The organism is Haloferula sp. BvORR071 (assembly GCF_000739615.1).
Taxonomy (GTDB): domain Bacteria; phylum Verrucomicrobiota; class Verrucomicrobiia; order Verrucomicrobiales; family Akkermansiaceae; genus Haloferula.
In genome coordinates this window covers 1-57,671 of sequence record NZ_BATP01000021.1, presented here as the reverse complement: position 1 = coordinate 57,671, position 57,671 = coordinate 1, and the positions used below count along the sequence as shown (strand labels likewise).

The window sequence follows — 57,671 nt, the reverse complement described above, 5'->3', positions numbered from 1 at the left end:
CGCTTGGTCGCGGCCATTCTGGCGCAGCCTCCTTCTGCTTCCCGCGATGGCCTGCTGCCCGCGCTGGCGGCTGTCAGTGATGCCGGAGCCCGGGGGAAGTTGTTAGAGGCGGCAGGCAGGGGGATCGCAGGGGCGGAGGGAGCAGGAGATCCATTCAGCCGCTTGGAGTCATTGCCGCAGGGCGCGGAGCGCGATGCCTGCCTCGCGGGGATGGTGAGTGCACTTTGGAAGAAGAACCCGGACGCGGCGCGGCAAGGCTGGGAGAATATCGGGAATGAAGCATTGAGGCAGCGGCTCCTGCGGGAGATGCCCAAACTGGCCGAGTGAATGGATGCCTGGGCATGCGGTATTTCTGCTTTCCACCCGCCGTGATCTTAGAGCTTTTGATATCGTGACCCGCGGACGCTTCATCTTGATGCTCATCGCCAGTCACGGCGTGGCGCTGGGCTTGGGGCTTGCATTGCGCGGGAAGGAGGTTGTGGCGCCTACAGCCATTGCCGCGGTGACGGAGCCACCGAGGCGGCTGGAATTGGGCCAGTTCATCGTCCGCATCCCCCGTGATCCGGCGGAGGAAGAAGAGGAAGAATCGCCGGAGGCCAGTGAGAAGGCGCAGCGCGAGTATGAGGAAAAATTCGCGAGGATGGTGGAAGCGATCCCGGCGGATACGGATGTGGCCGCGCTCGTGAAGGCGGGCAGCAGCACGGACAAGGACAAGTATCCCGGAATGGAAGTGGAAGCGGCCTACGCGGTGTGGCTGATGCGCGATCCGCTGGCGGCCTTGCGTTGGCACATGAGCTGGGAGCAAGAGCGGGGTGGCTCATTGAGCACCTTCAATATCAGCGAGCGCTACTTCCTCGACCGCCGGAGCACGGCGGACTTGGACCGGCTGATGGTTGAGGATCCCGAGGTGGGACACAGTATCTTAATGCCCGCGCTCTTTGCCGCGCAGAAGAAAGGACTGGATCAGGTGGTGGCCTTGGCCGGCGGATTGAGCCAAGGGAACAACCGCTACGACGTGATCCGTTATGGGATTCGCTCGGCGGAGGGTTTGGCGCCGCACTTGCCCGCCTTGCGTGCCATGATGGACGAGCGGGGGATGTATGAATTCTTGTCGAATATCGCCAGCACGGAGCATGCGGGCGATCTAAGCGAGGCTGTACATGCTGCCGGATTCCCGGAAGCTGCGGTGAAGGCCTTTGACGAGAAGGTGGGGGAGAATGCGGAGAAATGGCGTGTGGAGTCGCTTCCGCTCGCGGAGCGCATCCGCGAGAGCAAGGATCGGGAGGATCTCGATCGGAGCATGGCGGAGGCGCTTCCAGACTTGAGCGATTGGTATAAGGATTTCAAGGGGGCGAGGCTGGATGCGGACGAGATATACGGGAAGCTGAAGGCCGGCGTGCCGGGCAGCGAGGCGGTCGAGCCGCAACTCAGGAGCTATCTTTTTGCGAAGCTTTTCCCGCTTGATGCGCCCGCGGCGCTGAACTGGTTGCAAGCAGGCCAGGCCGATTGGCAGCCGGTGGCGAAAGCGATGCTGGAGAAGGAGGTGAGGGCTGCGAGCTTCGAGGAGTATCTCGACCTCGCGGGATCCATGTCCGCCAAGGATGCGGAGGCTAGCGGCTTGAAAAACGCAATGCTAGTGCAGCTTGAAAGCTGGTGGGAGCGGGATCCCGAGAATTGCAAGGCGGCGGTGGAGCGCTTGCACGCCAGCCCCTTGAGGGACTCGCTGCTGGAAAAGATTTCGAAGGAGGAGGCCCGCCGATGAAGCGCTCCAGCAAACTGCTGCTCGCGGGAGTGCTGGTGCTGACCCATGCCGCGGTTTTCATGGCCGCGATGCAAGGGCCCGCTATTGGCAAAAGCGGAGCCGCGATGCCTCAAGGTGGTGGCGTGGCGCGTGAGGCGAAGTCCGTGCCGCGCGACAGCGGCGGGCTCAGTCATGCGCAGCTCTACGGGAAGCTATCGCGCGCGGCCGGTCTCAGCGAAGAGGAGCTCTTGCGGGCCAAGGGCAAGTTGCTTGGCGACTGGGCCCGGCGTGATCTGGGGGCGCTGCTGGACCAGATGTGGGGACCGCGTGCGAGACTTGGGCTCGGCACCCACGCGAGCGATGAGGTGGTCGCGGAGATGGTCAAACAAAAGGAGCAGGTCTGGGACTGGATCCGTAGCGGGCGCTTTGGCTCGAACCGGCAGGAGGCATTCAGTGCTTGGTTCTCGGCGATGCGGGATGGGGGACAAGCGGGGTTTGTCCTAGCTTCGCTGCCGCAAGCGAGCCCCTACGAGAAACGCTGGGCCTTGCACGCTCTTTGTGACCAGGCGGATGGGTCCTTGCTCAAGGAAGTCCGGGATGCACTGCTGGGTTGGTACAAGGACGATCCCCAGCGTTGGGGTTTGATTAACCAATCGTACGCGCGGCGGCAGGCGGAGCTGGCGGCGGGGAATGTCCAGGCGCTGTTCCAAGGCGAGACGGATCCCGGGGTGCGCGAGGGCCTAGGGGCGGCGTGGCTCCAGCAGCGGATCGGTTATCCTCCGCCGGTGGACCGGCTCAACGAGATCATGGAGCTGCCGGCAGATGCGCGGGGCCTTGCGGTTTCCAATCTGATCAACAACTACGATGACCATGGCCTGGCCAGCTTTATGCCGGCATTGGTCGAGATGAACCGACTTGGCCTTTGGAAGGAGATGTCGGGCGATGCAGGGCAGGAGTCGGTCCGCTACCTCGCTGGAAAGGCATCCGGAAATCCCGGGGAGTTTCTTGGAACGCTGGCGGCGATTAGTGATGGGGAGGCGCGCGCGATTCTGTTAGAATCGGCGGGCCGGGGAATGAGTGGAGGGCAGAAGGATGCTGAAGCTCTCGCAGGAATGCTGGAGGTGCTCCCCGCTGGGCTGGAGCGCGACGCCTGTCTGGCCGGCATGGTGCAGGCGCAAGTGTCGACAAAGAAGGATCTGGCAAAGAAGAATCTCGGGAGGATCGGTGATCCGGGGAAGCGGGAGGAGCTGCTGAAGAAATTTCCAGATCTGGGGAAGTAGGCGGACGTGAGAGGTTTGGGGGTGAGGCTCTACCTCGCCGCCAACGCCTCCACCAGATGCCGCATCTCCTCGTCCAAATCTATCGGATCATGCAGCGTCGCCGCGACCTCTTGCCTCACCAGCTCGCGAAAGCGCTTTCGTAGCCGGTGGATCGCCACCTTGAGCGCTCCAGTGCTGATGCCTAGCTCTCGTGCGCAGTCTTCCTGGCTCCCGGCGGTGCCGCCAGCATCGAGCCATGGCTTCAGCGCTGCAAACTGAGCCGCCTTGCCCGCGGCGATTTCCTCCTGCTCTACTGTGTGGAGGGCATGCTCGACGATCGAAAGCGCCCACTCGCGGTCAAAGAAGGCATCCGAAGCGGGAGGTGCCTGCCAGTCATCATCCTCCAGCGGCAGATGCTCGATCTCACCGCCGCGCTTGGCCCGCGCTTCATCGCGGCGGCAATTCATCAGGAAGTGCTTGAGAGCCCCTAGCAGGTAGCTGCGGAAGCGCCCGCGGTCACGGCCCGCGTCTTCCAGGAAGTCCCCGGCGAGGATCTTGTTGAAGAAGCCGTGGGCCAGTTCCTTCGCCTTGTCTTCATCCCGGCCCTCGCGGCGCAGGAAGGCCAGGACCGGGCCGTAGTAGAATTCGCAGAGCTGCGCCAGGGCATCGCGGGCTTCCGCGGTGTCGCCATGGGCATTGTGGACCAGAGTCCAGCGTGTGGTGTGAAAGGAGCGGGTCATTTGTTCCGCCTTCGTTGCGCCTCTTCGTATTTCTGGCGGTCCTCATCCACTTGCCGCAGGAGGAAGGGGGTGACCTCGGGCTGCTTGCTCAGCACCATGTGCATGTTCCAAAGGATGCTTGAGACCCAGTAAAACTGGGGCTCCACAATCTGCTCCGGCACCATGGCACCGCGATATGTCGCGGAATTGTAGGTCAGATCGGCGATCATTCTCCCGTCGCGTTGCGAGATGCGGCCGACCAGGATTTCACCGCTGCGGATCGGATAGCCAATCCGGATGCCTGAGGTAAGGAGTCCCGCGGGGAGCTGCGGCGGCTCAGTGTAGTAGGTGGGGTGCCAGATATGCAGATAGAGCTGCTCGGGCTCGGGCATCTTTTCGTCGTCCGTGACAGCGATGAGCAGGGGGGCGCTGCCGACGAGCAGAAGATCGAGCGGCAGGCCACGCAAGCACTTGCCGCTGGGATCCGCAATCTGGCACATCTCGGCGGCGATCGTCTCGTAGCTGATGTTGAGGTTCGCCAGGTCCAGCGAGTCGGCGGTCTTGGGCTGCGTGTTGTCCGTGATTACCGAGTAGTACAGCACCGGGCGCTCCGCCGCGTTGACGGAGTAAAACAGGTTGCGGCGATAGCCCTTGCCATCTGCCTCAGGGAGGAGCGGTACGGTCAATGGCTCGCGGCCGTAGATCCAGAAATGCAGATAGCCCGGCTTCTCCGCGATGATGGCGACTTGCCGGACCTGGCGTTTGTCCTCCCCCTCCGTGACGCTGGTCTTCTCGATGAGCTCCAGGCGCACGTCGGTGGCGGGAGCCCCCGGCACGGTAGACGGGGTAGCAGGGATGGGGGTGGCGGTGGAGTGCTCTCCAAACGCGGTATCAAGACCAGGCGGTAGCTTGGGCGATTTCGACTTCCAGGCCTGGGCCAGACCGAAGAAAGTCACTAAGGCAAGAAGTGGAAGCAGGCAAACCAACAGCGCCAGGCGGAACAAACAGCTAGCCCACGCGTTGGCAGGGGCTTCCAGGCTGTTTCTGGAATCTTCCGGGCTGTGGGGTTGAATGGAAATCGCGCGGAAGGTCCACGCGATTCCGAGCACGATGGCGATCCAATGGACGGCGTTCAGCGAGAAGGGACCGAGCGGTCGCATCGAAGCCGCTGAAGAAACCGCAATCGCCATCGCGGCCAGTGTGAAGCACAACCACAGGCAGAACGAACAGACCGCCACACCGAAGAAGATGGTGCCCAGTGGCGGCGATCCGCTGCTATCCGAGAGGAAGGAGTCGAGGCGCTTTCCGGCCCGGCGTTTGAGGAGGAGCCATACGAACCAGCAGAAGCCGGCCCCGACCATGGCCAAGCCGGAAAGTTGCGATGGCGGCCCGTTGAAGTGGATGCCGCCCACTTCAACCCGGGCATCGAGGACGGATCCTTCCGTCATCCAGCGCACCTCGCGCAGCCAGGGATCGCCAGCTCCGATTTGCGTGATCCGCACGGGAACCTTGCTCGGGGAATCGGGCTCTTCGATGAGATGTTGTTTCCAGGTCCCGGCCAAACCTAACAGAACCGCGAGACTGGAGGCGACGCTCGCACCGGCACCGGCGTTGGCCGTGCCCTCCGTGCGGGGATGCTCGCGAGGCGAGGTGAATTTCACCTTCTGCCGTCCCAGTTTGACTCCGCTGGTTTCGCCTGTGGCCCGTGGTGGAGGGACCTGCTCGCGGGTGCCCGCGTTCTCCACCTGTGTCTTCATCTCCTCCGCGCTTGCCTGGCGCCGCTCGCGCTCGCTCTCCAGTGCCTGCCGTACGATGGCATCGACGCGCGGACCTACCGCCGACACCCCGGAGGGCGGAACAAAAGCACCCGGGCGCGGCAATTCCCCGGTGAGGATCTCGTAGAAGACCACGCCCAGCGAATAGATGTCCGCGCGGTGATCGACCTCCCCGGGCCGCTCCCTCTGCTCCGGCGCCATATAGTCAGGCGTGCCGAGCGCGCTGCCAGCTTGGGTCAGCAGCGGATCGATGTGCGGCACGCTGCCACCCGCGGCCTCGCTCTCCGCGGCGATTTTGGCGATTCCGAAGTCAGCGAGCTTCACCCGCCCCTTCGCGTCTAGCAGCAGATTCTCCGGCTTGATGTCGCGGTGGAGGATTCCCTCCTCATGGGCGAACTGCAGCGCCTCGCAGATCTTTGGCACGATGCCCAAGGCCTGAGCTGGAGTGAAACGTGCCGCCCGCATCGCCTGACGCAGATTCACGCCATCCACGAACTCCATCAGCAGATAGAAGAAACCGGCGGTCAGACCGTAGTCATAGACCGCCACGATGTTCGGGTGATTCAGCCGCGCCAGCAACTGCGCCTCGCGCTCGAAGCGGCCGGCGAAGGCCGGATCCTCCGCCAGCGAGTGCGGCAGCAGCTTCAGCGCAGCCAAGCGGTTGAGCTTCGGCTGGCGCACCTTGAAGACCGATCCCATCCCGCCGCGGCCGATCAAACCCAGCACCTCCAACTGCGGGAAGGCCGCCGCCACCTGCTCCAGCTCCGGCGGGGTGTCCGCCACCACCGGTTCGCTCGGCAGCGCGGCCGCGGCCATCAGGCAGCGCGGGCAGAGACCCTGCGCGGCCCCCGGCGCAAGCGGGGTGCCACACTGCGGGCACTCGGGAGAAGGCATATGCGTATCCATACACTGCTTTCCTGAACCGTGGCACGCACCGGGTTACGGGAAATTTTGATCCTATCCGGGGCAGATGCCTGACCTTGCGGGTTTGACGCCGTCAGCCTCTTCCGGTAGCGCATCAGGGCAATATCCGCTGCCATGCCCTACCGCCGTCCGGTGCACTTCTCAACCTGTCTCCGAACCCGCCGTTTGGGCGGCTTGCTTTTGGGCGCAGCCTCTTTGCTCGGACTCGCGGCGGGGGGACTGAGTCAGGTCCACGCCGCCGCACCGTATCTGGTCATGGACATCCACCCAGGCTCGGGGAATACCGGCTCGAATCCGGTCGAGATCTTGGCCGCGGGTGACCTCGCCTACTTCGTGGCGGGCGATGCGGTGAATGGCTACCAAGTGCGGCAGACGGACGGGACTACAGCCGGCACGCGGCTCATCCGGCCCCGAGGTGAGAACGTGAGCGTGGATGCCGCGCCCAATGGCTTGGCCCGCTTAGGCAGCACGATCTTCTACTCCTCCGGCGGCCTCAGTTCGGAACTTTGGAAGACGGACGGCACGGCCGAGGGCACCATGCTGGTGAAGGACCTGAATTCCGTCACCGGTTCCTCGCCGGGCTATCTTACTCCCGGGGACGGAGTAGTCTACTTTATCGCTACCGAAAATAACCGTGGGACCGAACTCTATCGCAGCGATGGAAGCGCTGCTGGAACCTCGATCTTGAAGGATATTTGCCCCGGCTCGGGCAGCTCCTATCCCCAAGAGCTGACGATGGTGGGGAATACGCTCTATTTCGTAGCGGACGACGGGGTAAATGGCAGGGAGCTGTGGAAGAGTGACGGCACCCCGGCAGGGACGGTCATGGTCAAGGCCATCGCGCCGACCTCGAACCAGCAGGTACCGGTTTCGTTGACCGCTTTTGGTGGCAAGATCTACTTCATCGCGAATGATGGTGTCAGTGGCACCGAGTTGTGGGCCAGCGATGGGACGGCGGCGGGTACTTCCGTGGTGAAGGACATCAATCCCGGTGTCACTTCGTCGTTCAGTGCCAACGCCCCGGGTGCCCTGATGGTGGCGGGTGATGCGATCTACTTCAGTGCGTATGCTCCCGGCATGGGGTTGGAGTTGTGGAAGAGCGATGGCAGCGAAGGGGGCACGGTCATGGTCAAGGACCTGAACCCGGGAGCCGGGGGCAGTAATCCCAAGCTGCTGGGAGCGGCCGGCTCGCGGCTCTTCTTCGCCACCAATCCGAACGTGATGGGCGTGGGCTGGAGTTTGTGCGTCACCGATGGCACGGCAGGCGGCACCAAGACCTTGCCCGACATCAACCCCGGCGTCGGCATCACGATCAAGGACTACGAGGTATCCGGCAATCTCCTCTATTTTTCCACCGCGGACTCCAGCAGTGGTGTCGAGCTCTGGCGAAGCGACGGCAGCCCGGGCGGGACCTTCCGGGTGGCGGATATCTGTCCCGGCAGCGCCTCCAGCACCCCGACGGTGTTGACCGCCTTCAAAGATGGCATCCTCTTCGCCGCGGATGATGGTGTCCACGGCGTGGAGCTGTGGAAATCGAATGGCACGGCGGCGGGGACGATGCTGGTGTGTGATGTGGATCCTGCTGCGGCGAGCAGCCTGGCCGAGAATCTGAGTGAGTGGGTAGTGATGGGCCAGAGCATGTATTTCGCGGCCTCCGATGGGGCCCATGGCTCGGAGCTCTGGCGCAGCGACGGCACGGCGGCGGGAACGGTGATGGTGGCGGATGTCAACCCCGGTGCCGCGAATGCAGGCCCCACCGAACTCACGGTGGTAGGGGACACCTTGTTCTTCATGGCCTACAGCCCGGGGATCGGGAAGGAACTGTGGAAAACGGACGGCACCGCAGCAGGCACCGTGCTGGTAAAGGAGATAACCCCAGGGCCGGAAAGCTCGAGCGTTTCCTACTGCGTTGCCTATCAAGGGAAACTCTACTTCAAGCACGACGGCAACGGCGTCAACGGCCAGCTGGAGATTAGCAGCGAATTGTGGCGAAGCGATGGCACCGACGCGGGCACTGAGGTCATTAAGGATGCCTCCGGTGGCCTGCGTACCTTGTATAGCGGCCCAGGGGTAGCGGGGGACTATTTCTGGTTCGCAGGAATCTCTCCTACCTACGGCACTGAGCTGTGGCGCAGCGATGGAACGACGGATGGAACCCGCATGGTGCAAGACAGTGCGATTGGACAGGGGGATTCGATTCCGCGTGGCGTGACTTTGGTCGGCAAGGTGGTCTGCTACTTCGCGGAAACGCCCCTGCAGGGGGTAGAGCTGTGGGTGAGTAATGGCATTGCGTCCGCGGTGGTGAAGGATATTTACCCGGGCACTGGCTCTAGTAACGCTAGTGCGTCTGCGGCGCTGGGGAATATTATGCTCTTCTCGGCCGATGACGGCATGTATGGAAAAGAGCTGTGGTCCACGGACGGCACGGCTGCCAACACGCACTTGGTCAGGGACACCCTCAGCGGGAGTGCCTCTGGATCGCCACTGCAGTTCACCATCCATGGGGATCGGCTCTATTTCACTGCATCGACACCGACTTTTAGCCTGACTGAGCTGTGGAAGAGCGATGGCACGAGTTCCGGAACAACAAAGGTCCGCCAGGTGAGTTTGGGCGGCCCGCGGACTCCCTTACAGTTGGTGGACACGCCGGAGCGGCTGTATTTCCTCGCCAAGGAGACGGACGCCGGCCCGTTCCTACTCTGGAGTAGTGACGGCAGCTCTGCCGGAACCACGCGGCTGCCCGACCAACTGCCTGGGCAATCCATGGGCGCGCGGGTGGAGAGGATGTTTTCAATACCGGGCAAGATCCTAATGTTGGTGAGCAACGTCGAATACGGGCGTGAGCTATGGGCGCTGGATTTGAATCCGCGGATCGCCTTGGAGTTGTCGAATGGCCAGGGCCTGCCGTCCACCGGCGCCCGTCTGGAGTGGAATCCGGATCCCAGCGTTCCGGATACAAAGACCATCGTGATCCGCAATGAGGGCCAAGAGCAACTTCAGGGGCTTCAGGTGAGGCTGGATCCCCCGGATGCGGCGGGCTATCAGCTTTCTACCGCGGGAATGGCCGCCTCGCTGACAAGAGACGGGACGACGACGTTCACCATCACTCGCAAGGTGCCGGTGATGGCGAGCGCGCCGGTCGTATTGCGGGTCTCATCCGCCACTCAGCAGGTTGCACCGGTGGAACTGAAGCTTCTGCCATGGGTGAATATTCCCGTGGCATCTTGGGACGCGGGGACGCTGAGCTATAACCCGCAAACCGGAGCCTATGAGCTCGTGGTGACCCTGCTCAATCCCGGTGCCCACACCCTTGCCAACTTTGCGGTCCAAGTGGCGAATCTCCCGGCCGGGATGACCCTGCGTGGCGGTACGGCGTCTGGCGGCTTGTTGGCCGATGTGGGAGCCTTGGCGCCGGGGGCGACGGCACTGATGACGCTGCGCTTCGATTTGGCGGCAGGGAGTCCGGCGCCTGAGCTGGCAACCTTTGCCCCGGAGATTTCAATGCTACCCACATTGCCGGTCCAGTGGGCTCCGCCACCCTTTGCGATTGACCAATTCGAGCGCACCGCGGCGGGCGGCGTGGTCTTGGGTTTTCCTTCCTTGGCCGGCCATCATTACCGGGTGGAATACAGCGCGGACTCGGAGCACTGGACCCCGGTTCCGGAGCTGATCGAGGCGGGCGGCAATCGTGTGCAGTGGACCGATGAAGGACCACCACAAACGGTAGCACTGCCGGGAGAATCGAACCGGAGATTCTATCGGGTGGTGGAAATTGAGTGAGGGTCGATCCAACGACGAAATCTTGACCCGCGGGAAGTTCAGGCGATCTCTGGAGCCGTGCGGCGCGGATCTGTTGTTACTCTGTTGGTTCTAAGTCATGGGCTTGCCCTCTGGCTGGGGACTCGGCGGCTGCCGTTGGCCGCGTCAGCGTTGGCTGGCGACGAAGGGAAGCCGCTCCAAGTGTCGTCCTCAGCCCCGGCTGATGAGGCTGCGGAGCTGCTCGCGAAGCTGCGTGGCTATGCCGAGCGCGGCGCGGCGCGGGATCAGAAGGAAGCGGCAGAGACTGGACCGGACGAAGAAACCCGGCTCGCGGAGATCCGGGCGCGGCTCACGGCGGATCCGAATTCCGATGTCGTGGCGATGGTGCTGGCAGGCACCGCGAATCCGAATGCCGAGATTCCCTTGGAAAGCTACGCCGCCTTCGGGGTGTGGCTGGATCGCGATCCGCTGGCGGCGATCCGTTGGTTCGGGAAGTTCGCGAAGGACCAAGCACGCGGCAAGTTCGACGAGGAGTTGTGGCACCACTTCACCCGCTCCGGCTTTGGCCAATTGGAGGAGATGATGGCAGCGGCGGGCATCGGACGGGATGCCATGATGGGCAGCATCCACGCAGCCTTGGAGGATCGGAAGGATCGCGATGAGTTGCTGCGGGTCGCGGCCATGCTGAAGTCCGGATCCGAACGCGTGGACCTATTCAACAGCATCATGGGGTCTCCCGAAGAGCTGGCGGGAAATCTCGCCGCCATCCGCACCTCTCTCGGCGATGCCGATGCGATTCTTTTCCTGAGCAAGATCTGGGACAGCAAGGGCGCGCTCGACCTGTTAGGCGAGCTGCACGCGACGGGCTTCCCGCCCGATATCGTGGAGCGCTTCGAGACGGAGGCGAAGAAAGCTGCCGCAAAGGAAAGCAAAAGCGCAGCCGGAGGGGACGATATCGTTTGGACCGACCCCGATGGGCAGTCGGAAGCTGACACGGAACTCTGGCAGGGAAGCATCGGCCCGCAGGAATATTACGAGCGGCTGAAGGATGCTGCAGGCCCGGATGTCAGCGATGCGTCCTTGCTTCAAATGGTCTTCAGCCAGATGATGCAAGTTGACCCTCGGGCCGGAATGGCTTGGGCGCAGAAGTCCGTGCCGGATTGGGGCACGGCGTTCACAACTTACATGACGGCGAAGCCGGACTCAGTCCCGGTGCCGGAGATGCTGGCGACGATCGCAGCCCAAGCTTGGGCGGATGGCTTGCCGCAGGACCGCACAGGCTTGAACAAGATCGAATCCAGTTTCGCCGGCATTTATAGAGACGACCCTGAGGCATGGCGGGACGCGGTTGGTAAACTGCCAGCAGGACCGCTGCGGCAAGCGCTGGAGCAATCGGCGGTGGGAGAAGACGAGGAGGATGGCCGATGAAACGGCGCTGGATCATCTGGGTGCCCGCGCTGCTAGCGAGCCATGCCGCGCTTTACTTCCTCGCGCCACATGGCGGAAGCGTCGACAGCGCGGCGGGTGGAGTTGCATCTCCAGCAGCCGCAGGAGCCATGACTGCTGCCGCGAAGTCGCACGACCGCGGTCCGGATACCCATACCAGTGGCGGCACCGCATCCAGCCAGCTCGAGCGGATGGTGGGGGCCCTGCTGGCTTCCAAGGATCTAACAAAAGAGCAAAAGCAGGACGCCCTGCGCGAACTGATGCGCGATTGGATTCGCCGCGACTTGCGCACGGCCTTGGACTTGGTCTTCAGCCCGGCCACCCGTAGCCGCTACGGCGATATGCTGCCCGGCTATGCCCAGCCGGAGCTGGTGAAGGAGGAGATGCTCCGCCATCCGGATGAAGTGTGGGAGTGGATCCGCAGCGGTCGCTATGGCTTCGCCCGCCGCGATGTGACCGAGCTCTGGACCAAGGCCCTGCTGGCTGCGGGCCAGCGCGAGCCTGCAATGGCTGCGGTTGCGACGGCCAGCCCGATCGAGCAGCACGACCTCTTCGTCGCGCTTTGCGCCGGTGCCGGGACGGAGGATCTGAAGAGCCTGCGCACCATGCTTGAAGGCCCCGTGGCGGAGAATTCAAACCTCAGCTCGCTGATGGATTACTATGCCAAGCGCATGGCCGCGGTGAGTGACGGTGACCTGAAAGTCCTGTTAGGCAACGAGCAAAACCCCTACCTGCGCGAGGCGCTCTGCCAGCAGTGGGTATCCCGTGATCTCGCGAGCCTGAGCCCGGATCAGATGGCCAGCCGTTTGACCGGGTTGCCGGAAGATCTCCGGGGAAAAGCTCTCCGCCAGCTTCTCGGCGATGCTCAACTCCAGGATCTCCCCAGCATCGCAGGCCTGATGAATGCGACCGGATCATCCTCGCTGTGGGAGCAGATGGAGGACGACGGGGCAGGGGGCTATCGCGGGCAATTGGTGAATCTCATGGACCGCATCTGGAATCCCTATCGGCCACCCCACGATCTCATCGGGGAATTGAATGCTGTCGCGGACCCGGAGCAGCGCACCCAGGTACTCATGGCCGCGGGCACGCGCTGGATGCAAACCCGGCCGGAGGATTATCTGGAAGTCGCACGAGCGATCCCGGTGGGGCCTGGCCGCGATGCCTTCATCGCCGGAGCCGCCACGTATGGCTCGTTGAATGATGAGGAGTTTGCCGCCCTCACCGCGGCGATCTCGGACACAGCCTTCCGCGACCGTATCATCCAGGAGAAAAAGGACGCGGAGCGGCGGAATGCCGACTACTTCGGTCCCGGCCCGGACTTCGGGAAATGAGCGGATAAGCGCTGCCATTCGCTTTGACAATCCGCCGGTGCGTTGCCTAGCTGCCTCCGGTTTCTTCCCTCTTTTAGCACGTGGCCTATCACGCCGATCGACCTCATCCTCCGGGCCTGCGACCCGTCGCCATTACTGGCGCGGGCATCCTGACTTCCATGGGCGCGGATTGGGCGGGGAATGCCGCGGGCTTCCGCGCCGGGCGCACCGCCTTCCGCCCGGTGACTCTTTTCGATGTCTCGCGCCAGCGTGTCGGCACCGCGGGCCAGGTGGATCTGCCGGATAGCTTGCCGGGCATCGGCCGCCGCGAATGGCTGCGCATGGACCGCGGCACCCGCATGGCTCTCATTGCCTGTCAGGAGGCCCTTGCCATGGCTGGACTCTCCGGCGGTGCGATGCCCGTTGTCGTCGGCACCTCCGCCGCCGCCATGCCGGTGGGCGAGCAATACTATCTCCAGGCCACCACGGGCACTTCGCAGCGCCGCCAGCTCTCCCGCGTCGAAACCTATCAGCCGCAGTACCAGATGGCGGCCATGATGCGCGCGCTGGACGTGCAAGGTCCGCTCCGCATTGTTTCGAATGCTTGCGCCTCCGGGGCAAATGCGATCGGCCATGCCTTCCAGATGGTCTCGGAAGGCAAGACGGATCGCGTGCTCGCCGGTGGCTACGATGCACTCTGCCAGTTGGTCTTCGCCGGCTTCGATTCGCTCCAAGCGCTCTCACCCTCCGGCATCCCGCGCCCCTTCGATGCAGTGCGCGATGGCCTCGCGATTGGTGAAGGCGCTGGCTTCGTCGTGGTGGAGTCGCTCGATGCCGCCAAGGCCCGCGGAGCGGAACCTCTCGCCCGCATCCTCTCCTACGCTGCGGCCACGGACATCCACCATCTCACCCAGCCGCATCCGGAGGGCGATGCCGCACTGGCCACCATGGGGCGCGCCACCCGTGCCGCGGGCCTCGTGCCGGAGCAGATCGACTACATCAACTCCCACGGCACCGGCACCCCGCTGAACGACGTTGCGGAAGCAAACGCGATTACCCGCTGGGCCGGTGAGGCAGCGGGCAAAATCAAGCTGTCCTCCACCAAGTCGGCCATCGGTCACCTGTTAGGCGGCGCCGGTTCGGTGGAGTCCGTCATCTGCCTGATCGCCCTGAAGGAGCAATTCCTCCCCGCCAGTCTCGGTGTCCGCGAAATCGATCCCGCGGTGAAGTTCGACCTCGTGCAGACCCCGCGTGAAACTGCGGTGCAGACCGTTCTCACCAACTCCTTCGGCTTCGGCGGTGCGAATGCGACGCTGATCTTCCAACAAGAGCGATGACGAAGATCACCATTACCGGCACCGGAGCTGTCACCCCCGCCGGCTGGGGAGTGGAGCCCTTCATGCAGGCGCTCGATGCCGGCACTCCACTTGCCACTGCTGACTTGGTGCGTGAGCGCAAGGATGCCGCCGCAGTCGTCACGCCAGTCCTGCGCGTTCCGCCTGCACCACCGACTTTGCCCAAGAGCCCGCGCTTGCGCCGCGTCAGCCCGGTTTCGAAGTTCGCCGTAGCCGCCGCCATCGAGGCACTCGGCGAAGAACGCATCGCGAAGGTCGCTTCCGGCGAACTCCGCCTCGGCATCCTCTGCCCGCTGATGAACGGCTGCGTGAACTATTCGAACCGCTTCTTCGGCGAAGTCCTCGCCGATCCCACGGTGGCCAGCCCGATCCTTTTTCCGGAGACCGTCTTCAACGCGCCCTCCAGCCACCTCTCCTCGCTCTTCAATTCCACCGCGCCGAACGACACGCTCTTGGGCGATACCGCGGAGATTTACACCGCACTGGAAATCGCCACCGAGTGGCTCCTGCGCGGGGATTGCGATGGCGTACTCGTCGTTGCGCCGGAAGAACTCGACTGGCTCTCCTCCGAAGCTCTCCGCCTCTACGCCAGCGAAGCCATTCCCGCGGAAGGTGCCGCCGCGCTCTACCTCGAGCTCGATGGCGATGGTCCGCAACTCCTCAGCGTGCCCGATCCCATTGCGCTGGCACCGGGCTGCAATCGAGCCTCCGCGCTCAAGCAACTGCTTGGCGCCTGCGCAGCCACCACCGACAGCACCACGCTTCTAGCGGACAGCCGCAACGGCGTCTCGCGTCTCGACCACGCCGAGGATGAAGCCTACGCCAATTGGCAAGGCCCGCAACTCTCCGTTCGCCGGACTCTCGGTGAATCCTTCACCGCATCCTCGGGCCTGCAGATCGTAGCAGCCGTGCAAAAACTCGTCCGCGGCGATGCAAGCCGGGCCCTCATCGCCACCCTCGGTGGCAACGAACAAGCCGCAGGCTGCGTGATCCAGCGCGGGTAGGGGGGGAGTGCTGCCGTCAGATCTCCGGTGTTTATGGTGGCCGATTTCCAGAGCCCCAAAGGGGCGGCACGGAGATAGCCCAGGGCAAGCGATAGCGCAGCCCTGGGTTTCCGACCGAGAGAAGAATGGCGCCCTGTAGGGGCGCAGGGAGCGTGGTGATACTCCGCGTATTTCCATCCGCGACCTACCTGCGCCCCTACAGGGCGTAGAATCTGGACGCGCCGCCGCTACAACTCGCGTCGGCGTAACGCCCACCGCTGCCAGCGTTGCGCTTCATCCTGCCTTTCGCCGATCACCGATTACTCGGCACTTCTTCTCACCTCGCCGCCACAAGATCGTACCCGCGCCAATCCCCGATCGTCACATCGGCGAAGTTCCCCACCGGGATGTTCTCATCCACGTGCACGGAGCCGTCGATTTCCGGAGCATCCCACTCGGTGCGGCCGACACCCTTTTCCTCCACCAGCACACGGACCTTCTTGCCCACTTGCTCTTGGTTCACCTCGCCGGCGACCTTCTGCAGTTCCGCCATCGCGCGGCTCCAGCGGCTCTTGCGGGTCATGTGGTGCAGGTGCCCGTCCATCTTGTAGGCGCGGGTCCCTTCTTCCTTCGAATACTGGAACACACCGGCCCGCTCGAAGCGGAACTCGCGGATGAATTCCAGCAGCTCCTCGAAATCCTCCTCCGTCTCACCCGGGAAACCTACGATGAACGTCGTACGAATCCCCAGTCCCGGAATGCCCGCGCGCATGCGGCGCAGCAGGTCGCGGATGTAGCCGCCGGTGGTCACCCGCTTCATCGCGGTCAGCATCCGGTCGGAGATGTGTTGCAGCGGGATGTCGACATACTTCGCCACCTTGTCGCACTCGGCGATCGTCCGGATCAGCTCGTCGGACCAGTGTGCCGGGTGGGTGTAGAGCAGGCGAACCCAGAAGTCGCCCTCGATCTTGTTGATCTCGCGCAGCAGCGTGCTGAGCGATTCACCGCGCTCGGAGTTCACCGGTGAGTTCGGCTTCGGCCGCTCGCCCTCCCAGTTGTCCATCCCGAAGTAGGTCGTGTCCTGCGAGATCAGGTTGATCTCCTTCACCCCGGACTTCACCAGGGCTTCCACTTCCTTCACCACCGATTCCTGCGTGCGGGAGCGGTGCATGCCGCGGATCTTCGGGATGATGCAGAAGGTACAGGTGTGGTTGCAGCCCTCCGCGATCTTCACATAGGCGAAGTGCTCCGGCGTCAGGCGGAAGCGCGGCGTGGTGTAGTCCGGCACATACTTCGGCTTCAGAGTCACGAAGTCGCGCGGGTCTTCCGTTGCTGCCGGGCCTTCGGTCTTCGCCACCTCGGCGGCGTTCTTCTTGCCCAGCAGGTTCTCGATGATCGGCGCCACCTTGGTGATCTGGTCCAGGCCGATGAAGGCATCCACTTCCGGCATGATCCCCGGCAGATCCTTGGCGAAACGCTGCGACAGGCAGCCGGCCACGATGATCTTCTGCCGCGCCCGGTCCGGGTCCTCGCTACGCGCATTCACCGCACCGAAGACCGCATCGATCGACTCCTGCTTCGCCATGTCGATGAAGGAGCAGGTGTTCACGATCAGCACGTCGGCCAGTTCGGCTTCGGAGGTGAGCGCCATGCCGGCTTCCGCGAGGTGACCCATCATCACTTCGGAGTCGATGAGGTTCTTCGCGCAGCCAAGGGAAATGAGACCAACCGTGGTGGACATGATGAGCGAGGTAAGCGGTATATCGAAAGAGGAAGAGACAAAGCGGCCCCCGGCGATTGCGCGGGGGGCCAGAAAAATCAGGAAATGCTGGAGGCGACGATCACTCGGTCGGGTCCATGATCAGGTCATCACCTGGCTGCGGCTTCAGCTCGCTGAAAGCGGTGGTGGGAGAACCGATCGCACCTTCGATGCTGATTTGGCCGACCTTGACCTTGCCGAGGATGCCGGTGTTGCGGCGCACGCAGAGCACGGTTTCTTCCTGCACGTTTTCCGCCATCAGGACCTCGATCACTGCGAAGGAACCGTTCTGCGGATCTTCCACCCACTCCTTCACCCGGCCAATCGGCATTGCATCCTTGATCAGGCGGGCGCGGCGCAGCTCGTTGTCGCGGTGCTCCAGCATCTGGCCGCCCACGAAGGCAGCTTCTTCATTGTAAGTATCAGCCTTGCGCTCGGCCTTGGCGGTCTTGGCGTCGGCAGCGGCCTTCTCGGCCTCCAGCTTCGCGATCTGATCCTGCATCGCGGCCATGTCGGCGGTCTGGAGAGGAGCCGGAGGTGCCACTGGAGCGACCGCCGCGGCCTTGTTGGCGGCGTCACGCAGCATCTGCAGCTCACGCTCGCGGGCCAGACCATCCTGCTCCAGGCGCAGGCGTTCGAGCTTCTGCTCCATGGCAGCGAGTTCCTCCTTCACCGCCGTCTTGGAGGTCGAACCATCCTTGTAGGAGACGGCTAGCGCTCCGAGCAGCAGCGCGACCGTGGCGGCGAGCAAAATCTTCAGCGTGTCCATGGGCGCGGAGGTTGTGCGGCCCCGGGCGGCTTGTCAACGCGGCGGCGCAGGGGTTAGACGCCTGACTTTCAGCCTTTGCCACAGTTTCCGGTCCGCCAATTCCGGGAAATTACGAGTCCACGGGGTCAGCGCCGACCCGGCTAGGACGTCTTTCCCGCCCACCAGGGTCTCATTCATGCTGTCAGGCGTGGTCACCGAGCGCACCACCGGAAAGCCCTCGCGGAAGGCCGCCCGCGTCCGCATCTGCATCGCCCGGTGGCCCGGACCGTTCACCAGATTCGCCAGCAGCAGCCCGCCCGGCTTCAACAGCCGCTTCAGCGCTGCAATTTGCCCGGCGTCGGATTTCCCCGGCCGGAAGACATCGTCCCGCCCCGCCAGATAGACGTCGTCGATCACCACGTCGAATTTCTCCCGGCACTTCGCCACCCACTCGTAGGCATCCGCGAAATGGATCTCTAGGCCCAGCTTGTCGAGGTGCATGTTCAGCTCCGCCAGCGCCACGATCTCCGAATCGATGTCCACCGCCACCAGCCGCGCCTCCGGCAGCAGGTGCCGCAGGACTCGGGTCGAAGTCCCTCCGGCCAGCCCCAACATCAGTACAGACTGCGGCGGGCGCGCCGGCCGCAGCAGTGCCGCCGCTGCGATATTGTCCCAGGCCAGACCCGTCAGGAACTTCTTCTCATGCCACCAGGCATGGATCGCCCCCGCCACCCGGAACTCGCACTGCTTGTCCGACTTCCAGATTTGCACCTGCTGATAGGCAGTATCGACAACGGCATGGCAACTCAGACGCATGGGCGTGACTTGAGCGGATGGGGGCCGGGATGGATAGGATGAATGGGATGGGAGAGGGGATTTTAGCAGGAGGCCGTCAATCGTGAATGAACACCCACGGGCATGAAGGAAGACTCTTGGTGATCATGTCTTTCCTCCTGCCTTTCTCTTGCCTTCCTCCTGTTCAAAATTTCAAGCGTACGGCCTCGGACAGGAGAAAGGCTGGAACTCTGAATTCGCCGAATCTTCGTAGCAGCTCCCTAGCCTTTCATTCGAGTGGATTGGCTGTTGATGCGTGGTTCCTCCCGCCTTCATCCCATGTATCCCGGTCCTTTTCCTTGCCACGCCCCCGGCCCCCTGTTTTCACTCCGCGCCGATGACCCGATGCGGGCGCATGGAATCCGGTGAGAGCCCGGAGCAGTCGCGCTGCGGTATCCGATGAACGACTTCCCACACAGCCAATCCGGACGCCAGTCCGGGTGAAGGCGGGAAGGAGGCGAGGGGACGGCGAAAGCTGCTACCTCACAGTCGGGAGCCCGAATACTTCGTCCCGCCTCGCTCGTCCCGGTGCCGTTCCTCCGAATGCGGCACCGCGAGAACCTTTCCGCGCAAGGAAGGTGACGGGAGGGAAGTTCCATCGCCGGCGGCATATCCTGTCTCCGGAGCGGGCCTCCCTTCTCTTCGGGCAATACCGATTGAAGAAGAGAAAGATCAGATGAAATTGAAACCATTCGTGGCGCTTGCCCTCGCAAGCCTCCTCGCCGCAGCCGCACAAGCCGGGGCCGCCGTGATCAGCATCGGCAGTGGAGCGGACAGCGCGTTCTTCGTGCTGGAATCCGCCAATATCGGCAGCCGCACCTACGAGATCCACTTCGACAACAATGTGTCGGAACCTCTTGATGGCTATGACCTGCTCCAGATGGTCGATGCCTTCGAGCCCAACCTGAGTGTCCTGGCCTTCAACTTCGGCTCGGAGGAAGCACCGAACTACTTTGTGAATTCGATCACCTGGCAGGGCGTCACGGAGACGAATGCCGAGGACTTCAGCGCCTACTGGGGCCAGTTCGTCGCCGGTGGCCAAGCAGGTTTCCCGGCCGCCTCGCCGGTGCCTGCTGGCACTTGGACCTTTGGCAGCGGTCTCTCCGCTCCTTCCCGCGTGGTCGAACCGGGCTCTTGGGATGGTCTCGTCTTCGGCGATGGCTCGCTGGCTCCGGGTGTCAATCCGGTCCCGGAACCGGCCTCCGCCCTGCTCGCTCTCGGCGGCCTGCTTGCATTCCTGAAGCGCCGGCGCTGATGCTGGCAAACGGAGCCGCAAAAGGCTTCCATGGCACCGGTGAAATCCGACCGCTTCATCCTCGTCTGGCTTGCGGCGCTGTCCTTGGGCGGCGCCGTGAACCTGCGTGCCGAGGATCTCACCGATGTGGTGGTGGAAGCCGATGCCAAGGATGACGATAGCGTGCTGCCGCCGCATTTCGCCGGCAGCGCCACGGTCATCGACAGCGAGCAGATCGCGAAGTCCGGCGTGCGCTCGGTCGCGGACCTGCTTGCCGCGCAGGGCGGCATCCGTCTGACCAGCACCAGCGGCAATAGCTCCGATTCCGCCGTCCACATGCGCGGCTTCGGTGAGAATTCTTCCTCGCGAGTGCTCGTGCTGGTCGACGGTCGTCCGGTCAATCGCCCGGACATGGCGGGCGTCTCCTGGCTGGAGATTCCCATCGCCAGGCTCGATCACGTGGAGATCCTCAGCGGCAGCCAGACCGCGCGCTTCGGCGACCACGCGGTGGGTGGTGTGATCAATCTGGTCACGAAGGACGGTGGTAAGGCCGCCACGGTTGTCGAAGGCGCGGGCGGCAGCGATGGCTACATGCTTGCGCGCCTGAGTCATCAGGACACTTGGGCGGGGAATCGCGTTGCCTTCGACCTTGAGCACAATTTCACCGACGGCTGGCGCGACAATTCCTACAATGAGCTGGAGAGCGCCGCCTTTCGCTGGGGCCGTGACCTCACTCCTGGCATCGCCACAGACTTCGGCGTCTCTTGGGCCGATGAGGAAGGCGGCTTCCCCGGGCCGCTGACCAAGGACCGCTTCCTCCTCAATCCCCGCGAATCGATCTACGCGTTGGCCGGGCAGGCGGATCAGTACTTCAGCGAGCAGAACCGCTATACCGCGGATGGCACTCTGCTGCTCGGCAAGGGCAGCGACTATTCCTTCGCGATTCCGCTGAGCTTCTATCAGCGCGACTTGCAGTGGAACTTCGGGCCCGGCTTTCACACCGACAATTTGCTGGAGACGATCACGCTCTCACCGCACTTCGATGCCCGGGGTGAATCATGGTCCGCGCAGGCCGGGCTCGACTTCAGCCGCGATACGCTGGACCTCCAGCAGTATGCGGAGATCGCACGGATCCATCGCACGGGCCAGGCAGCCCTGGATCGGGAGATCCTCGGCCTCCATGCCAATGCGGACTGGGAGCCTTGGAAGGATTGGCATCTATCCGCCGCCGCACGTTGGGCTCAGTCGGAAGTGGACGCCAATGCGCGCAGCTTCACCTTTCCCTCCGATCCCGCGCTCAACTTCGACCGCGGCAATGATGGGGACAACCAAGCCTACCAGGTCGGCCTGCGCTGGGATGCACGCAAGGATCTCTCCACCTGGCTGCGCTATGACCGGCTCTATCGCCTGCCCTCGATGGATGAGATTGCCTCGTATCAGGGCTTTCCCTTGAGCGTGCCCTTCAATGATCAACTGCACGCGGAGACCGGCGACAATGTGGAGCTCGGCGCGGAGTGGAACCCGGGCAACTGGAGCCTGCGCGTGAACGGCTTCCTGCAGTGGATGGAAGGGGAGATCGCCTACGACTACCTGCGGAATCTGAACGTGAACCTCGCTGACACCAAGCGCAGCGGTGTCGAGCTTTCCACCGGCTACCACGCAGAGCGCTGGAGCGCGGATCTCCACTATACCTTGCTCCATGCGGAGTATGAGAGTGGTCCCTATGCCGGGAAGGAAGTCTACCTCGTCCCGAACCGCGCGTTGTCCGCCACAATCTCCTGCCGCCCCTTGGACTGCGTGACGGTCCAAGCGGAGTATCAATACACCGGCGATGCTTTTGAGGGGAACGACTTCCAGAACGTGCAGGAGAAGTTGCCCTCATACGCCGTGACCAATCTGCTGCTCCGCTACGAACCGCGCCCGGGACTCTCGATCTATGCGCGGGTGAACAATCTCTTCGACAAGAACTACGCCACGGTGAAATACAGCGGGATCTGGTATCCTGCGGCCGGGCGCCAGTTCATTGTTGGCATCCGCCGCGAACTCTGATGATCCGCTTCCTGCCACTCCTTCTCGTTCTCAGTGCGCCCCTGGCAATCGCCGGGCCCTATCCCGGTCCCGCTGGCACCGCCGGTAGTGATGCGATCGTCTACAACGACGCGCGCTTCGTGAACTGGGCAAGCGGCCATCTCGACTACGCCTTCGGCACCAGCGTCGTTGCCCAATGGCGCACGCCAGCGAAGGCCTATGGCCCGGCCACGACCGATACCCTCGACATCGTCTGCCTCGGGGACAACGGCAAGATCACCCTCTTCTTCCCGCACCCGATCCGCGATGGAGAAGGCGCGGACTTCGCGGTCTTCGAGAACTCCTTCAGCGCCACTTTCCTGGAGCTCGCCTTCGTGGAGGTCTCGAGTGACGGCGTGAACTTCGTCCGCTTCCCGAATGCCTCACTCAGCACCGGCACCGTCGGCGGCTTCGGCTCGGTGGATGCGACCAATATCAGCGGCTTCGCCGGCAAGCATAAGGTGGGCTTCGGCACGCCCTTCGATCTCGCCTCCTTGCCAGCCTCTCCACTCCTCGATCGCGACCACGTGTGCTTCGTGCGTCTGATCGACATCGTTGGCGATGGCAGTGCCAAGGACAGCTCGAATCGCACGATCCTCGATCCCTATCCAACCACCGGCTCCGCAGGCTTCGACCTGGAAGCCATCGGCGTGATCAATCAGAACACTGGCGACTTCCGCATGTTCCCAAGCGTCGTCACCGCGACTACCTGCGAACTCGAATGGGAGAGCAACCCGGGCCGTAGCTACCAGATCGAAACCAGCACCAGCCTGGCCAACTGGACCCCGGTGCAAACCGTCATCGCCCGCCCTGATCGCGGCAGCTCACTCTTCACCGCTCCACGCTCCACAGCGCCCACGCAATACTGGCGCGTGACCCGCGTCGGCGATTGATCTCCACGATAAGATCCACCCCCTTTGCGGCGCAGCCGCTTTTGGAGTGCGTGCGAGCATCGCCGCTTTCCATGCGAGGTATCCCCAATCGCCGCCACTCAAGTTCTAGGCCGATCCGCCCTTACCAAACACCCCCGGGAGGTGTTGTCTCACCACTAGATCCGCCATCTCAAGGTGAAGCCCGCAATGGCCGCGCGAACGAGGCTCCAAAGGCTGAACAGAGCACTCAGTACGCCGAGATGGAATGGTAAGCCGGACAGCCAATATCCCCAATACCCCTCCGTAGTCCCGATGCTTCTGAGCAGGCTGGTGGCACCCCACAGCGCCACGGTCAGCAAACCACCCCAGAACGCTCTCAACAAATCCCGCGAGATCTGCTGCTTCAGGCTCGGGAACTCCTGCTTCGGGGCAGGTTCCTCTTCGTGCTGAGCGCCGACACGGTACGGATCATCAGGGGTGGCGCTCGGTTCCTCCATCCGAGAACTACAAAGCCGCCGGGCGTGGAAATTGTCAGAGGGACGTGGTGGTAGGCCCAGGCATCAGGAAGGCGGCTCGCGTACAAACAAAAACGGACGCCTTGTGGGCGTCCGTCTCGTATCGACTTGGTTCCGGAAAACGGAAAGTGCTTCAGGCGTTCGCGGCGGCAGCAGCGGCTGCTTCTTCAGCCTTGGCGGCTTGGGCGGGGCTGGTGTAGCGCCAGCGAACTTTGTGACGCTTCGGCGCGGTGCGGGCCTTGCGGATCTTGCGTGCGGCAGGGGACTCAAATGCGCGACGGCGGCGCATTTCTTCGAGGATGCCCTCGGTATCGAGTTTGGTTTTGAGGCGCTTGAGGGCGCGATCCACTGGCTCGCCCTTTTTCACCATTACTCCACGCATGCTACGCTCGCTCATTCGATCTAAATTATAGTTCTCCGGAAAAGTCGGGGCGCGGACGCTGAGTCGGCCTAGGGAGCTTGTCAATCCGGGAGTTGGCGATTTTTACGGCTTTTCGAGGGGCTTGCCCACCGTCTCTGCGCCTGTCATCTCGGCCGCCATGAAACCTCAAGTCGGAGAAATGGCCCCGGATTTCACTGCCCCGATTGTCGGCGGCGGGGAGTCGGAAGGGACGACCGTGACCCTTTCCGCCCTGCTCGGGGAGCGGGTGGTGCTGGTCTTTTACCCGAAGGACGACACTCCCGGTTGCACCACCCAGGCCTGCGCCCTCCGTGACGGCTGGGACGAAGTCCGTGGCCTGGCCAAGATCTACGGCGTCAGCATCGACCCGGTGAAAAGCCACAAGAAGTTCATTTCCAAACATGAACTGCCCTACCCGCTGATTGCTGATGAAGACCAGAGCATCGTCGATGCCTACGGCGTCTGGGTGGAGAAATCGATGTATGGCAAGACCTTCATGGGCACCGAGCGCAGCACCTTCGTCATCGGCACCGATGGCCGGATCGCGGCGGTACTGGAGAAGGTGAAGCCGGACGAGCATCTGGCGAAGCTGGTGGCGGCTCTCAAGTAATGCAGCATTCCCGCAGCTCCCGCCTTCCTTGTTGAGCTTTCCGCAAGGAGTCCTCTAATCTCCGCCCACGACCACCCGCATGGCGAATTCCTTGTCAAAACCCGCCGCTCATCCAACCGCCGCCGTGCTGGCGATCGGCGGGATGTCGCTGGTACTCTCCATGGCGGTCCAGATCATGGGCTTCACCACCCGGCTTGATGGGGCGGTGGCCTCTTGGGTCTCGAAGATCGGCTTGGAAGGGCAGCCGCGGGATTTGCCGCCGATGTGGGCTTGGGCTTGGACCGTGGTGCTGGTCTTCGGGCTGGCAGCGGCGATGCTCGCCTCGCGCCGCGACTGGCGCCGCGCGGTGCTGTGGATTTCCGTGCTGGTACTGACCCTCGGCTGGGTGCCAGTGCTGGCGCTGGCGGCCTATCGCCCGGCGATCACGGTGCCGCTGGTGGCGCTGATTTGGTGCGGGCTGTGGACGATGATTTACGCGAAGCGCCACCAAGAACCGGGAGGGGAGCCCCATTCCGCGGACTAAAAGAACACCATGGCGCGCATCGATTACCCGGAAGCGGTCGGCAAGCTGGTGGAGGAACTGCGGCGGCTGCCCGGAGTAGGGCCGCGCAGCGCGGAGCGGATGGCCATCTGGCTGCTGCAGAGCGCGAAAGCAGACCCACTGGCGCTCTCCGCGGCGCTGGAACAGGCGAAGGCCGAGGTGATCGCCTGCCCGGTCTGTGGATTCTTCGCAACCGCCGAGCGCTGCGCGATTTGCGCTGACCACTCCCGCGAGCCGGTGATCTGTGTGGTCGAGCAGGCCACGGATGTCCTGCCACTGGAGCGCTCCGGGGCCTTCAAGGGCCGCTACCACTGCCTTGGAGGGAAGCTCTCGCCCTTGGACAATGTGACTCCCGAGGACCTGCGGATCGGTTCGCTCTTGCGGCGCCTTGAAGCGGAAGGAGTCCCGGAGGTGATCCTCGCGCCTGGCTCGGATGTGGAGGGGGAGGCGACCGCCAACTACCTCGCCAGCATCTTGCGGGGGAAGGTGCAGGTCAGCCGGATTGCCCAAGGCTTGCCAGCGGGTGGTGGATTGGAGCATGCCGATGCCCTGACCCTCGCCCGTGCGCTGGAAGGCCGACGCGGCATGTGAGATTTCCTATCTCATATTTCAAATCTCAGATTTCATATTTCAAATGCCCCAGCCACCCCGCAAGCGACCGAACTTCCAAGGCGGCAAGAAGCCTTGGGAGGCCAAAGATTCGCGGGGACCGGGCAAGGGGCCATTTCCACCGCGATCGGGGCCCAAGCCTGCAGCCCGCAAGGGTGGCGGCCATGGCCAGGAGCAGGGCTGGGATCAGGTCGCGGGCTGGTACGACAAACTGGTCGGCGACAAGGGCTCGGACTATCACCGCAATGTGATCCTGCCGGCGGCGCTGCGCCTGCTGGCCCCGGGGGCCGGGGAGAAGGTCCTCGACCTGTGCTGCGGGCAGGGGGTGCTGGTGCCGCTCCTCTTGGAGGCGAAGGTGGCGGGTGTGACGGCGGTGGATGCGAGCCCGCGCCTGATCGAGTCCGCCAAGCGGCGCTTCGAGAACGAGAAGCGGGTGAACTTTCTGGTGGCGGATGCCTGCGCGCCGGGCCCTTGGGCCGATGGCTCACACGATGCCGCCGCCTGTATCATGGCGGTGCACGATGTGCCGGATCTTCCCGCGATGGCGAAGCAGACGGCGGCGGCGCTCAAGCCGGGCGGCCGCTTTGTGGCGATCTTCATGCACCCCTGCTTCCGTATCCCGCAGCAATCGCACTGGGGCTGGGACGAGGGACGGAAGCTGCAATTCCGCCGCGTGGACCGCTATGCGGTGCCGCAGGAAATCCCCATCGTGACCCACCCCGGGCAGGGCGGGGGAGACACCACCACTTTCTATCACCGGCCGGTGGGGCAGGTGCTCACCGCCTTCGGGCAGGCGGGATTGGGGGTCACTGTGTGCGAGGAACTCTTTAGCCACCGCCGCTCTCAGCCGGGCCCGCGGGCGAAGGGCGAGAACCGCGCGGTGCAGGAGTTCCCGGTGTTCATGGCGATCCTCTGTGAGAAGAAGTAGGCGTCCCAAGTGACTTGTGATTCGGGTGTGGGGCTTATTTCGAGTCCACCAAGGCCCGGTCCTCTTTTGCGAGTCCCTTCTGCATTTCCAGAAGTGCGGCCACCTTTGAGTTGGTCTTCATCGCGTTGTCGATGTGCTGGTCGAAATCCTGGCCTTTCATTTTCAGAAAGGGCTCCAGGGATTCGGTAAGCCTGACATGCTGCTCCCGGATTGCGGCGTCGGTGCGATCGAGTTCGTCGATTAGTTCGGGGAGCCGCCCGTCTTGCTTGGCTGCTTTCCGGTCGGCGCGCGCCTTCTTTAGCGACCCGATCAATTCCAACTGGCGGTTCATGACTTCCGAGAGCTCGCGCATTCCCACTAGCTTTTCGGTGGTCTTTTGGAACTCCGCCTCCCCGGCGCGCTTCGTCTGCACCTCAACCTGGGTTGCTGCGGGTTTTCTCTGCTGCAAGGTCCAGATCACCGTGCCGCCGAGCGCCAGCGCGGCGACAAAGAAGACCCACAAGACCACCGAAATTGAGGAGGAGGATGAGGGGGACGGGGAGGAGTTCATGGCGGCAGTCCTATCATGAGTGCTTTTCCGATGCCATGGGGATTGTGGTCCGGCGGGGCTCCCGGCCGGGGTGGTGGCAAGTGGAGTGTTTTGCCGGGACGGTCACTCGGGGCGGTCCTTCCGGTCCAAATCGGTCCGCGCGGTTGACGGGGGGAGGCGGGGCCCCTAGTTTCCGCGCGAAATGAGCGGCTGCCACGGTCCCCAGATGAAGATGGATCCTGCCCTGCACCAGGACAAGAAACCGTCCTGGATCAAGGTGCGGCTGCCGAATAATCCGGTTTTCTGGTCCACGAAGTCACTGATCACCGACCTGAAGCTGGTGACGGTGTGCGAGGAAGCCCAGTGCCCGAACCGCTGGGAATGCTGGGGCCAAGGCACGGCGACCTTCATGATCGCGGGTGAAAAGTGCACCCGCGCCTGCGGATTCTGCGCGGTCAAGACCGCCAAGCCGGATGCGCTGGAGGCGGACGAGCCGGTGCGGGTGGCTGAGGCGACCCGCCGGATGAAGCTCAAGCACGTGGTGATCACCGCGGTGGCCCGCGACGATCTCCGTGACGGCGGTGCGCAGCATTTCCAGCAGACCATCGAGGCGGTGCGGGCGGTGAACCCCGGCATCGTGATCGAGGTGCTGGTTCCCGATTTCAACGACCGCGACTGGGCCCTTCAGATGGTGATGGATGCGCGCCCGCACATCTTCAACCACAACCTGGAAACCGTCGAGCGGCTGACCCCGCTGGTGCGCTCGCGCGCAAAGTATCACCGCAGCCTCGCCGTCCTGAAGAAGGCCAAGGCGATGGTGAACGGCAAGGTGGCGACCAAGAGCGGCATCATGCTCGGCCTGGGCGAGACCAAGGACGAGATCCTGCGGGCGATGGATGATTTGTTAGAAGCGGACGTGACGGTGCTGACCATGGGCCAATACCTGCGGCCGACGCCGCGGCACTTGCCAGTGGTGGAATACGTCGAGCCGGCGGCCTTCGATGAGCTGAAGCAGATCGCGCTGGAGAAGGGCTTCCGCCATGTGGCCAGCGGACCGCTGGTGCGGAGCTCCTATCACGCCGCGGACTTCCGTCCGGAGCTGGATATCATGGACGAGATCGAGAAGGTCACGCCGCTGCATGGCCTCGATCTGCAGCCGGAGGACCTGCCGATTCCGGCGGCGCGGCCGGCGATCGTGCGGGCTTCGGTGGCCTGAGCCATGAAGGCGAAGAAGGCATTGCTGACCGGTTGCGCTGGTTTGCTCGTGCTTGCTGTCTTGGTGGTGGGCTTCGTGGTCTGGTCGATGTCAGCCGATCATTCAGTCTATGTCACGGGTGCGGCGAGTCACGAACTGGCACCGGCTTCCGCCCGTTCGATCGATTACTTCGAGAGCCGCGACTTCAGTGGTGTCGTTTCTGTTAGCTACACGATTGATGAAGCGGAGTTCCGCAAATTTGCCGCGGAGCAGGGCTGGGACCTCTCGGAGAATGGGGAAGTCCGCGGCGATGTCCGCTCACTCTTGCCCTCTGACTGGGCCGCAAAGGACACCACCAAATCACGAAAGTTCGGCCCCTGCTTGTGGTATGAAGTCATCCACAAAAACAGCGGCGGCATCACGGTGATTTATCTCCCGGCTGAATCGCGGGCGATCATCAACAAGAGCCACAATTGAGGCGAAGCTACGGACGCCGGTGGGTGAGAAGACTCAATAAAAGTGGTCCCTTGTTCCAAAGCCCCAAAAGGGGCGGTCGGGAGATAGCCCAGGGTCAGCGAGCCTTAGCGAGCGCAACCCTGGGTTCGATGCCGATGAGTATCCGCCTCCTGAGGGGCAACGGGATTAGGCCTGCCGCGTGTGAAATTCCCGTGAAGGATGCAGGTGAGGGACAGGGGTTTCCGCGCGATTGCGCGCGCCGAAGGTCGCCTGAGCGCGGGCATTGACGGGGTATTTTGTAAATGTTAGCCGATTGGCCTTAACAGCCTTCACCCCTTTTCAGGCTCATGCGAATCGCACCCCTTCTGGCCACTGCCTTCCTCGCTGCCGCAGGTCTTGCGGGAGCGCAGGTCATCAACATCGATTTCGACAAGGCGGGCTCGATTGTGTCTTACCAAGGCTTGGCTGCGGCTTCAGATCCATCGGGCGCGACGGCCATTTGGAATAGCGTTACCGCGGCCGGGAGTTCGATTGCCGCAGTGAACTTGCTCGATTCCGATGGCCAGACCACGGGTGTCGGTTTGAGTTTGGGGATCGATGGCAGCTTTCTGAGCACGCCGGGCGAGCAGGAGCTTGGAGCCGCGAGCCAATTCGCAGGATTGATGGGAGACTATGTGTATCTATCCTCGCCGACCACGACTGACATCGTGACCAAAGCCGGGACGATCACTGGTCTCGATGCGGGCAAGCTTTACGACGTCTACCTCTACGGCCAGGGAGACAAGTTCAGCGAGATCCTCTACTCCGAGGGGCAGAACACGCTCTTCACGCTGAATGGCATCGCCAAGCAGACGTCTTGGGATGGTATCGCCGGTGGCAATGGGGTTCTAACAGAGGGCGTGGAGTATGTGAAATACTCGGTGAATGCCGATGTGAACGGTGAAATCGCCTTCATCTGGCAGAACGTGGTCTCCGGTCCGGGTGGCAATGTCACGGTGGATACGGATGGCGCGAACTCGCGCTTCGCGGCGATCAATGGGATCCAGATCGTGGATGTGGCGGCAGTGCCGGAACCGGGTGCGGCTTTGTTGGGCGCGGCAGGGTTGCTTTTGTTGGTGAGGCGGCGGCGGTGAGCTGAGGTGGTGCCTGCCTATTTCGCGGCGCCGGGGTCATCGAAGGCAGTTACCTTGGCGTAGAAGTCCTCGAACATGATCCGGTTGTCCAAGGTCGTGTAGACGCGGATTGGCCGGCCCCCCGGGTTGGGTTCGTAGGCTCCGGAGTCATTGATCCGGGGTGCTGGCAGATTAAGATATTTGCTGGAGGATGGGTCGGACTCCCGGGGTAGTCGGGTTGCCCTTTATGCATCGCGCGGCGGGGCGATTGTGGCGCCGGGATCAAATTGCGCGCCCATGGGAGCGAGCGGGCCAGCGCTGCTGCTTGGTTTACCGTCGACCCAGTCGGCGAGGATCGTGGCCATGCGGCGGACGGGGAAGCGGAAGCAGGTGAGCTTGGGGATGAACCAATCCGCTTCCATCTGTTCATTGAGAAGGATCAGCGAGATGTCCTGCGGGACGCGAAGGCCGAGCTTGGAGAGCAGACAGGTGGCGGTGACCATTTCCTTCCAATCGAGGAAGACCAGTGCGGTGGGCCGGGCACGGGAGAAGACGCCTTCGAGGATGCGCCAGAGGACTTCGGGTGTCATGTAGTCGCTGTCCGGCGTATGATAGGAGGGCACGAAAGAGGTGCCCGCGGCTTCCAACTGCTCGCGCATGGCATGCTGCAGGGAAGTGCGGAAAGAGGGCGGGCGCTCGCAGAGGGGCATGACGATGCGCGAGTGCCCAAGGCCTGTTAGGCGGGCGACGGCTTCCTGCACCAGCAGTGACGACTTCACCGCGACCATAGGTACTTCCAGCTCCGTGCGGATGCCGCCGAAGAAGGCGATGCGCATGCCATGGCGCGCGGCCCACTGGGCGAGTGGCGGCCGACCGAAGACACCGATGAGCGGGATGCGCGGATCGAGTGGCACGAGATGATCCCATGCCCGGCGCGGGCGCTTGGCATGGACGAAATCGAAGCTGCGGATCTCGACCACCCACTTGCGGCGGATCAAGAGTGCGCGGATGGCATCAATGCCATGACGTGCGGTGGCGGGTAGTTCGCCGACATCGACGTGGGTGAGGATGATCACGCGGCGCGGGTCTTCCGGCGGTGTGACCGGCCCGGTGTTCGCTGGCACCGCAATGATGCGATAGGCTTGACGATTGCCACCGGTGATGACGCCTTGTTCCGCGAGCAGGCTGAGGGCTGTTAGAACAGTGGGTTGGCTTACGCCGCTCTCTTCCGCCAGGCGACGCGCACCCGGCAGACGGTCTTGCCAGCGGCCGGCCTTGATCTGGGCATGGATGGCATCCGCGGTGGATTGGGCCAAGCCGATGCGTGCGATTTCGAGCATGCGGCAAGGCTTAACAAGTGTGATTCATCTGCTGAAGAAAATTGTGCAGATTTCGTGTCGGCTTGCACCTTTTTGCGCAGAATTTGTCATATAACCTGCGGGAAAAGCCATGAAATACAGCGTCTTCCCCATTCTTGCTTCCTCCCTCCTTGTTTCCCCCGCGCTCGCCGAATCGGTGACCATGACCGGTGCCAGCGGCGGCACTTGGACCGATGGTGCCATCTGGAGCAATAGCCTCGCGCCTGATCCGGCGAATGACTACGGGGTCAGTTCCAAGACCCTTGCCTCGCCGAGCCTGACGACCACCGCCACCTCGATCTTCGCGGGTGGCAATCTCTCGGTCAGTGGTGGCACGCTCTCCTTTCCGGGATCGAGCGGTGGAACGGTGACGCACACTTATACTTTCAGCGGCGGTGAACTTGGCTCGACCACCGCGACCGATCCGGCCACCGCGGTGCAGGTGAGCAACAGCACGCTGAGCTTCGTCTCGACCAATGGCACGACCAAGGCGGTCAACGCGCGCCTGAACTTCACGGGCAACAACATCATCGAGCGCACAGGCTCAAATTTCACCCAGAACCAGAACTTCAACCGTGCGATCTACGGCAGCGGCACGCTGACCGTGAACTTCACGAACAACGGCAGTGGTGCAAGCCGCTTTGTGAACATCGCCAGCGGCTTGGCGAATGCCTACAGCGGCGCGGTGGTCCTGAATACCGCCAGCACCTCGAATGGCGGGGTCTCGAATTTCAACCTCGGCAGTTCGCTGGGCACCGCTTCTTATGAGATCCGCAACGGCTGGAGCCTGAACAATAACGTGGCCGGCGGCCTCGATGCTTCGTCCGCGATCACGCTGGTGAATGCGGCTTCGCGGCTGGTGCTGACGAATGCCTGGAACAATACGGCCGGCGCACTGACCGTGACGAACGGCACTGTGAGCGTGGGCAATGCGGCCTCCTCGATCGGCAACCTGAGCGGTGCGGCGGGCACGATCCAAGGGATCGGCGCCTCCTCCGCTTTGACGGTGAACCAGACCGCGGATGGCACCTATGCTGGTGCGCTGGGCTTCACCGCGGGCAATGCGCTGACCTTCGTGAAGGACGGGCCGGCCAAACTCTATCTGACCGGAGTGCTGAATACCGGCGTGCCGCTGACAATCGCGAACGGCGGCCTCGGCTGGGGCAGTTCGACCAGCGGCCCGGTGGTGCAGAATGGCGGCTCGCTGCTGCTGAACCTAGGCACTTCTTCCAACGATCAAGCGGTGATCGCGGGCAACTATACCCGCAGCGCGGGGAACATCGCGGTGCAGGTCACCTCGCCGCCGACCCTAGGCACGCCCTACACGCTGGTGACTTACCAAGGCACCCTGAGCGGTAATCCGCCGGTGGTTTTCAATGGGCTGAGCGGCAGCCGGGTGACCCCGAGCGTGGACTACGGCACTGGTAGTAATTCCGCGATCAGCGTGAGCTTCAGTGGCGCGCCGGCGGCAGTGAGCTGGAAGGGCACTCCGGGTGCGGTGTGGGCCAGCGGCGCTGGCAGCAACTGGAGCAAGGGCGGCAGCACCGACAACTACTTCCAGTTCGACGCCGCCACCTTCGACGATAGCGCGACGGGGACTACCAGCATCACGCTGAACGAGACGGTCACGCCGGGTTCCGTGACCTTTGCGAACAACAGCAAGAGCTACACGATCACCGGCAGCGGGGCGATCTCCGGCGTCACCGGCATCGACAAGACCGGCAGTGGCAATGTGATCCTCGGTACGACGAACAGCCATAGCGGGATCAATCTAATCGCCGCGGGCACCCTGACCGTGGGGTCGGGCGGCACCAGCGGCAGCCTGGGCACGGGCGAGGTGCAGAATGGCGGCACGCTGGCCTTCAACCGCTCGGACAGCTTTACCTTCCCGAATGTCATCAGTGGTGCGGGTGCAATCGCGCAGCTTGGCAGCGGCACGACGATTCTAACCGGCGATAACAGCTACGATGGCAGCACCACGATCAGCGCCGGCAAATTGCAGGTGGGCGCGGGTGGCGCGACCGGCTCCCTAGGCAATACTTCCGTGATCACCAACAACGGCACGCTGGCCTTCAATCGGGACGGAAGTTTGCTGATCTTCGCGGCAGTCGGCGGTAGCGGCAGCGTGGTGGAGAACGGGCCGGGGACGACGATCCTGGCAGCTGATGCGAACTACACCGGAGGTACGACAATCAATGGCGGCACCCTGCAGCTCGGCAATGGCGATGTCGCGGGCTCCTTGCTCGGCGCGGTGGTGAACTACGGCACGCTGGCGATCAACCGCAGCGATGATGTGACCTTCTCCAATCCGGTTTACGGCAGTGGTGCCTTCAGCCATGCGGGTATCGGGAGCCTGCGCTTCGGCGGGACGATGAGCTACACAGGTGAAACGCGGGTGGGCCCGGGCACGCTGGTGCTTGATGCGAGTTCGCACCTTCCGGCTGGCGGTGCGTTGGCCTTCACCGCGGGCAATGGCCTGGTGCAGGCCTCGAACAATGCTCTGACGTCGGTGTCTAGCCTGCGTGCCGTGGGTCCGGGCGGAGGATCTAACACGATCGTCAGCGATGCTGCGCTCGCGGTGGGCGGCGGCAATTTCAGCACGGGCCCGACCACTGACTCCAGCCACGTGCTGGACCTGAGCTACCTCCCGTCCTTCACCTACAATGTGCCCTCCGGCACGATCAACGTGGGCTCACAGAGCGCGAATGGCGCAACCCGCAGTGCCACGCTGCTACTGCCAGCCACCTCGAGCCTGACGGCGGCAACCCTGAACATTCAGACGGTGAACGGTGCGGTGCCGGCCAACAATACGAACATCGCCTCGGGCACCTTGCAGCTTGGTGTCAGCACGACGCTGCGTGCGGACACGATCAACATGGGCCTCACGCGCGACAATGCGGCGCTCGTGCATTCGAACGGTGCGACGAATCCCTCGCTGGTGATTCGCGGCACGGATGGTAGCAGCCGGACCAACATCAACATGGGTAGCCGCGGGACGGCCTACGGTCCGACGCAAAACGTGACCATTGACCTTTTGGCCGGCACCACCGGCTCGACCCTGGATGCGCTGGTGGGCTCGCTGAAGATCGGCGACTACGGCCGCGGCTTGAACCAGATCCAGAACGCCAGCTTTGTGATGGGTGCGGGGACACTGGATGCAAGCGAGATCATCCTGGGCAACATCTACAACAACAACGGCAACAACGGCGTGCTGAACGCGACGCTGACGGTGGAAGGCGGCACGGTGAAGACGCCCTCGCTGAACTTCGGCAGCCGCACGAATGGTGCCCTGAATGCCACGGCGAACCTGAGGTCGAACGCGAGCCTGGCGACGACTGCGATCAGCGCTGGCACCGGCACGGGCAATCGAATCCTGAGCTGGGAGAATGGCACGATCACGAATCTGCCCGGTGGCGGGGTGACCGCGAACGGCGTGAAATTCCGCGTGCCGCATGATGGCAATGCGAAGCTGGTGATGGCGAATGGCGAGCTGGGCTACTTCGGGTCGACGGCAGGCTTCGAGTTCCACTACGACGGCTCGCTGGTGCAAGCGGGCAAGATAACGGCCAGCGGTGCGATGGAGCTCGGTGGCAGCGTGCTGACGGTGGTGGATGACAATCTGGGTCAGGCAAGCTTGGCGGCGGGAAGCAAGTTCGTAATGATCCAGTATAGCGGAGGTTCCTTGGCGGGCGTCTTCAGCAACGCGAATGGTGATGTGATTGAAGATGGCGACACGATCACGGTCGGCAGCCAGCTCTTCGTGCTGGACTACGATGATCCGGCCTATGGCGGCAAGGCGGTGACACTGACGGTGTCACAAGGGGGTAATTACGCTGGCTGGGCCGCAGCGAATGCCGGCGGTGGCGGAGCGGATGCCGACTACGATCATGATGGCGTGGCGAATGCCGTGGAGTTCTTCATGGGGCAGACGGGTTCTTCCTTCACCGTGAATCCGCCGATCATCGGGGGCAAGGTGACCTGGCCGAAGGATCCGCAGGCTTCCTGCACCTATGAGGTGCAGACCTCGGAAGATCTGGCGGCTTGGATTCCGGCGATCACGGGAGTGGTGGATAGCGGGACCAGCGTGCAATTCACGCTGCCGGCCAGCGCGCGCAAGACCTTCGCGCGGCTGAAAGTGATCCTGCCCTGATATTGGATCGATAGCTCTCCAGGAGGTCACCGGTGAAACCGGAGGTCCGGCACCCCTTTATGGGAGGGGTGCCGGACACTACTTTCCAGAATGGCGGGCTTTGCCGTGAGGTCAGCCCTTACTCCCGCACGCGCTCGACGTGCGCGCCGAGGGCGAGGAGCTTCTCGTCGATGTGCTCGTAGCCGCGGTCGATGTGATAGAGGCGGCGGATCTCGGTGGAGCCTTTAGCGGTTAGAGCGGCGAGCACGAGGGCGGCGGAGGCGCGGAGGTCACTGGCCATCACGGGGGCGGCGCTGAGTTGCTCCACGCCCTTGATCACGGCCTTGCCTTCGCTGACTTGGATATCGGCGCCCATGCGCTTGAGCTCGGCGCAGTGCATGAAGCGCTGCGGGAAGATGGTGTCCATCACGATGCTGGTGCCCGGCGTGGTCACGAAGAGCGCGGTCATCTGCGCCTGCATGTCGGTGGGGTAGCCGGGGTAGGGCTCGGTGACGATCTCCGCGGACATCGGGGTATCACCGCGATGCACGGTGCAGGCGTCGCCGACGTCATTGAAGTGGACCTGGTGGCCAGCCTTGCGCAGCGCGGAGGTGATCGCGGTGAGGTGCTCGTGGCGGATGCGGCGCAGGGTCACGCCTTCACCGGCGAGGGCGGCGGCAGCCATGAAGGTGCCGGCCTCGATGCGGTCGGGGATGACGTTGTGGACGCAGCCCTTCAGCTTCGACACGCCTTCGATGGTGATGACGGAGGTGCCGGCACCGGTGATCTTGGCACCCATCGCATTCAGGAAATCGGCGAGGTCCACGACCTCCGGCTCACAGGCGGCGGAGGTGATGGTGGTGATGCCCTCCGCGAGGGTGGCGGCCATCATCACGTTGTCCGTGCCGAGGACGGTCGGGCCCGAGGGACCGCAGAGGTCGACGGTGGCGCCCTTGAGGCCATCCGGCGCGGTGAGGGTGACATTGCCGCCTTCGATCTCGGCCTTCGCGCCGAGAGCTTCGAGGCCGCGGATGTGGAGGTCCACCGGGCGGTCGCCGATGATGCAGCCGCCGGGCAGGGCGACCACGCACTTGCGCATGCGGGCAAGCAGCGGGCCCATCACGCAGACGGAGGCGCGCATGCGGCGGACGATCTCGTAAGGGGCGGTGTCGGAAATATCCGCAGCGGTCACGCGGACGGTGCCCGAGAAGCGTTCCACATCGGCGCCGAGGCCGGTGAGGATTTGCACCATGTAGTTGGTGTCGGAGACGTCCGGGACGCGGCGGATCACGCAGTCTTCCTCGGTCAGGAGGGTGGCGGCAAGAATCGGCAGGGAGGCGTTCTTGGAACCGGAAACGGTGATCGCGCCGTGGATCGGCGTGCCGCCGTGAACGATGAGTTTGTCCATTGAGAAGTGGGAAAAGGTCGGAAAAGGTTCAGGCACGGCGGGCGGTCGGGAATCGGGCGATTCCCGACAAGTCATTGAGGGTCTTCACCTCGGTCAGGCCGGCGGTGCCCAGCAGCGCTTCGCTCTCGGGAGCTTGGTCGATGCCGATCTCCAAGGCAAGCCATCCCCCCGGGGCGAGCCTGCGGGCGGCCTCCGGGACGAATTTGCGGATAATGTCCATGCCGTCCGGTCCGCCGAAAAGGGCGAGTGCGGGGTCGTGGGCCAGCTCGCGGGCGAGGGTCGGGCGGTCGGCCTCCGGAACGTAGGGGAGATTGGCGACGATGAGGTCGTAGGTTTCCTCGCCGAGGGCGGAAAACAGGTCGCTTTCGACGAAGCGGGCGTTGGTGACTTCGAGTTCGGCAGCGTTTTCGCGGCTGAGGGCCAAGGCATCGGGGGAAAGGTCTGCCAAAGTGACGGCGGCGGCGGGGATTTCCGCAGCCAGGGTCAGGCCGAGCACGCCGCTGCCGCAGCCCATATCGAGGATGCGCGGGCTGGCAGGGAGGGTAGGGCAGGCGTTTTTGAGCAGCCACTCGGCGAGTTCCTCGGTCTCGGGGCGGGGGATCAGGCCGCGGCCGTCGCACTTGAAGTCGCGGCGGTGGAAGGTGACCAGCCCGACGAGGTGCTGGATTGGCACGCCCTCGCCGCGTTTCTTGAGCAGCTCGCGCAGGGGAGCCAAGTCGCTCTCTTCCAGCGGCTGGTCGAAGCGCAGGTAGAGGTCCATGCGGGTGCAGGCGAGCTGGTGGGCGACGAGCATCTGCATGTTGCGCCGGGCGTCCTCGATGCCCTTTTTTGTGAGGTAGCTGGTGCCCTTGTCGAGGGTCTCGAGGACGGTGGTCATGCGGGCTGAAGACGAAAGACGGGAAGGCACCAGACGCAAGACCGGAGTGGAGAAAGCGCCTCTTCCTCAGCTCCGCGGGGTGGAGAGGAGTCTGGTTTTGACGGCGAAATCAGACGAAAGCGCGGAATTATGAAGCCCCGGACCCGGCTAAGACTCTCTCTCGGCCTGATTGAGTTCGAGATCGTAGTGGGGGCTATCGGCGATGAGTTTGGCGGTAAGAGGGAAGGCCGGGTTGCGGGCTTCCTCCCGGCCGAAGTGACTAGCCACGGCGGAGACCACGGCGGGGTGTTCCTTGGTCAATGCAGCGGCGAAGGCCTCATCGCCGAGGCGGGTGCGCAATTCGGCGAGGTTGAGGGCGATCGTCTCGAGGTCCTCGCCGCCACGCATTTTGATGCGGGAGCGGGAGTAGGCGGCGAAGAAGATGTGATGGATCTCCGCGGCATCCGGGATGCCTGGATTCTTCATGTAGGTCTGGCCGTGCAGGCTGGGGCCGCCTTCCACTTCAGGATAGGGCTCCGGCAGGGCGGATGACGACGCTGATGGCGAGGAGGCGCAAGCGGCGTGGAGTGCTGCTGCGATGAGCAGGATAGCGGCGCGTCTCATGCCTGCGATTTCACGAAGTCCGTGAAGAAGGCAGCGCCCTCTTCCAGCGCCGCGATGTCGATGAACTCATCACAGGTGTGCGCCTGATCGATCGAGCCGGGGCCCATGCAGACGGAAGGAACACCGGCGCTGGAAAGGTGGGCGGCATCCGAGAACCAAGGCGCCCCGACAGGCTTGCAGGCCTCGCGGACGTGGCGGATGCGTTCAATCCAGGGGTGGCTGGCGGGCATCTCCATCGGCGGGTTTTCGTGCGGGCGCACGATCTCCAGAGGCAGGTCAAGGCGACCGATCTCCGCCTTCAAGAGCGCAAGGGCACCACCGGCATCGCGCAGGGCGGGGGTGATGCGGATATCGATCTCCGCCTCGGCAAGATCCGGCACGATGTTGGGCCGCGAGCCGCTGCGCAGGACGCCGACATTCAAGGTCGAGCGGCCGAGCACGGGATGGGTGTAGCCGGCGAGCTTGGGCGTCATCTCACGCTCTAACACATCGAGAGCGCGGGCGAGCTTCATGGCGGCGTTCTCGCCGCGCTCGGGTTGGGAAGAGTGGGCGGCCTTGCCGGTGGCGCGCAGGGTGGACCAGAGGGAGCCCTTGGTGGTGTAAACGATGTCGAGGGAAGTCGGCTCGCCGACGATCGCGAAGGAGTAGTCGTGACCGTGGTGCTTGGCGAAGTCCTTCGAGCCCCACTGGCTGGACTCCTCGCCCATGAAGGCGACGAAGTCGACGGCGATGGGCAGGTCCTTGAGGATCGCGGCGTTTTGCTTCAGGCCCCAGAGCATCGCGGCCATCGGGCCCTTGGTATCTGAGGCACCGCGGCCCCAGAGACGGCCATCGCGCAGCTCCGCGGCGAAGGGATCGACGGTCATGGCAGCCACGCCCACGGTATCAAGGTGCGGACCGAGCAGGATCCGCTGGCGGCCATCGCGCGGGGCGAAGCGGGCGATCAGGTTCGGGCGGCCGGGCCGGATCTCCTCCAGCACCACCTGGGCACCAAGCTCCTCCTCCAGCCAAGTCTTCAGCCACGCGGCGATCTCCGCCTCGCCGGTGCGGTCGGTGCCTGCCGGATTGTCCGGGTTCACCGATGGGATGCGCACCAATTGCTGGAGAAGTTCGACCACGCCGTTCACTTGGGGATGAGATGATATCAGGGGACTAGCGCCAATCTCTAAGAACGGCAAAGGTGAGGCTCCCGGTGCGTTCGAAAATCCATCTGTCCAATGAATGCGCCATTCGGGGAGGATGCCGGGAAGAGCGGCTGAGCCCTTTTCAAGGGGGGCGTGGCGCGGCGCGGGGATCTGGAAAGTGAACTCTCCCAGCCGGAATGGCGCAGCCACTCCGCTACAACGCTATGGAGAGCCGTGGAAATTGGACGCGACAGGAAAGCGATTTCGGTGTTTTCTCCGGCATGCGTTGGCTCCCGCTTTCCTTGCTCCTGCTCGCTCCTGCCGCGGCTCTTGCCCAAGCCCCGGCTCAGCCGGATCCTTTCGCGAACTTCGATGCGAACAAGGACGGCAAGCTCTCGCTCGACGAGGTGCCGGAGCAGCTCCGCCAGTATTTCTCCATGGCGGACAAGAATGGCGACAAGTTCGTGAGCCGGGAGGAATTCCTAGCAGTCGCCTCCGGGCAGACCGGCGGTGAGGCGAAGGCCGGCGTGGAGTTGGATCAGCTCAAGAACATCGACTACGTGGGAGGGAGCAATCCGCGGCAGAAGCTCGATCTGTTAGTGCCGAAGGATGCGGCCACCAAGAAGCGCCCACTGGTGGTCTTTATCCACGGCGGCGGTTGGCTTTCCGGCCGCAAGGAAGATTGCTTGAGCGTCGCACGCTTGCTCGCCTCCTCTGGCGAGTATGTGACAGCTACGATCAACTACCGCCTGACCCAGGAGGCGATGTGGCCAGCGCAGATCTACGATTGCAAGGCGGCGATCCGCTTCCTGCGCGGCAAGGCCGCGGAGTATGGCATCGATCCTGACCACATCGGCGTGATGGGACTCTCCGCCGGCGGCCAGCTCGTCTCGGTGCTCGGCACTTCCGGCGATGAGCCGAAGCTGGAAGGCTCGCTCGGCAGCTTCGGCAAGGTCAGCAGCCGGGTGCAGTGCGTGGTGAATTTCTTCGGCCCCACCGACTTCCTGAGCTTCTATGGCAAGGACACCAGCTTCGAGAATCTTAGCACTGGCAACATGATCAAGCAGCTCCTGGGCAAGGACAAGGAGGAGGTGATGGAGAATGCCCGCCAGGCCTCAGCCGTCACTTGGATCAGTAAGGATGACGCGCCCTTCTTCACCGCCCACGGCACCAATGACACCCTGGTGCCCTATGCGCAGGCGGAGGAGATCCATGCCGCGCTGCAGGGAGCGAAGGTCGAGAGCCACCTGGTGAAGATGCAGGGCGGGGGGCACGGCTTTGAAAACAACGAGCTGAATCAGCGGATCAAGGTCTTCCTGGACAAGGAACTCCGCGGCATTCCCGGCGAGATCTCGGAAGCGCCGATCAAGGCGAACTGAGGAATGGAGGCGCGGTGACAGCGTGGAGCGGTCCTGTGGTCAGCCTTGCCAGTGCTTCTTCCGCGTCCATTTTTCGGTAAACTGGGATTCCCCGGGCCGACGGCGAGGAAATCGATGGGGCCGTGCCCCTCCAATTCCTGACCATTTCTCCACTTGTTGAACCAGCGGGAAATCGTGCAGTCTACAGGGGTGAGCGAAGAAGTCCTCTGGAAAGGCAGCCCCTCGCAGGTGCTGAATCTCGGCAAATACCTCCTCGTCCTCCTGCTGGCCATCGGCATCGGGGTAGGCGGCTTCTTTTTCTTCCCTATCTGGGCGGCGCTGATCATCCCGATTATCTGGGCGATCTGGATCTACATGCAGACCCGCAGTATCCGCACCGAGCTGACCACTGAGCGGATCCGCTTGGAGCAGGGGATCTTCAACCGCAAGCTGGACGATGTGGAACTCTACCGGGTGAAAGACACCTCCATGGAGCGGCCCTTCTGGTATCGCATCTTCGGTCTCTCCACCCTAGTCATTGAGACCTCGGACCTCTCCCAGCCGCGGATCGAGATCAAGGCCGTGAGCGATGGCGACACTCTCCGCGAGAATCTGCGCAAGCAGGTGGAAATGCTGCGCGACAAAAAGCGCGTGCGCGAGGTGGATTTTGATCACATGGCAGACAGCGGCGGCGATCACGGCGACATGGGTGACCACGGCGGCGTGGCTTGAGCGGATTGGATGGAACGAACCGCGGAGGCGCGGAAGACGTTGATTGGAACCGCCAAGGCGCCAAGTTCGCCAAGGTTTTTGGGACTTTGGGCTCATGGTGCCTTGCGTCGGAGCGGGGCTCGCCACGCTTATGGACATCTCTGCGATTCATTTTCACGATACCCGGATCCTGAGCGTCGTTGAAGACTGCGTTTCGGGGGAGCTGACCATGGAGGTGGATTACCCTAAGGATTGGGAGCGCAATGAGTTCGAGAAGCGCTCGTTGGTGTTTCGTGAAGTCCACAGCTACCAGGTTTTCGAAGGGCCATTTGCCGGTCCGTGCACGATTCTTGATGCAGAGGTGGTTGCGATCGAGGGCAGGTGGAGCCGACTCCACCTGAGCACGAATGCCGGTCGCCGAGAGTTGAGCTGCACAGGAGTCGAGCTCTCCAAGATTTGAATCTTGGGGCTCTTGGCGCATTGGCTTCGTTCGTTCCAAAATTGCGCGTGCCAAGCGGGGCGATCTTCATTCTCCTCCCCGCATGACCGAATTGCCCGGACGCACGCCGCACACGCCCATCGCCGTGAATATTGAGATGTGGTTCGAGGGCGACTTCGTCTCGCGGATCGAGCAGGCTGCGGCGCTGGGCTTCCCGGCGATCGAACTCTGGACCTGGCGCGACAAGGACCTTGCTGCCGGTGGCGAGGCGCTGCGCAAGCACGGCATGACGGCCACGCAGTTCACCGCGTGGGGCTTCGGCCAGCAGGTCAATCATCCGGACTTCCCGGTGCAGGACTTCGTCGCGGAGATCGAGGCCGCTTGTGCCGCCGCGGCGCTGCTGCCCGGCTGCGAGATGATGACTGTGGTCGGCGGCGATAATATTCCCGGCCTGAGCAAGGAACAGATGCACGCCGCGTTGATCGAGAAGCTGCGCGCGGCGGTGCCGGTGCTGGAGGCCAAGCGCAAGATGGTGATCCTCGAGCCGATGAATCCCTACAACCACCCCGGGCACTGTCTCTACGGCAGCGCGGATGGCGTGGCGATTTGTCAGGCCGTGAACTCGCCCTGGGTGCGCCTGAACTGGGATCTCTTCCACATGCAGCGCTACGAGGGCAATCTCATCGACAACCTCGAGATGCACCGCGAGTGGATCGGCTACGTGCAGTTCGCCGATTCGCCCGGCCGCAATGAGCCGAGCACCGGCGAGGTGAATTACAGCGAGGTCTTCAAGCGCTGCCGCGAGCTGATGCTGCCCGTGCCATTCGGTGCCGAGTGCTTGCCGCTCGGGGGTGATGCGCGCCGTGCGGCGGAGCGGCTCTATCAGGTGGATCTGGCGTCCGCGTGAAGTGGCGTAACTTTGAAAGTTCCGGCTGTGAGTGTCCTGCCCGACCCGCGGAGACTGTTAGCTAAAAATCAGCCCCCTTTGCGGCGCAGCCGCAAAGGGGAACACCGCCCGTGAATCGACGGGCAATCCACGGGCTCAGTCCCTCCAGATCACTTCTTCTCCGCGTCCTTCTTCGGCTCCTCTTTCTTCGGCTCCTCTTTCTTCGGTTCCGGCTTCGCGCCACCGGCGGGCACGAATTTCAGCACCGTGCCATTGATGCAGTAGCGCTGGTCGGTCGGCGTGTCGAAGCCTTCGCCCTTGAAGACGTGGCCAAGGTGGCCGCCGCACTTGGCGCAGTTTACCTCGGTGCGGACCATGCCGCCGGAGTAGTCATCCTTGGTAATGACGTTCTTGGCCTTGGAGGGGTCGTAGAAAGAAGGCCAGCCGCAGTGGCTGTCGAACTTCTCGTTCGAGGTGAAAAGCTCAGCGCCGCAAGCCGCACAGTAGTAGGTCCCGGCTCCCTGATCCTTGAATTGCTTGTAGACGTCGCCATTGGCCCGCTCGGTGCCGGCCTGGCGAGAGATGCGGTACTGCTCCGGCGTGAGGATCTTCTTCCACTCCTCCTCGGTCTTCTCGACCTTGCCGGTCGGCTGTTGTGGGGCGGTGCTGGCGGTTTCCATGGGCTTCTCCTTCTTTTCTTCCGCCGTGCAAGAGGCGCAAAGGGCCGAGACGGCCACGAGCAGGGGCAGGGCGGATTTCATTGAACCAGATCTACGCACGCAGGAGAGAGGATGCAAGGGGCGGGGTAATTCCAATCCCGCGTCGCCATTCCATGCCATTGCCTCACCTCAGCAACTGCGCAGCCATACGTCGCCAGCCGGGACGAAGTTTCGACGCAGCTCGAAGCCCCAGGGGACGGCCGGATTTACCGGGCCCGCGCCCTGCATCCGCCGCCGCACGAAGCCGCCGACGAGATACCAGTAAATGCCGCTACGGGTCTGCCACTCGGCGACGGCGGGCGATGAAACGGGGACCCAATCGCCGACATGGCACTTCAAGGGGTCCGATTGTGAACTTGGTTCATAGGGGTGCATAAAAAGCTGGGTAATACAGGTGTTCTATCATGTCGCATGCCAAGCGTGCATGCAAGTCGCCGAATTCCGTTTCACCGCGAATTCACCGGACTGTCACTTTGCGGATTCCCTTTGAAGTTCGGGGGCTGGAGTTCAGTCTGCGGCCATGTCCGACTCGATTTCCGGCCTCACCGACCGCATCCGTGCCTTTGTCGCCGCACGGGAGTGGCAGCAATATCACAACCCGAAGGACATGGCCGTGGCCATCGCGGCGGAGGCGGGGGAGCTCTTGCAGCACTTCGTTTGGCAGCAGCCGGACCAGGTCGAACGGCGTGCCGACGAGCGGCGTGACGAGATCGCCTCGGAGATTGCGGATGTCGGCATTCTGCTTTTCGAGATGGCGGACCTGCTCGGGATGAACCTGGGAGAGATCATGGAGGCCAAAATCGCCCGTAACGAGGCGCGCTACCCGCAGGACAAGGCGCGCGGCAACAACCTGAAATACAACGAATTATGAGCAGAAAGGCTGGCCGGGTTCGTGGCTTGACCCGCGGTGGTTGCGGGCAGATCTTGTGGTCTGAATTCTTCCCGACCACCGATGAAACGCCTTACTTTTGTCCCCGCCGCAGTCGCCGCGTTCTGCGTGGCCGCCTGCGATGACCACAAGTCGGCCGCCGAGAAGATCACGCCACCGGCACCGGCGAACACGGCCGAAAGCGCCGCCCCGAATGCAGATGGCAGCACGGCCTACGACGGAGGAGTCTCCGCGAAGTCTGGCGAGCGCCCGCCGCGGGAGGAAACCAAGACCACGGCCAGCGGCCTCAAATACAAGGTCCTCAAGCAGGGCAGCGGCACCGTGAGCCCCAAGGCCACCGATATGGTGAAGGTCCACTACCATGGCACCTTGCAGGATGGCACCGTCTTCGACAGCTCCGTGGAGCGCAAGGAGCCTGCCGCCTTCCCGCTGAATGCCGTGATTCCCGGCTGGACGGAGGGCCTCCAGCTCATGAAGGAGGGTGACAAATTCCGCTTCGAGATCCCGGCCAATCTCGCCTACGGCGAGCAGAGCCCAAGTCCGCAGATCCCGCCGAACAGCACCCTTATCTTCGAGGTCGAGCTGCTGAAGATCAACTGAAGGAAGAAGGAGGATGGGCGGGAGGCAGGTCCCGGCTTGACCTAGGCCGATGCCGGGGAAGATTCTGCCACTGTTCCATTAGGAAACCTAGCAACCATGAAGACCACCGTATTCTCCCTCGCCGCCTTGGCGGCCGTCTGCCTGCCGCTCTTGGCAGAGCCCGAAAAAACTCCCGCCGCGCCGAAGGAGGAAAAGGCTCCTGCCGAGAAGAAGGAAGAGGCCAAGAAGGATGAGCCCACCGTCACCAAGAGCGGCCTGAAGTACTGGGTCCTCAAGAAGGGCGACGGCACCGTCCACCCGAAGGCCACCGACACAGTTACCGTGCACTACCATGGCACCTTCCCGGACGGCAAAGTGTTCGACAGCTCCGTGGAGCGCAAGCAGCCGGCCAGCTTTCCTCTGAACGCTGTGATCCCCGGTTGGACCGAGGGCGTGCAGCTCATGGTGAAGGGCGACAAGTTCAAGTTCGAGATCCCGGGCAAGCTCGCCTACGGCGAGGCCGGTCGTCCGCCGAAGATCCCGTCGAACGCCACGCTGATCTTCGAAGTCGAGCTGCTCGACATCAAGGGACAGTGATTGTCTGTTAGGGAAGGCGAGTCCTTCTCGATTCCCGTTCTAACGGAAGCCCGGCAGCAGTGCCGGGCTTCTTTTTTTGCGCGGCATTGCATCCCCTGACAAAAGGAAAACCCGCTGGAGGCGTTCGGGGGGAAACGCGAGCAGCGGGTTGAACCTTTTGGGTTTCTTGGGTGGGGGAATTGGGTCGGTTTCGCAAGCTCGGCCGGCGGGGGGATCGGCTTGGCTTACGAGGAAGATCATGTCCGATTTTGCGGCGTCTCGCCATCACGTCATTGCGGGGACGCGATGACGGCGGACCTTCTCCCCTGGACGGAGAAATCAGCTCACGCGAACCACTTCACCCCTGCGGCGAAGATCGGCTGGACCTTCACTCCCGGGATGTTCTTCGCGATCCGCGCGCCGCTGCGTTCGGTGTGTGCCATCTTGCCGAAGACCTTGCCGCAGGGGCTGGTGATGCCTTCGATCGCATAGACCGAGCCGTTCGGGTTGTGCTGGATGTGCATCGAGGGCTTGCCCTCGCGGTCCACATACTGCGTCGCGATCTGCCCGTGCGCGGAGAGGTCCATGACCACCTCGCGGCTGGCCAAGAAGCGGCCTTCGCCGTGCGAGACCGGCAGCGTGTGGATGTCGCCCGCAGTCATTCCCGCCATCCATGGCGAGGTGGTGCTGACGATCCGGGTATTCACGAAGCTGGAGACGTGGCGGCCGATGGTGTTGAAGGTCAGCGTCGGAGCCTTCGCATCCGGATCGCGGATCTCGCCGTAGGGCACCAGGCCGGTCTTGATCAGTGCCTGGAAGCCGTTGCAGACGCCGAGGATCAAGCCCTCGCGGTTCTTGATCAGGTCCATGATCGCATCCGCCACCCGCGAGTTGCGGATCACGGTGGCGATGAACTTGGCCGAACCATCCGGCTCATCGCCTGCGCTGAAGCCACCGGGGAACATCAGGATCTGCGACTCGCGGATCTGTTTGGCGAAGGCTTCGAGCGACTCCTCCAGGTGCCGCGGCGTGAGATTGCGGAAGACCAGGATCTGCGATTCCGCACCGGCTTCGTTGAAGGCCTTCGCGGAATCGTATTCGCTGTTCGTGCCGGGGAAGGCGGGGATCAGCACCTTCGGCTTGCCGAGCTTGTGCAGGGCCGCGCTGCGGCGGTCCGGGCGGCGCTCGTTCAGGCTGAGCTGGCCGTTGTTCTCCTCACCGTCCCAGCGGCCCACGCCGCTGTCGGGGATGGTCGGATAGATCGGCTCCAGGGTGGCGGCCCAATCTTCCATCAGCAGCGCGGCATCGTTGCTCTTGCCGCCCACGGAGATCTTCCAGCCATCCCGCGTCCGGCCGATCAGGCGGCTGTGCAAGTGGAGGCTCCCCGGCAACTCATCGACGTGCTCCACCAAGAAGCTGAAGTAGCGCTCGCTATAGAGATCATCATCCGTGGTGATCTCCGCGCCGATCTGGTTGCCGAAGCTGCACAGCGCCAACGCGTGCATCAGTCCGCCGGAGCCCAGCGCTTTCATCGAGATGATCTTACCCGCAGTGTTCGCGGCATGCAGCCCGGCGGCGATCTCGCGCAGCTCGGCGAAGTTCGGGAGCTGGTCGGCATCGCGCGGCACCGTCACCAGCGAGAGCATGTGGCCGGCCTTCTTGAACTCAGGCGACAGCGCGAGGCTTGCCTTGCCCGGTGCCAGTGCGAAGGACACCAGCGTCGGCGGCACATCCAACTCGTTGAAGGAGCCGGACATCGAGTCCTTGCCACCGATCGCGGCGAGTCGCAGGCCGTGCTGTGCATGCCAAGCGCCGAGCAATGCTGCGAAGGGCAGGCCCCAACGGACCGCGTCGCCACCCAGCTTCGGGAAGTACTCCTGCAGGGTCAGGCGCACTTGCGCCAGTTCGGCACCGGCGGCCACCGCCTTGCACACGGATTCCGTCACCGCGTAGACCGCACCGTGGAAGGGCGACCATGCGGAGAGGTGGGGATTGAAGCCCCAGCTCATGTAAGTGCAGGTGTCCGTCTCACCTTCTAACAAGGGCAGGCCCGCCACCATCGCATCCGGTGCGGTTGTCTGGGTCTTGCCGCCGAAGGGCCAGAGAATGGTGTTGGCGCCCACCGAGGAATCGAAGCGTTCGCCAAGGCCCTTCTGAGAGCAGTGGTTGAGATCCGCGAGCAGGTCGTAGGGCGCGCTCACGCTCTTGAAGGCCGAATGGAAATCGCCCTGTGGTGCGGTCACGTGGACCGCGGCCGTCTGCTGCACACCGTTCGTGTCCAGGAAGGTGCGGCTGAGGTCAACGATTGTCTTGCCGCGCCACTTCATCCGCAGGCGGCCGGTCTCGGTGACATCCGCCACCTTCACGCACTCCAAGTTCTCCTTGTCGCACTCCGCGATGAAGTAAGCCGCATCGCGTGGATCGATGCACACGGCCATGCGCTCCTGGGATTCGGAGATCGCCAGCTCGGTGCCGTCGAGGCCTTCGTACTTCTTCGGCACCGCATCCAGATCGATCTCCAGCGAGGGCGCGATCTCGCCGATCGCCACCGACACGCCGCCAGCGCCGAAGTCGTTGCAGATCTTGATTTTCTTGGTCAGCTCCGGATTGCGGAAGAGACGCTGGATTTTGCGCTCGGTCGGCGCATCGCCCTTCTGCACTTCCGCGGAGTTCTCCAGTGCAGTGTCGGTGTGCTCCTTGGAGGAACCCGTCGCGCCGCCCACACCATCGCGGCCGGTGCGACCGCCGATCAAAAGGATTACATCGCCCGCCGATGGCGAGCCGCGGAAAACCTGCGAGCGCGGGGCTGCTGACACCACCGCGCCGATCTCCAGGCGCTTGGCCACGTAGCCGGGGTGATAGACCTCCGCCACCTGGCCGGTCGCGAGGCCGATCTGGTTGCCGTAGGACGAGTAACCGTGCGCTGCGATCTGGCAGATCTTCTTCTGCGGCAGCTTGCCCGGCAGGGTCTCGGCGAAGGGGGTGAGGGGATTGCCCGCACCGGTCACGCGCATCGCTTGATAGACGTAGGAGCGGCCCGAAAGCGGATCGCGGATGCAGCCACCCAGGCAAGTCGCCGCACCGCCGAAGGGCTCGATCTCGGTCGGGTGGTTGTGCGTCTCGTTCTTGAACATCACCAGCCACTCCTCCTCCGGCTTTCCGTCGATGCTCACTGGCACCACGATCGAGGCGGCGTTCACTTCCTCGGAGACTTCCAGGTTATCGAGCTCGCCGCTGGCCTTCAGCTCGCGCATGCCGATCAGCGCGATGTCCATCAGCGTGACCGGCTTGTCGTCGCGGCCGAGCTTTTCGCGCGTGGCGATGTAGCTGTCCCATGCGGCCACCATCGCTTCGGTGCCGTCGTCGAAGTGCACCTGGGTGATCTTCGTCAGGAAGGTCGTGTGGCGGCAGTGGTCCGACCAGTAGGTGTCCAGCATCCGGATCTCCGTGATCGTCGGCACCCGCTTCTCCTCATCGCGGAAGTAAGTTTGGCAGAAGGCAAGGTCGGCATCGGACATCGCCAGGCCCAGTTCCTTGCGCAGCTCGGCGAGTTCCTCCGCGCTCTTGCTGGTGAAGCTGCTCAGCACCGCCACGTCCGCCGGCGCATGGATCACCGGCTGCAGGCTCTGCGGCACCGCCATGCCGGCCTCATGTGAGTCGACTGCGTTAATCACGTAGCCCTTCACCCGGGTCACGTCGTCGGCGGACAAGGCCCCCTTCAGTAGGATCACCTTTGCGGAGGCGACCAGCGGGCGCTCCTTGCCGGTCAGGATCTGCACGCACTGTGCCGCGGAGTCCGCGCGCTGGTCGAACTGTCCCGGCAGATACTCGACGGCGAAGGCCGTTTCGTCCGCCGCCGGCACCAGTTCGGCGTAGGTCAGGTCCACTTGTGGCTCGGACAGGATCAGGCTCACGGCCTGGGAGAATTCCTCCGCCGAAAGCCCGTCGATATCGTAGCGCTGGATCACCCGCACCCCGGCCAGGCCGTGGAGTCCGAGCGATTCCTTGAGATCATGCAAGAGGTGGCGGGCCTCGGCGTTGAATTCAGGCTTCTTTTCGACGAAAATGCGGTTCATTGGGCGACAGCGACTGCGGAGGCGCTGAATGCTAGCTACCACCCCCCGGAGGGCAAGCCGGGTGTCCCCGGAAATGCCATGAGAGAGCATTGGTGGTCGCTTTATCACATTGTAATGTAGTGGGTTGTGTGCTTTGCTGAGGCCTGTCCTGTACAAGAAAAACCCGCTAACGCCGTTTGGGGGAACGAAGGCAGCGGGTTTTCCCTTGGGGGTGGCTTCCGTCCTCGGGGGGGGAAGGGCGGGTCTGTTTGGTGGGGGATTGCAAGTCTCGCGGCGGGGGGACCGTTCGGCTTACGGGAGTGATCATGGCCGATTTTGCGCCGACTCCAATCACGCGATCATGGGGGTAAAATCGGACATCAAGCCTCCCGCCGCCGCCAGCCGCCCCGGCAGTCCGGCACCTCCATCGGGAAGTCGTCACGCAGCGGGAAGCGCTCCTCCTGCATCACCACATCCCGAAGTTCGGCGAAGCGGAAGAAGCGCCACGACTGCCGCTCCAGGCACCACCCGGCGAGGACCCAGGCCTTGGTGCATTTGGCTTGGAGCAATCCATAGGGCTCGATCCGGAAGGCGTTGTTCTTGCACCAGAAGGACACGATCCGCCGGCCTTGGATGGCTTTCCTCAGGGCGCGGATATCGGGGAAATTTCGACGCGGGCTCACGCTCCGCGAGCATAGAAAAGCACCCGCGGCGGTACGCTATACAAGCCACCGTTTGTCTTAGCGGTGGCATGCACTTTTTGCGCTACTTCCGGGTATCGGCATTCCACTGCCAGCCATGGTGCTTCACGTAGGCCAACGCCTCCTCGCTGCGGATCCCCCGGTTGGCTTGTTGCGCGAATAGCTGCTTCTTCTGGGCCCAGATCTGGAGCTCCTGGGGTGTGGCCTTGTGGCGCTTGTTGTAGGGCACCTGGTTGCCCACCATCATCACCATGAAGCCTTCGAGCCCGAAGTCGTTCTGGCTGCGCGGTAGCCGGTAGCGGGCAAAGCCTGTCGGGCCGTTCTCCTGATAGAAGTCGATGAAGTCCTGGATGCCCGAGACATCCGTTTCCTCGCGGGCCACCTTCCAGAAGGGCGTATCCAGCTTGCCGTTGAACTTGTAGTGCAGGGAGAGGAACTGCCGGATGTCGTCCCAGGTGTTCGCGGTCAGGTCATTGTAGAGCCGCTTCATCGTCGGCGTAGGCTGCAGGTCGGCGTGCTTGAGGAAGTCCACCAAGGTCTGGATGTGCGAGCAGAGGATCATGATCGCGGTGGACTCCAGCGGTTCAACGAAGCCGCCCGCATTGCCGAAGGCGACCACATTGTCCACCCACTGGCGTTGGTAGAAGCCCGAACGGAAGTTCACGATCCGCGGTTCCACTTTGGCCCGCGGGTTCTTACGCTGGAACTCGGCTGCCGCCTCATCGTCGGAGATATACTCCGGGCAATAGACGTAGCCGCGATTGATCAGCTTCTCGTGGTCGATGCGCCAGGCCCAGCCGGCGTCCATCGTTTCAGCGGTGGTGTAGGGCAGGATCGGTTCGTCGGGTCCACGTTCCCAGCCGCCGATCACGGCCCTGCTGCAAAAGAGTGACTTGTCGAAGCTGACGAAAGGCTCCTCCAAAGTCTTTCCTAACAGCTCACTGCGGAAGCCGCTGGCATCGATGAACAAGTCTGCGGTGAGGCGTCGGCCGTCTTCCAGGTGCACCGCCGCGATGCCTTGGTCGCCGCGCTCGGTGCCGGTGACCTTGCCATCGGTGACTTCCACCCCTTCTTCCTTCGCCACGATCTCGAGGATCTCGATGAATTTCTTGTTCTCGATGTGGAAGGCGTGCCAGGGATGAATTTCCGGCGATCCATCCTGCTGGCGGGGGAAGGCCATGTCGCGGCGCATCAGTGCGCCGGGCAGGCTGGCGTCGTTGAAGTCGTCGTCACAGTAGTAGCCGGTGGGCTTGGGCAGGTCCTCGTAGTGGGAATCGAGTTGCAAGTTAAAGGTGTAGTCGAAGCTCCCGCGTGCCCCCCACAGGAAGCGGATACCGAGCTTCCAGGTCGGTTGGGCCAGCTCGTAGAAGCGCTTCCGCGAGATGCCGAGATACTCGAAGAGGTGGCGCGGGAAATTCGGGGTCGTGCTTTCACCCACACCGATCACGCCGATCGCGGTGCTGCGCACCACCAGCACCTTGAGCTGCGGGATCTTGCGCTTGATCGAGATCGCTGCGATGAAGCCGGCGCTACCGCCGCCGAGGACTAGGACTTCTTGAATCATGGGGTTTTGGGTTTTGGGGTTTTGGGGAAGAGGAGCAGTGACGAATGGTACTCACTTAAGGTGGTTTTCGAGTAGTGAGAGCGGCTTATGGAGTGCGGTGGCACGATACCGCTTTGGCTTCGGGTTGGTGTCGCTGCGGTAGACGGCCACGGATTGGCGATGAGTGAGCTATCCGGTGGATGCTTCGGTTGCGCCGCGGGAAGCGGCCACAAATTGGAGGAGACCAAGCGCTCCAGCAGCCAAAGCGGTGTCGTGCCACCGCACTCCATAGGGGACCGTTCGTCGCTTCATGGTTAAGACCGCACGAGGTCGTCCGGGACTTCCTCGCGAACTGTCATCCGCTGGAACCAAGTCAGCAGCGGTCCGGTCATCGCGGTGGTAACCAGTGCCATGATGACAAGCATCGCGAAGATCCGCGGCGAGAGGATGCCCAGATCGTAGCCGATGTTCAGCGCGATCAGCTCCATCAAGCCGCGTGTATTCATCAGCGCGCCGAGTTGCAGCGAGTCGCGCCAGCTCATGCCGGTGAAGCGTGCCGTGAGGGCGCTGCCGCCGAGTTTTCCCGCGGTGGCCACACCGATGATCGCGAGGCAGATCAGCCAGCCGTTGAGGTCATTGAGGAGTCCGATCTGGGTCCGCAGGCCGGTAAAGGCGAAGAACAGCGGCAGAAGCAGCACCGTGCTGAAATTCTCCACCCGCACCGCCAGCTTGTGGCGGAACCCGGCGATGTCCGGCATGATCGCGCCCGCGAGAAAGGAGCCGAAGAGCGCGTGGATGCCTACCAGCTCGGTGCAGAGGGCGGAGACCAGCACGGCGCAGATGGTGATCGCGAGCGTGCGCTTCGAGGGATCCGCTCGCTCCAGTTCCCCGCAGCCGAAAAGGCGGGGCAGCAGAGGGCGCAGTCCCCAGACCATGGCCACGATGAAGGCCAGCACCAGCGCGAGATTCAGCGCGGAGCCTGCCACGCTGGTCGAGCCAGCGATGGCGACCACAAAGGCCAGCGCGCTCCAAGCGGTGACATCATCCACCGCGGCGCAGGTCACGGCCGTATTTCCCAGGTAAGTCTGGGTCATGCCGCGCTCCTGGAGGATCCGGGCCAACACCGGAAAGGCGGTGATGCTCATGGAGATGCCCATGAACAGTGCGAAGGCCGTGAAGTTCGTGCCCGGCTGGGCCAAGCTACTATAAAGGAAGTAGGCGAGCACCACGCCGAGGAAATAGGGTGCGACGATGCTGGCGTGGCTGACGACCACCGCGGTATGCGCCTTGTTGCGCACCTGCCGGACATCGAGCTCCATGCCCACGGTGAACATGAAGAGGCACACGCCGATCTGGCTGAGCAGTTTCAGCGTGCCGAGGGAGGTCGCCGGAAACACGAACTTGAACATGTCCGGTGAAACCCAGCCCAGCAGCGAGGGCCCGAGCAGGATACCCGCCACCATCTCGCCCACCACCGCTGGTTGGCCAAGCTTGGTGAAGATCCCGCCGACCACGCGCGAGGCACCGATGATCACGAGGAGCTGGATGAAAAGGCGGCTGAGCGGATCATTCAGGTTCGCCGACAGGGAGGCGAGCATGGCCCCGAAGGCCGAATCGGTCGCAGCCGCGTGAGTCGCTGATGCGGCGCGGGCGGCCTCTGCGGCCAGGGATGCCTCCGTGTGGGTCGGGCCGGGAAGTCCCGCGCCGAGCTTGATGACACCGAGAATGCCGCCGCCTACGACGAGCAGCACGACCAGATAGAAGATGGTGTTGCGATTCATGACGGATCAGGCGCGAGCTTCGGTTTTCGCGGGGCTTCTCAAGGGATCTTCTTCATCCGGTGCGAACCAGGTGTAGAAGCCCTCGCGCAGCTCGAGCTTCGCCCAGTCGAAAAGCATCCCGAAGAGCCGGAACATGTCCTTGCGCTCCAGGGTAAAGCCGGGCAGCAAGCAGCGCATTTCCTTGTTCGTCTTCCCTAATAGGCCGTGCTTGCGGCGGCGTTTTGCGATCGCGGCGAAGCGGCGGTTGTAGCAGCTCATCAGCGCGGCGAAGATCCTGCCGCTGGGCGGTGAGAACGGCGGCATGGTCAGTGCCATCTCGCCTTCCTCGAAGGGCGGCACGACCACGCCCCAGTAGTAGAGGCTGAGGTCTAGGCGGAAGGCCAAGCTCATGAGGTCGTACTCGGCCATGTAGTGGTACTTGTCCTTGTAAACCGACTCGAACCAGCGGCGGTGGCAGGTCGCGAAGTCGCGGTTGTGTTTCGCGACCAATGCCTCCGCGGCCTCGCCCTTGCGGATGCGCGTGATCAGATGCGCGGCACTGGTGGTGCTGAAGGAGATCCAGTCCATCCCCGGGCTGTAGAAGGGATCCATGAAGGCCGCGGCATCGCCCACCAGCACAAAGCCATCGCCCGCGAAGGTGGTGCTGTAGTAGGCGAGGTTGCGCCGCCAGTGGACGTCCTCCTCGTCGTAGGTGGCATCCGCAAGCAGTTCGCGCGCAACCGGGTGCTCCATTAGGAAATCCTTCAGGCGATCGGCGACCTTGCCGCCTTCCTTCCACTCCACGATCCGCTGGTCGAAGACCACGCCCACGCTGGTATCGCCGCCCTTGAGCGGGATCCACCAGCTCCACCAACCGTCGCCGATGATGTGGTTGGTGGCGGTGCCGCGCACGCCGTGGCATTGCTTCGACCACTCCGGATACTTCTCCGCCAGCTCGCGGCCGTCCCAATCCTTCAGGCCCCTCCAGCGCGACCAAGCCGCGGCGGTGGGGTGTTCGTCATTGCGCACCCACCAGCCGTTCTTGCGGGCGAGGAGCGCCGCCACGCCGGAGGCATCCACCACCCAGCGGGCTTTCACGGTCTTCACCTCGCCCGCGTATTTCAGCTCCACGCTTTGCAGTCCGCAGGCATTGAGCTCGACATTGCGGATCACCGCGGGCCGCAGGATCTGCGCGCCCGCCTCGCCGGCGCGGCGCAGGACCTCTTCATCGAAGGTCTGGCGGTCGAGCTGGTACGAGGGCAGGCGTACTTGATACTTCGCACCGAGTTCGCTGGCCTGGGAGATGTTCTCCACCTCGTCGTTCTTGAACCAGAAGCGCAGGCCCTGCTTGCAGATCTGGTTTTCGTTCAGGTAGCGCGTCAGGCCAAGCACCCGGCCCATGAAGTAGGCGCTGACTTCCACCGTGGCCTCGCCCACGCGGCGGCCGAGCCGCTCGGTGCGCTCGATGATCAGCACCCGGATGCCGGGATTGTGGCGCAGTAGCAAGGTGGCGGTGGCCGCACCCGAAAGCGCGCCGCCGAGAACGATCACATCATACTCGTCGGAGAGAGGAGTGGTTTCCATGTCTATCAAGAAACTGGGGTGGCGACCTCGGCCTCCGCGTCCGCCGGAGCCGCAGCCGTCCGCGGATCGGAGAAGTCGATCTTCTTCACGATGGCCTTGCGGCGGTGGATGGTGCACACGGCGTAGAAGAGCCAGACGTGGAAGCGCAGGCGCCAACCCATGCGGGTGTTGCCCGCCACCAGGTTGTTCACCGCCCACTCCATGCCCTTCGGAGGATGCTCGTCCATGAAGACCTCGAAGGAGTCGTTGTTGTAGAACATCTTGATCATGTTCAGGAACACCTCGCACATCTCGCCCACCCGTTTGGTGTAGCGCTTCTGGGCTTTGGTCGTGAGAGCCGTGCCCTTCGCATCCGCAGCCACCACTTCCTTCGCCGCGGCGTGGCCGGAGCGGATCGCGAGCATCACACCCGAGGAGAAAATCGGATCAATGAATCCCGCGGCATCGCCAATCAAGAGCCAGCGCGGCCCGGCATTCTGCAAGTGGCGGTAGGTGTAGTCTCCGGCGAAGTTGTATTCGGTCACACGCTCCGCTCCGGCCATGCGGCTTTGGAGTTCGGTGGAACTCGCCACCACGTGCTCGAAGCACTCGCCGGGATTCATGCCGGTGGCCTTGAAGTGCTCAAGGGTCTGCACCAGTCCGATGGAGGTCTTCTCCGCATCCAGCGGGATCATCCAGAACCAGCCGAAATCGAGGCGCACGATGGTGATGTGCCCGTGGTAGGGTGCATCGTTGCGCTTCACCCCGCGGAAGTGCGCGAAGGTCGCGAACTTCTTTGGCAGGCCGAGGTCGGTCTTCGGCAGCTTCATCTGCCGCCCGAGGAAGGCATCCCGCCCGCTGGCATCCATGATCCAGCGCGCGGAGACTTCATGGACCTGGCCGTCCTTCTCGCAGGTGACGCTCACCCCCTCGTCCGTGACCTTGGCTTCCTTGACCTTGGTCTCCTGCCAGACCTCGCAGCCCAGCGAGGCCGCGTTCTCTAACAAGAGGTTGTCGAACTTCGCGCGCTCCACCTGGAATGTCTGCGCGTAGCGGGGATTCAGGTAGCGGCCGAAGATGATGTTGATCCCGGCCTTCGAGTTCCCGAGCACGAACTCCGCGCCGAGCTTCTCCATGAAGCCGTGGGCCACCATCTTGTCCCAGGCTCCGATCTCCCGAAGGACATCGTTGCCGTAGGGGATCAGGGACTCGCCCACGTGGAAACGAGGAAAGCGCTCGCGCTCCAGAATCAGGACCTTCTTGCCCGCCTGCGCCAGCACACTCCCCGCGGTGCTGCCGCCGGGGCCGCCGCCGATGATGATCGCGTCGTAGCTCATGACCGGGGACTCGCAGAAGAAAGGCGCACGATTATTTCGTGCGAAGATGCGGGCCGCAGCGTCGAGGCGTTTTATAATCGGATTGCATTATGCAATTTAGCCCCTGAGCGGAATTTTCAGATAGGCTCCGGCTCACGCTGCCAAGGAATCTAAAACGACTGTTTCCTGACCCCGGGAATGAGGTTGCCAGCGTCAAAAGGGCTGCTCATCTTTCGGCGCATCCCGTCGGTGCTGCCGCGGCGATTTTCTTCCTCCAATCCGCCGCGCGTCAGGTTCCCGAAAACATGAATATTTTCCAGCGCCTCGCGTCGAACCCCGTGCTGGGACCAGCCGGGACCGGCGGAGCCGCCTCCGGAATGCCCGGAGAAACCGCCGAACCGGATGACGAGGCCTTGGTGCTGCGCGCGCAAGCAGGCGAGCTCCGCGCCTATGACGAATTGGTCACCCGGCATAGGGGAAGAATCTACGCCATGATCCGCAATATGGTCAAAAACGACACCGACGCTTGGGACCTCTCTCAAGAGGCTTTTATCAAGGCGTGGCAGGCTCTGCCACGGTTTGAGGCGAAGGCGCGTTTCACCACCTGGCTCTACCGGATCGCGCATAACTGCGTGTATGATTTCACCCGCAAACGGCGTCCCGAGGGGGGCGACGAGATCAACGACGAACTCCTCAGCCGTGAACGGATCGACCCTGCCGCGGTGGCCACTCCCGCCGAATCCCGAAGTCCGGACGACGCGCTGGTCGGGGACGAGCTCCGGGTGAAAATTGAAGCCGCGCTGGAAAAATTATCCCCCGAACATCGCGAAGCCGTGATCTTGAAAGACGTCCAGGGTTTGGCGTATAAGGAAATCGCCGAGGTGATGAGCTGCTCGCTCGGCACGGTGATGAGCCGTTTGTTCTACGCCCGACAAAAACTCCAATCCCTCCTCAAGGATGAATACGATGCCCGATGAAGAACTGCTGGCCCTGTGGGTGGAAGATGAGCTGCAGGGCACTGATGCCGCCACTGTCGAAGCTTGGGCTGCGACCCAGCCGGAATGGCTGGAGCATCGCGACCAGGCGCGGCAGATGAAATCGCTGCTGCGGGCGCACCTGCCTGCCGCGGTGGAGCCGCCCTATGCCGATTTCTTCAATTCCCGGATCTCCCGCGAGATCGCGCGGGAGGCTGCCGGTGCGGCGCCCGTCACGGGGCCCTCAGCGGCTGCCGCCGCCGTGCGCAGCGGGTTTTCCAGCTTCTGGCGTTTCTTCCTGCCGACCACTGCGGTGGCCGGGATGGCGCTATGCTTCTGGGCAGGCACCCGGGCCGGAAACCGGGTCATCCCCGGACCGAGCGTGGGCCAATCCGGCCCGGTGCTCTACACCCCGGAGAA

49 protein-coding genes and 1 riboswitch (1 of these 50 running past the window's edge) are annotated in these 57,671 nt (G+C 63.3%); of the genes, 28 read left to right on the top strand and 21 right to left on the bottom strand.

Annotation, left to right across the window (positions count from 1 at the left end; all coding sequences use genetic code 11):
- From BV071_RS10110 to BV071_RS10100, 3 genes are all read left to right on the top strand, one after another.
- Positions 1-327, top strand: partial view of a hypothetical protein gene (locus BV071_RS10110; protein ID WP_035605916.1) — the 3' end only. Its footprint begins 942 nt before the window's first position; the window shows 327 of its 1,269 coding nt (coding positions 943-1,269); its start codon lies beyond the left edge, outside the window; its stop codon occupies positions 325-327.
- A gap of 64 nt (positions 328-391) precedes the next feature.
- Complete coding sequence (locus BV071_RS10105) at positions 392-1,762, top strand: hypothetical protein (RefSeq protein ID WP_035605912.1); 1,371 nt, start codon at positions 392-394, stop codon at positions 1,760-1,762.
- Entirely contained in the window at positions 1,759-3,021 is a 1,263-nt protein-coding gene (locus BV071_RS10100; RefSeq protein ID WP_035605910.1) for a hypothetical protein, read from the top strand. The genes BV071_RS10105 and BV071_RS10100 overlap by 4 nt, the downstream gene beginning before the upstream one ends.
- A 29-nt stretch (positions 3,022-3,050) precedes the next feature.
- On the opposite strand, the gene BV071_RS10095 is transcribed toward BV071_RS10100, so the two are convergent.
- Together BV071_RS10095 and BV071_RS32775 are read right to left on the bottom strand one after the other, a co-directional pair.
- Entirely contained in the window at positions 3,051-3,740 is a 690-nt protein-coding gene (locus BV071_RS10095; RefSeq protein ID WP_035605907.1) for a sigma-70 family RNA polymerase sigma factor, read from the bottom strand.
- Positions 3,737-6,388 (bottom strand): serine/threonine-protein kinase, encoded by a 2,652-nt coding sequence (locus BV071_RS32775; RefSeq protein WP_265594294.1) that lies wholly within the window; start codon positions 6,386-6,388, stop codon positions 3,737-3,739. Before BV071_RS32775 ends, BV071_RS10095 begins: the two co-directional genes overlap by 4 nt.
- A 144-nt stretch (positions 6,389-6,532) precedes the next feature.
- On the opposite strand from BV071_RS32775, the gene BV071_RS32770 reads away from it, so the two are divergent.
- The 5 genes from BV071_RS32770 (at position 6,533) to BV071_RS10065 (ending at position 15,295) form a co-directional block, all read left to right on the top strand.
- Positions 6,533-10,198, top strand: coding sequence for an ELWxxDGT repeat protein (locus tag BV071_RS32770; protein WP_052573125.1), 3,666 nt, complete (start codon positions 6,533-6,535; stop codon positions 10,196-10,198).
- Positions 10,199-10,378: 180 nt separating this feature from the next.
- On the top strand, positions 10,379-11,605 hold the full coding sequence (locus tag BV071_RS10080; RefSeq protein ID WP_265594293.1) for a hypothetical protein: 1,227 nt from the start codon (positions 10,379-10,381) through the stop codon (positions 11,603-11,605).
- Positions 11,602-12,957: a hypothetical protein gene (locus BV071_RS10075; protein WP_035605902.1), complete on the top strand. Its 1,356-nt coding sequence runs from the start codon at positions 11,602-11,604 to the stop codon at positions 12,955-12,957. Before BV071_RS10080 ends, BV071_RS10075 begins: the two co-directional genes overlap by 4 nt.
- A gap of 80 nt (positions 12,958-13,037) precedes the next feature.
- Positions 13,038-14,273 carry a beta-ketoacyl-[acyl-carrier-protein] synthase family protein gene (locus BV071_RS10070; RefSeq protein ID WP_265594292.1) on the top strand — a complete coding sequence of 412 codons (1,236 nt, stop codon included), beginning with the start codon at positions 13,038-13,040 and terminating at the stop codon, positions 14,271-14,273.
- Positions 14,270-15,295 (top strand): beta-ketoacyl synthase N-terminal-like domain-containing protein, encoded by a 1,026-nt coding sequence (locus tag BV071_RS10065; RefSeq protein WP_035605900.1) that lies wholly within the window; start codon positions 14,270-14,272, stop codon positions 15,293-15,295. The genes BV071_RS10070 and BV071_RS10065 overlap by 4 nt, the downstream gene beginning before the upstream one ends.
- A 316-nt stretch (positions 15,296-15,611) precedes the next feature.
- Here the strand turns inward: BV071_RS10065 and rimO are convergent, their stop codons facing one another.
- The 3 genes from rimO to BV071_RS10050 form a co-directional block, all read right to left on the bottom strand.
- Positions 15,612-17,015, bottom strand: a complete 1,404-nt coding sequence (gene rimO, locus BV071_RS10060) for a 30S ribosomal protein S12 methylthiotransferase RimO (RefSeq protein WP_035605897.1) — start codon at positions 17,013-17,015, stop codon at positions 15,612-15,614.
- Between the two features lie 100 nt (positions 17,016-17,115).
- On the bottom strand, positions 17,116-17,802 hold the full coding sequence (locus BV071_RS10055) for a hypothetical protein (protein WP_035605895.1): 687 nt from the start codon (positions 17,800-17,802) through the stop codon (positions 17,116-17,118).
- 33 nt (positions 17,803-17,835) lie between these two features.
- Positions 17,836-18,597 (bottom strand): methyltransferase domain-containing protein, encoded by a 762-nt coding sequence (locus BV071_RS10050; protein WP_035605892.1) that lies wholly within the window; start codon positions 18,595-18,597, stop codon positions 17,836-17,838.
- A gap of 339 nt (positions 18,598-18,936) precedes the next feature.
- A riboswitch (cobalamin riboswitch) is annotated at positions 18,937-19,141 on the top strand.
- Positions 19,142-19,291: 150 nt separating this feature from the next.
- Between BV071_RS10050 and BV071_RS10045 the strand changes: the two genes are divergently transcribed.
- The 3 genes from BV071_RS10045 to BV071_RS10035 are packed head-to-tail and all read left to right on the top strand — an operon-like array spanning position 19,292 to position 22,809.
- The gene (locus tag BV071_RS10045; RefSeq protein ID WP_035605889.1) at positions 19,292-19,870 is read left to right on the top strand and encodes a PEP-CTERM domain protein; all 579 of its coding nucleotides are present in this window, start codon (positions 19,292-19,294) and stop codon (positions 19,868-19,870) included.
- A 39-nt stretch (positions 19,871-19,909) separates the two neighbouring features.
- Positions 19,910-21,898, top strand: coding sequence for a TonB-dependent receptor (locus tag BV071_RS10040; protein ID WP_265594291.1), 1,989 nt, complete (start codon positions 19,910-19,912; stop codon positions 21,896-21,898).
- Complete coding sequence (locus BV071_RS10035) at positions 21,898-22,809, top strand: hypothetical protein (RefSeq protein WP_052573124.1); 912 nt, start codon at positions 21,898-21,900, stop codon at positions 22,807-22,809. The genes BV071_RS10040 and BV071_RS10035 overlap by 1 nt, the downstream gene beginning before the upstream one ends.
- Before the next feature lie 155 nt (positions 22,810-22,964).
- Here the strand turns inward: BV071_RS10035 and BV071_RS10030 are convergent, their stop codons facing one another.
- Both BV071_RS10030 and rpsU read right to left on the bottom strand, forming a co-directional pair.
- On the bottom strand, positions 22,965-23,285 hold the full coding sequence (locus BV071_RS10030; protein WP_035605883.1) for a hypothetical protein: 321 nt from the start codon (positions 23,283-23,285) through the stop codon (positions 22,965-22,967).
- A 151-nt stretch (positions 23,286-23,436) separates the two neighbouring features.
- Positions 23,437-23,700 (bottom strand): 30S ribosomal protein S21, encoded by a 264-nt coding sequence (gene rpsU / locus BV071_RS10025; protein ID WP_265594290.1) that lies wholly within the window; start codon positions 23,698-23,700, stop codon positions 23,437-23,439.
- A 142-nt stretch (positions 23,701-23,842) separates the two neighbouring features.
- Between rpsU and BV071_RS10020 the strand changes: the two genes are divergently transcribed.
- From BV071_RS10020 to BV071_RS10005, 4 genes are all read left to right on the top strand, one after another.
- On the top strand, positions 23,843-24,313 hold the full coding sequence (locus tag BV071_RS10020; protein ID WP_035605879.1) for a peroxiredoxin: 471 nt from the start codon (positions 23,843-23,845) through the stop codon (positions 24,311-24,313).
- 79 nt (positions 24,314-24,392) lie between these two features.
- Positions 24,393-24,836, top strand: a complete 444-nt coding sequence (locus BV071_RS10015) for a hypothetical protein (RefSeq protein ID WP_265594289.1) — start codon at positions 24,393-24,395, stop codon at positions 24,834-24,836.
- 9 nt (positions 24,837-24,845) lie between these two features.
- Positions 24,846-25,445, top strand: a complete 600-nt coding sequence (recR, locus tag BV071_RS10010; protein ID WP_035605874.1) for a recombination mediator RecR — start codon at positions 24,846-24,848, stop codon at positions 25,443-25,445.
- Positions 25,446-25,488: 43 nt separating this feature from the next.
- A complete protein-coding gene (locus tag BV071_RS10005; protein WP_052573123.1) occupies positions 25,489-26,391 on the top strand; it encodes a class I SAM-dependent methyltransferase in 903 nt (300 codons plus the stop codon).
- A 34-nt stretch (positions 26,392-26,425) separates the two neighbouring features.
- Here the strand turns inward: BV071_RS10005 and BV071_RS10000 are convergent, their stop codons facing one another.
- Complete coding sequence (locus BV071_RS10000) at positions 26,426-26,941, bottom strand: hypothetical protein (RefSeq protein WP_265594288.1); 516 nt, start codon at positions 26,939-26,941, stop codon at positions 26,426-26,428.
- Positions 26,942-27,122: 181 nt separating this feature from the next.
- On the opposite strand from BV071_RS10000, the gene lipA reads away from it, so the two are divergent.
- From lipA to BV071_RS09985, 3 genes are all read left to right on the top strand, one after another.
- Positions 27,123-28,136 carry a lipoyl synthase gene (gene lipA, locus BV071_RS09995; protein ID WP_075090878.1) on the top strand — a complete coding sequence of 338 codons (1,014 nt, stop codon included), beginning with the start codon at positions 27,123-27,125 and terminating at the stop codon, positions 28,134-28,136.
- Positions 28,137-28,139: 3 nt separating this feature from the next.
- Positions 28,140-28,592, top strand: coding sequence for a hypothetical protein (locus BV071_RS09990; protein WP_035605869.1), 453 nt, complete (start codon positions 28,140-28,142; stop codon positions 28,590-28,592).
- Between the two features lie 326 nt (positions 28,593-28,918).
- Positions 28,919-29,704: a hypothetical protein gene (locus tag BV071_RS09985; protein WP_035605866.1), complete on the top strand. Its 786-nt coding sequence runs from the start codon at positions 28,919-28,921 to the stop codon at positions 29,702-29,704.
- A gap of 224 nt (positions 29,705-29,928) precedes the next feature.
- Here the strand turns inward: BV071_RS09985 and BV071_RS09980 are convergent, their stop codons facing one another.
- On the bottom strand, positions 29,929-31,023 hold the full coding sequence (locus tag BV071_RS09980) for a substrate-binding domain-containing protein (RefSeq protein WP_035605863.1): 1,095 nt from the start codon (positions 31,021-31,023) through the stop codon (positions 29,929-29,931).
- A 109-nt stretch (positions 31,024-31,132) separates the two neighbouring features.
- Between BV071_RS09980 and BV071_RS09975 the strand changes: the two genes are divergently transcribed.
- Positions 31,133-35,191 (top strand): autotransporter-associated beta strand repeat-containing protein, encoded by a 4,059-nt coding sequence (locus tag BV071_RS09975; RefSeq protein ID WP_035605860.1) that lies wholly within the window; start codon positions 31,133-31,135, stop codon positions 35,189-35,191.
- Positions 35,192-35,309: 118 nt separating this feature from the next.
- On the opposite strand, the gene murA is transcribed toward BV071_RS09975, so the two are convergent.
- The 4 genes from murA to BV071_RS09955 form a co-directional block, all read right to left on the bottom strand.
- Positions 35,310-36,578 carry a UDP-N-acetylglucosamine 1-carboxyvinyltransferase gene (gene murA, locus BV071_RS09970; protein ID WP_035605981.1) on the bottom strand — a complete coding sequence of 423 codons (1,269 nt, stop codon included), beginning with the start codon at positions 36,576-36,578 and terminating at the stop codon, positions 35,310-35,312.
- A 28-nt stretch (positions 36,579-36,606) separates the two neighbouring features.
- Positions 36,607-37,455, bottom strand: a complete 849-nt coding sequence (gene prmC / locus BV071_RS09965) for a peptide chain release factor N(5)-glutamine methyltransferase (RefSeq protein WP_035605857.1) — start codon at positions 37,453-37,455, stop codon at positions 36,607-36,609.
- A 147-nt stretch (positions 37,456-37,602) separates the two neighbouring features.
- Entirely contained in the window at positions 37,603-38,058 is a 456-nt protein-coding gene (locus tag BV071_RS09960) for a hypothetical protein (protein WP_035605853.1), read from the bottom strand.
- The gene (locus BV071_RS09955) at positions 38,055-39,176 is read right to left on the bottom strand and encodes a M20/M25/M40 family metallo-hydrolase (protein ID WP_265594287.1); all 1,122 of its coding nucleotides are present in this window, start codon (positions 39,174-39,176) and stop codon (positions 38,055-38,057) included. The genes BV071_RS09960 and BV071_RS09955 overlap by 4 nt, the downstream gene beginning before the upstream one ends.
- A gap of 287 nt (positions 39,177-39,463) precedes the next feature.
- Between BV071_RS09955 and BV071_RS09950 the strand changes: the two genes are divergently transcribed.
- The 4 genes from BV071_RS09950 to BV071_RS09935 all read left to right on the top strand — a co-directional run bounded on the left by BV071_RS09950 (position 39,464) and on the right by BV071_RS09935 (position 42,597).
- A complete protein-coding gene (locus BV071_RS09950; protein WP_035605978.1) occupies positions 39,464-40,561 on the top strand; it encodes an alpha/beta hydrolase fold domain-containing protein in 1,098 nt (365 codons plus the stop codon).
- Between the two features lie 189 nt (positions 40,562-40,750).
- Complete coding sequence (locus BV071_RS09945; RefSeq protein WP_052573121.1) at positions 40,751-41,272, top strand: PH domain-containing protein; 522 nt, start codon at positions 40,751-40,753, stop codon at positions 41,270-41,272.
- A 130-nt stretch (positions 41,273-41,402) separates the two neighbouring features.
- On the top strand, positions 41,403-41,711 hold the full coding sequence (locus BV071_RS09940) for a hypothetical protein (RefSeq protein WP_265594286.1): 309 nt from the start codon (positions 41,403-41,405) through the stop codon (positions 41,709-41,711).
- Between the two features lie 82 nt (positions 41,712-41,793).
- Positions 41,794-42,597, top strand: coding sequence for a TIM barrel protein (locus BV071_RS09935; RefSeq protein WP_052573120.1), 804 nt, complete (start codon positions 41,794-41,796; stop codon positions 42,595-42,597).
- A 149-nt stretch (positions 42,598-42,746) separates the two neighbouring features.
- Here the strand turns inward: BV071_RS09935 and msrB are convergent, their stop codons facing one another.
- The gene (msrB, locus tag BV071_RS09930; protein WP_343123400.1) at positions 42,747-43,256 is read right to left on the bottom strand and encodes a peptide-methionine (R)-S-oxide reductase MsrB; all 510 of its coding nucleotides are present in this window, start codon (positions 43,254-43,256) and stop codon (positions 42,747-42,749) included.
- Positions 43,257-43,424: 168 nt separating this feature from the next.
- Positions 43,425-43,634, bottom strand: coding sequence for a hypothetical protein (locus BV071_RS35260; protein WP_265594285.1), 210 nt, complete (start codon positions 43,632-43,634; stop codon positions 43,425-43,427).
- Between the two features lie 181 nt (positions 43,635-43,815).
- Here BV071_RS35260 and BV071_RS09925 point away from each other — a divergent pair, with 181 nt between their 5' ends.
- From BV071_RS09925 to BV071_RS09915, 3 genes are all read left to right on the top strand, one after another.
- On the top strand, positions 43,816-44,166 hold the full coding sequence (locus BV071_RS09925) for a nucleotide pyrophosphohydrolase (RefSeq protein WP_035605844.1): 351 nt from the start codon (positions 43,816-43,818) through the stop codon (positions 44,164-44,166).
- An 81-nt stretch (positions 44,167-44,247) separates the two neighbouring features.
- Positions 44,248-44,784, top strand: a complete 537-nt coding sequence (locus BV071_RS34725) for an FKBP-type peptidyl-prolyl cis-trans isomerase (protein WP_081885909.1) — start codon at positions 44,248-44,250, stop codon at positions 44,782-44,784.
- Positions 44,785-44,880: 96 nt separating this feature from the next.
- Positions 44,881-45,360, top strand: a complete 480-nt coding sequence (locus BV071_RS09915) for an FKBP-type peptidyl-prolyl cis-trans isomerase (protein ID WP_035605842.1) — start codon at positions 44,881-44,883, stop codon at positions 45,358-45,360.
- Between the two features lie 323 nt (positions 45,361-45,683).
- Here the strand turns inward: BV071_RS09915 and BV071_RS09910 are convergent, their stop codons facing one another.
- The 6 genes from BV071_RS09910 to BV071_RS09885 form a co-directional block, all read right to left on the bottom strand.
- Positions 45,684-49,415 (bottom strand): phosphoribosylformylglycinamidine synthase, encoded by a 3,732-nt coding sequence (locus tag BV071_RS09910; RefSeq protein WP_035605839.1) that lies wholly within the window; start codon positions 49,413-49,415, stop codon positions 45,684-45,686.
- A gap of 359 nt (positions 49,416-49,774) precedes the next feature.
- Positions 49,775-50,077, bottom strand: a complete 303-nt coding sequence (locus BV071_RS09905) for a WYL domain-containing protein (RefSeq protein ID WP_075090877.1) — start codon at positions 50,075-50,077, stop codon at positions 49,775-49,777.
- An 82-nt stretch (positions 50,078-50,159) separates the two neighbouring features.
- Entirely contained in the window at positions 50,160-51,659 is a 1,500-nt protein-coding gene (locus tag BV071_RS09900; protein ID WP_035605835.1) for a tryptophan halogenase family protein, read from the bottom strand.
- 293 nt (positions 51,660-51,952) lie between these two features.
- Positions 51,953-53,419 (bottom strand): cation:proton antiporter, encoded by a 1,467-nt coding sequence (locus BV071_RS09895; protein ID WP_052573118.1) that lies wholly within the window; start codon positions 53,417-53,419, stop codon positions 51,953-51,955.
- 6 nt (positions 53,420-53,425) lie between these two features.
- Entirely contained in the window at positions 53,426-54,982 is a 1,557-nt protein-coding gene (locus BV071_RS09890) for an NAD(P)/FAD-dependent oxidoreductase (RefSeq protein ID WP_035605833.1), read from the bottom strand.
- Between the two features lie 5 nt (positions 54,983-54,987).
- The gene (locus BV071_RS09885) at positions 54,988-56,298 is read right to left on the bottom strand and encodes an NAD(P)/FAD-dependent oxidoreductase (RefSeq protein ID WP_052573117.1); all 1,311 of its coding nucleotides are present in this window, start codon (positions 56,296-56,298) and stop codon (positions 54,988-54,990) included.
- Positions 56,299-56,582: 284 nt separating this feature from the next.
- Here BV071_RS09885 and BV071_RS09880 point away from each other — a divergent pair, with 284 nt between their 5' ends.
- Both BV071_RS09880 and BV071_RS09875 read left to right on the top strand, forming a co-directional pair.
- Positions 56,583-57,254: a sigma-70 family RNA polymerase sigma factor gene (locus tag BV071_RS09880; protein ID WP_081885908.1), complete on the top strand. Its 672-nt coding sequence runs from the start codon at positions 56,583-56,585 to the stop codon at positions 57,252-57,254.
- Positions 57,235-57,671, top strand: a 437-nt coding sequence (locus BV071_RS09875) for a hypothetical protein (RefSeq protein ID WP_265594284.1), incomplete at its 3' end; no start/stop codon positions are given. The genes BV071_RS09880 and BV071_RS09875, both read left to right, overlap by 20 nt.

Bases quoted from the DNA above. Each gene is read 5' to 3' on its own strand.
- recR (WP_035605874.1), top strand. From the start codon at position 24,846: ATGGCGCGCATCGATTACCCGGAAGCGGTCGGCAAGCTGGTGGAGGAA.
- BV071_RS09940 (WP_265594286.1), top strand. From the start codon at position 41,403: ATGGACATCTCTGCGATTCATTTTCACGATACCCGGATCCTGAGCGTC.
- BV071_RS09915 (WP_035605842.1), top strand. From the start codon at position 44,881: ATGAAGACCACCGTATTCTCCCTCGCCGCCTTGGCGGCCGTCTGCCTG.
- BV071_RS09895 (WP_052573118.1), bottom strand. From the start codon at position 53,419: ATGAATCGCAACACCATCTTCTATCTGGTCGTGCTGCTCGTCGTAGGC.
- BV071_RS09885 (WP_052573117.1), bottom strand. From the start codon at position 56,298: ATGAGCTACGACGCGATCATCATCGGCGGCGGCCCCGGCGGCAGCACC.
- BV071_RS34725 (WP_081885909.1), top strand. From the start codon at position 44,248: ATGAAACGCCTTACTTTTGTCCCCGCCGCAGTCGCCGCGTTCTGCGTG.
- BV071_RS10075 (WP_035605902.1), top strand. From the start codon at position 11,602: ATGAAACGGCGCTGGATCATCTGGGTGCCCGCGCTGCTAGCGAGCCAT.
- BV071_RS09960 (WP_035605853.1), bottom strand. From the start codon at position 38,058: ATGAGACGCGCCGCTATCCTGCTCATCGCAGCAGCACTCCACGCCGCT.
- BV071_RS09950 (WP_035605978.1), top strand. From the start codon at position 39,464: ATGCGTTGGCTCCCGCTTTCCTTGCTCCTGCTCGCTCCTGCCGCGGCT.
- BV071_RS10100 (WP_035605910.1), top strand. From the start codon at position 1,759: ATGAAGCGCTCCAGCAAACTGCTGCTCGCGGGAGTGCTGGTGCTGACC.
- BV071_RS09910 (WP_035605839.1), bottom strand. From the start codon at position 49,415: ATGAACCGCATTTTCGTCGAAAAGAAGCCTGAATTCAACGCCGAGGCC.
- BV071_RS09985 (WP_035605866.1), top strand. From the start codon at position 28,919: ATGCGAATCGCACCCCTTCTGGCCACTGCCTTCCTCGCTGCCGCAGGT.
- BV071_RS09975 (WP_035605860.1), top strand. From the start codon at position 31,133: ATGAAATACAGCGTCTTCCCCATTCTTGCTTCCTCCCTCCTTGTTTCC.
- BV071_RS09900 (WP_035605835.1), bottom strand. From the start codon at position 51,659: ATGATTCAAGAAGTCCTAGTCCTCGGCGGCGGTAGCGCCGGCTTCATC.
- BV071_RS32770 (WP_052573125.1), top strand. From the start codon at position 6,533: ATGCCCTACCGCCGTCCGGTGCACTTCTCAACCTGTCTCCGAACCCGC.
- msrB (WP_343123400.1), bottom strand. From the start codon at position 43,256: ATGGAAACCGCCAGCACCGCCCCACAACAGCCGACCGGCAAGGTCGAG.
- lipA (WP_075090878.1), top strand. From the start codon at position 27,123: ATGAGCGGCTGCCACGGTCCCCAGATGAAGATGGATCCTGCCCTGCAC.
- BV071_RS09925 (WP_035605844.1), top strand. From the start codon at position 43,816: ATGTCCGACTCGATTTCCGGCCTCACCGACCGCATCCGTGCCTTTGTC.
- rpsU (WP_265594290.1), bottom strand. From the start codon at position 23,700: ATGAGCGAGCGTAGCATGCGTGGAGTAATGGTGAAAAAGGGCGAGCCA.
- BV071_RS09935 (WP_052573120.1), top strand. From the start codon at position 41,794: ATGACCGAATTGCCCGGACGCACGCCGCACACGCCCATCGCCGTGAAT.
- BV071_RS10055 (WP_035605895.1), bottom strand. From the start codon at position 17,802: ATGGACACGCTGAAGATTTTGCTCGCCGCCACGGTCGCGCTGCTGCTC.
- BV071_RS10020 (WP_035605879.1), top strand. From the start codon at position 23,843: ATGAAACCTCAAGTCGGAGAAATGGCCCCGGATTTCACTGCCCCGATT.
- BV071_RS10030 (WP_035605883.1), bottom strand. From the start codon at position 23,285: ATGGAGGAACCGAGCGCCACCCCTGATGATCCGTACCGTGTCGGCGCT.
- BV071_RS09990 (WP_035605869.1), top strand. From the start codon at position 28,140: ATGAAGGCGAAGAAGGCATTGCTGACCGGTTGCGCTGGTTTGCTCGTG.
- BV071_RS10035 (WP_052573124.1), top strand. From the start codon at position 21,898: ATGATCCGCTTCCTGCCACTCCTTCTCGTTCTCAGTGCGCCCCTGGCA.
- BV071_RS10045 (WP_035605889.1), top strand. From the start codon at position 19,292: ATGAAATTGAAACCATTCGTGGCGCTTGCCCTCGCAAGCCTCCTCGCC.
- murA (WP_035605981.1), bottom strand. From the start codon at position 36,578: ATGGACAAACTCATCGTTCACGGCGGCACGCCGATCCACGGCGCGATC.
- BV071_RS10050 (WP_035605892.1), bottom strand. From the start codon at position 18,597: ATGCGTCTGAGTTGCCATGCCGTTGTCGATACTGCCTATCAGCAGGTG.
- BV071_RS09980 (WP_035605863.1), bottom strand. From the start codon at position 31,023: ATGCTCGAAATCGCACGCATCGGCTTGGCCCAATCCACCGCGGATGCC.
- BV071_RS10005 (WP_052573123.1), top strand. From the start codon at position 25,489: ATGCCCCAGCCACCCCGCAAGCGACCGAACTTCCAAGGCGGCAAGAAG.
- BV071_RS09880 (WP_081885908.1), top strand. From the start codon at position 56,583: ATGAATATTTTCCAGCGCCTCGCGTCGAACCCCGTGCTGGGACCAGCC.
- rimO (WP_035605897.1), bottom strand. From the start codon at position 17,015: ATGTCCACCACGGTTGGTCTCATTTCCCTTGGCTGCGCGAAGAACCTC.
- BV071_RS10015 (WP_265594289.1), top strand. From the start codon at position 24,393: ATGGCGAATTCCTTGTCAAAACCCGCCGCTCATCCAACCGCCGCCGTG.
- BV071_RS09890 (WP_035605833.1), bottom strand. From the start codon at position 54,982: ATGGAAACCACTCCTCTCTCCGACGAGTATGATGTGATCGTTCTCGGC.
- prmC (WP_035605857.1), bottom strand. From the start codon at position 37,455: ATGACCACCGTCCTCGAGACCCTCGACAAGGGCACCAGCTACCTCACA.
- BV071_RS10000 (WP_265594288.1), bottom strand. From the start codon at position 26,941: ATGAACTCCTCCCCGTCCCCCTCATCCTCCTCCTCAATTTCGGTGGTC.
- BV071_RS32775 (WP_265594294.1), bottom strand. From the start codon at position 6,388: ATGCCTTCTCCCGAGTGCCCGCAGTGTGGCACCCCGCTTGCGCCGGGG.
- BV071_RS10065 (WP_035605900.1), top strand. From the start codon at position 14,270: ATGACGAAGATCACCATTACCGGCACCGGAGCTGTCACCCCCGCCGGC.
- BV071_RS10095 (WP_035605907.1), bottom strand. From the start codon at position 3,740: ATGACCCGCTCCTTTCACACCACACGCTGGACTCTGGTCCACAATGCC.